Origin of the sequence: Alteromonas sp. S015 (assembly GCF_036864485.1) — a bacterium.
Classification (GTDB): domain Bacteria; phylum Pseudomonadota; class Gammaproteobacteria; order Enterobacterales; family Alteromonadaceae; genus Alteromonas.
In genome coordinates this window covers 1-57,671 of the sequence record NZ_JAZETO010000004.1, presented here as the reverse complement: position 1 = coordinate 57,671, position 57,671 = coordinate 1, and the positions used below count along the sequence as shown (strand labels likewise).

Below are 57,671 nucleotides of genomic sequence, written 5' to 3'. Positions count from 1 at the left end.
GGTTTTTCAATATCAACGACAACAGCGCCAATCTCGACGTGCGAAATGGCGGCTTCACTGTTTTTGGGCAAGTGTTTTCGGAGGACATGGATATCTTGGAAGACATGCAAGCGTTGCCGCGCTGTTTAAACAACGTAGGCAGAACACCTATGGTTAACTTTACCAGCGAGCAGTGCACAAGTGGCGATAAGCCCGGATACGAAAACTTTGTTACCGTGTACGCTATCAACGTTCTTGATAGTAATGAAGTAACAGACGGTGGACTGAATAAAACACCCAACACCCTGATTGATCAGCAGCCCGGCAGCGACAATGATAGTGGCGGTGGCGGTACTGCATTCTGGTTGTTACTATTGGGGGCCGCAGGTTTACTCAGAAAGCGCTAAGACTCATCATTACCTTTTGTATTATCGACAACACCTACTGAGTCGAAACTATGCTCAAGCTTAGTGGCTCAGTGGTTTGATCCCTTACACTGTATTTTTTGTTTCAGTAAACGCATATGAAAGTGCGCCCATGACGAGGTAACGAGGTGCTTTGATATCCATACGGCTCAAAAAATTTTGGGCGTGCCTTTTGACCAAATTATACAGCAATGTTTGCCCTAAAAATCAACATTCTAGTGCTTAAAGAAGTCATCTGACTGCTGAGCCAACATAGCCTCGATTTCTTCTACGTCTATATGTTTTGGCGTGGCGTCTTCTGCAGGCTTCCCTGATATTTTTCTGTCTTCCGTTGCCCATTCACCTAAATCGATAAGTTGACATTTTTTGCTGCAAAAAGGGCGATATTCGCTTGTTGGTGCCCAAACAACCTGCTTGGCACAAATAGGACATTTCACTTCCATACTTTACTCCAGTGAAATTACGTCTAAACGGGGTAGTTTGAGTATTGCTAACACTATCGTAGACGAGAAACAATGAACGAGTGACTAGGCGCTAGTTTAACAGGCTGCTAAATGAAACTGAATACTGCTTTCCAAGGCACCAGAGTGCCCCTCTTGAGGTGAAAATAACAAGAAGCGGAGGGCGTAGCGGTATTTGTTTCCGCTCAGAGTAGGGTAATACCCTTCATCAACGCTGCATTTAACACGAATTAATTCGTTTTTGTCTTCTGCTGCACCTTGATAAAAACCGTTATCGGCTACCACATTGACAAACTGGCCGCGTTCGCGAATGAACGACAAGCTAACAGTGATTGCATCGTCGAGTAAGGCTAACGTTTCAAGCCATTGCGCTATTTCAGCGAGGCGCTGGTCAAGGGGCTGTTGTAACCAAAAATAAAGGTTGGGTAAATCGAAACTACATGCGCCGCCTGGGATAGCAAAGCGCTGCCTGATTGCGCTAAGTAATTTATCTTCTTTCAAAGCACTGCCGAAACGGCGGTCCGTTTTAAGCTTTTGTTTTAGCGTCAGCACTGTTTTTAACGCATGCTCTAGTGCGGTACTGTCAATTTTGGGGTGCTTAGACCAATAAACTAAATTCTTCTCATGGGCTTCGAGGTCTTTGGTAAGGTCGGAGCGAAGATCCAGCCTTTCAATGAGATCAAGTAACTCGAAAAGTTGTTCAAAGAATACCAGCTGCAGATGAGTATGTTCTGATTTAGCCGTAATTTTAAGTTGCCCAAGCAGCTGCTCAACACGTAAATAGTTACGTACTTTTTCCTTTAGTGGAAATTCGAAAACAGCGTGACCCATGGAACCCCTTAAAACACTTGGACTTAGAGAAACTGCGCTAAAATATAGCAAAACAGCGAATGGCATCAAGCCTAAAGCATCAAAGCGTTTAAGCCAAGTATACTTGTTCCTTAAAGCACTGTTTTGACGTTATTTGGTCAAAAAAGTTTCAAAAACAATTCGCAAATCTGTGAAGATATGCTTTTGAGAAGTTAACTGAGTCATTGAGAGCGTATCTTAACGTCAGTTTTGTTTATTGGATTGAAGCTTTAGATAACAAGAGCAGGTTGTCATGCAAGGCTAATACTTGCGAAGAGAGGGCCTGTAAGCTGGTGCTGTTATCTAGCACATAGTCTGCAGCGTTCAATCGTTCTTTGCGGCTTGCTTGTGAAGCCATAATGCTTTTTATCGTTGCTTCAGAGCTACCATCTCGCTTTAAGGCGCGTTCAAGCTGAAGGGCTTCAGGGCAGTCAACCACTACTACGTGGTTACACATTTCAGTTAGCTTGTTCTCAACTAATAGTGGAACAGATAAGATGCAATAGGGGGCCGTTGATTCCATGATCAGCTGTTGCATGCGAGAACGAATAAGCGGGTGGAGTATACCGTTCAGCCAGTTCTTTTCATCTGGATTAGCAAACACCTTCTCTCGGAGTGCGGCGCGGTCAAGGCTACCGTCTTCAAGCAAAATATGCTCGCCAAAATGCTCAGCTATTTGAAGTAACCCGTGTGAGCCCACGGCAACCACATCTCTTGCGACCTCATCGGCATCCACTATGTCTATGCCTAACGACGCAAAAATATCAGTGGCAGCAGATTTACCGCTACCTATCCCGCCAGTAAGGCCTACTACAAAGGGGGGCTGCTTATTCATAATGCCGGCACCTTCTTACTAAAGTACGTAATCAAGATAGGTAGTAATAATGGCATCTTTAAAAAGCAGTGTCAGCCAACCCGCCACTGCGAGATAGGGGCCAAAAGGAATAGCCAACGACTTACCTTTGTTCTGAATTACCATTATGAGTATGCCTGCAATTGCACCAACAAACGAAGAGAGCAAAATAATTATGGGTAAGCCTTGCCAACCCGTATACGCACCAAGGGCGGCGAGCAGCTTGAAGTCGCCATAGCCCATGCCTTCTTTGCCAGTGGCAAGTTTAAATAGCCAATAAACAGACCATAAACTTAAATAACCCGCCGCTGCGCCGATAATAGCGTCGGTGGTGCCCACGAAAATATTTTGCGTGCTTAACAGTAATCCTAACCATAGAAGAGGCAGTGTTAACTGGTCGGGTAACAGCATCTTATCTAAGTCAATAAACAGCAACGCAACGAGCACAAAGGTAAATAATACTGCCCATAGTGCTTGTGACGTGACACCAAATTGATAGGCCGCGAATGTGCAAGCTATTGCTGTGAAAAGCTCAACAAGCGGGTAGCGAATTGATATTCCCACTTTGCATTTAGCGCATTTACCTTTAAGAAACAGGTAGCTAATAACAGGAATATTTTCCCATGCGCGAATTTTGTGGCCGCAGCTTGGGCACGTACTATCAGGTTTTACCAGATTAAATACTTCGTCTGACAACGATGACGTGACATTAGCCGATGGTGCACTTTCACTAAAGTAGCTTTGGTACTCTTGTTGCCAGCTGCGTTCCATCATAATGGGCAAGCGGTAAATCACTACATTTAAGAAACTACCAACCATTAAACTTACAAAAAAGACGAGGGAATAGAATACAGCAGGGTAAAGCTTACTAAGCGTAATTATAGCGTCCATGGTATATGGTTCTTATGATTGTTACTTTTGGTTATATTAGTGTTGGGCTACGTTATACCACGTTACCCATCTGGAATATAGGGAGGTACATAGCTACAATCAAGCCGCCGATTACCACGCCTAGTACGGCCATGATCATAGGCTCTAGCAGGCTGGTTAAACCGTCTACCATATCATCGACTTCAGCTTCATATATGGTGGCAATTTTACTGAGCATTTCATCAACCGCGCCCGACTCTTCACCAATGGCAATCATCTGCGTCACCATGTCAGGGAATACTTGTGTAGCGCGCATGGCAACATGCATTGGCATACCGCCCGCCACTTCCTTACGTATATATAGTATCGCATCTCGATAAACTGCGTTGCCGGATGCACCCGCGGCGGATTCAAGGGCACCTATTAGCGGAACACCTGCTGCAAAGGTTGTCGCTAGGGTACGGGTAAAGCGCGCAATACTGGCTTTTTTCAGTATTTCGCCAATAACAGGAATTTTAAGAATTTTGCGGTCTAGCGAGTCACGTAGCTTTTGGCTTCGCTTATAGGTGCGCATAAACATAAAGCCTGCAACACCAATTCCTATGGCAATAAAAATACCGAAGTCTTGGACGAATCGCGAAATAGCCAATACGAACTGGGTGAAAGCGGGAAGTTCTGCCCCGAAGCTGCTGAAAATTTCTTCAAACTGCGGCACAACAAATATAAGAAGGATGGTCGTAACAATAAAAGCAACTACCAAAACCGCAATGGGGTAAAACATCGCCTTTTTGATTTTTGACTTTAGTGCTTCGGCCTTTTCTTTGTAGGTCGCGATGCGGTCATAAATGGTTTCAAGTGCGCCCGACTGCTCGCCGGTGTAAACCAAGTCGCAATATAAATCGTCAAAATATTCGGGATGCTTTCTAAGCGCTGATGAAAGTGGATTACCCGCTTTCACTTCTTCAGTTATTTCGCCTAAAAGTTTCCTCATGGTTTGCTTTGCATGGCCTTGTGCAATCATTTCCAACGATTGAATAAGGGTAACCCCTGCGGCAAGCATGGTGGCGATTTGGCGTGATACAACAGAAATATCAGCTGGCGTGATCTTTTTCGCGCCACCGAACAACGGTTTTGAAAGCTTTTTAACCTTATTGGCAGAAATGCCTTGGCGACGTAACAGGTTTTTAGCTTCTGAGAGTGAGGTTGCGGAAATTTCGCCCTTTCGGGCTTGACCGTGACGGTCCTTTCCTTGCCAAGTGAATATAGTAGCCGCCTTCGCCATTACCAGATGCCTTTTAAAAGTTGAAACAAAAAAGCCCAGTGTATACCGGGCTTTTTCTACGTTATTACTTTATTAGCAAAGCGTTGCCGGAGAACATGTTGCATCCCAAGTTACACGACCGTCAGTTAAGGTCGGGTCTAGCTCGTATGTTGCTGCATTGCCTGACGCATCTTCGATACCTGAGTCAGGTGACGCCGTAGCAGTAATAACACCATCTGCTGTTGCAACACCTACAACATTGCCTGAAGCAGTAACGTCAGCAGGAATACCGTTTGAATTACCTGAACAGCCAGTAAGTGTGCCGGTAGTCTGTGCACAAATCTCAACCGCTGTTTTTGCAGCAGCTGTTGCGTTAGTTACTTCAGTAAACTTCGCTTTTTGCGTGTAGTTCTGATAAGCAGGAAGTGCGATTGCTGCAAGGATACCGATGATTGCAACAACAATCATTAGTTCGATTAGGGTGAAACCTTTTTGGTTTTTAGTTTTCATGTTCATCATGGTTTTTCTCCGGGACGTGTATAACACGTAAAGTTTAAATTTAATTCAAATTGACGTTTATACCCGAGTCGTCCATTTAACGCCCCTGGTACTTGATACTCAGTATAGAATTTTATTTGTTACTGACAAGTATAGGCAAATATACCTATGTCTAGCTTTTTCAGTATGACATGGTTAGCCAAATTTTGGCAGGCTTAAGCATTTGAACTTTCGTATTAAAGTTAATGGCTTAAGTACGTATATCTATCTATACACAAAAGAACATTATCGAGAATTGACCGAACAGAAGAACGCGTAACCGTATTGCAATTTATACATCTATTCGGCGCTTCAAAATCACTGTATCGTTACAATAAAGCACGTAAAATAGAAATGCTACAATAAGAGGTAGCGAGAACAAAGGGTGAACAACATATTCGCTTACCTTTGTTTATTCCCCATTGCGATTTTATATTTCGCGCTTTAGCTGTCTTGCGCTGCTATGACAAATTAATGCGTAAAGACAAATCAATGGCCTGAACGTGTTTAGTTAAGGCGCCGGATGAAATGTAATCTACACCTAGTTGTGCAAGTGATGCCAGTCGTTCATCAGTAATGTTCCCTGATACTTCCAGTTTACATTGACCTTTGTTGAGCGCCACTGCCTTTTGGATCTGTTCGTTAGAAAAATTATCCAGCATGACAATGTCGGCACCTGCTGAAAGCGCTTGTTCAAGCTCGGTTATGCTCTCTACCTCTACTTCAACAGGCTTGCCCGGCATCATTGTTTTCGCTCGGCTTACGGCTTTCTCGATGTTGCCGCAAGAAAAGATGTGGTTTTCTTTAATTAAGAATGCATCGAACAAACCCACACGATGGTTTTGACCACCACCACAACGCACCGCGTATTTCTGCGCATAGCGCAAACCTGGCAACGTTTTGCGGGTATCTAGAATTTTAGTGTTAGTGCCATCTAAAAACTTAGCGTAAAAGGCAGTAACAGTGGCGGTTGCTGACAGGGTTTGTAGGAAGTTAAGTGCCGTACGTTCGGCCGTCAAAATAGCACGAGCAGAACCTTCTAAACTCACCAACACAGTGTCGGCCTCAGCCTTGTCGCCATCTTTTACATGCCACGTTAGCGACACCGACTCATCGATAAGCGCAAACGCTTGGTTTGCCCATGCGATTCCGCAAACCACACAAGGCTCGCGCGTAATAATTGTGGCTTTTGCATTAACGCTTTCATCTATTAGGCTTGCGGTAATGTCGTTTGCGGCATTTAATTCGCCGCCAAGATCTTCAATAAGCGCGTTAGATACTTGCTCTCGAATCGCTTGCATGTCTGGTGATGTCATCTTCATCGCTATGATCTATGCTGTCTGTGTATTTAAAGGGTACGCAATATTAACCATTCTCCGCGCTGAGTAAACTCTAATTGGCGAAGAACACTCATTCCTAGCAGTATATGGTCATCTTGCATACCAGGGTTTAAGTTTGCTTTTACATCGCGCACCACAATTTCACCAATGCGTAAGGTTTCAATGGTCGATTCGGCGACTCTTACAACGCCGTTAGCGGTACTGGCTAACCCTTCTCGACCCGCTTTGAGTTGAAGCTTGTTAGCCAAATGCGCGGGAACGGCCACGTCAGTTGCTCCCGTATCAACAAGAAATACGACTTCTTCACCGTTGATATAGCCTGTTGTTACATAATGACCTTGGCGGTTTTGTTTAAGGCGTACCTCGGTCTGCGAACCAATACGTTCCGATGTAGGTTCGCTATTCGGATTAATTTGTTTTTCCAGAAGATCTGAGAAAACAAAAACCAGCAATCCAAAACCACAAATCCATGCAAGCGCAACCATCCATTTGCCCGTTGACGCAGTCGGGTCTTGTTGTTCATTCATGCTTTTACCTTTCTTATAATAGTGGTGCACTACGTTTCGTGTGGCCTATTACCTAGCGTAATCTTTTAATCATTGGTTAAGTACTGAGCTGAGGTGCTGATTCAAATAATAGAGTACAACGTATAGCCCTATACACTTACTTCCACATACAATGTAGGCTATTACCTAGAAAATCAATTACCGAAGCAAATACTATGATGCTTTACAACGAAGCAAGGTACACCCCAAGTCCGCATTACGATGCCCGTCCTGACAGCACAGACGTGAGCTTGTTAGTCATACACAACATTTCACTGCCGCCTTCACAGTTTGGTACGCCGGGCATTCGCCAATTGTTTACCGGTACCCTCAATCCAGATGACCATCCCTTTTATAAGGAAATTGCTGGCTTAAGGGTCTCTGCCCATTGTGTAATTTATCGCACTGGTGAAATAGAACAATTTGTACCCTTTGAACAAAGGGCGTGGCACGCTGGCCTTTCAAGCTTCCAAGGGCGTAGCCGCTGCAACGACTACGCTATCGGTATTGAGCTTGAAGGCACTGATACTCTGCCTTTTACCGATGCACAGTATCATGCGCTAGGCGAACTCACTGATTTTATTACACTACACTATCCTCGGATCACTTTAGGGCGTATTGTAGGTCATAATGATATTGCGCCGGGGCGAAAAACCGACCCCGGTGTTGCTTTTGATTGGGCAAGATACAGAATGCGCGTTACTAGGTTGAATAACACCAAGTAACCCAAGTCGCCGGAAAAAGGGACGCAATACCTATGATGTTAATGAGCTTGCTATTAGTTCTCAGCCTCGAACGGTTGATAACAAAAACACCCAATTGGCATATTGAAAAATATGCCGCGCAATATCGAGCTTTTCTCCAAGATAAAGGTTTAATCAAATTCCAAGAAACGAATGAGGAAAGTGAGGATAAGGATAAGAAGGTATCGTCTACTGCGCTTTATTTTTATCTTTTGCTTCCCGCAATGATGCTGGGAGCAATTGAATACTGGGTGCTTGGTGCATTTCTCACGTTTATAGAACAAAGCATAATTTTGTTTATTTGTATTGGTTGCCCCGCATTGCGAGCCGTTTACAAGAGCTTTCTAAATGCTGCTGACCGAGGTGACCTTCAGGCGTGTAGTATGTATACCGACCAGTTAGGGCATTGTGCAAGTCAAACAGACAGTGACGGTAGTGCAGGTACAGAAGGCAGAACTTTCGGCCAACATCTCACTTGGCTTAACTATCAGCACTATGCCGCTGTGATGTTGTGGTTTATTGCTTTTGGTGCACCTGGCGCGCTGTTTTATAGCTTGAGTCGAAGCACGACCGAGGCATTGTGTGATGCAAATCACCCATTAAAAGCCGTTGCAGGAAGATTAATGTTTGCCCTTGATTATATTCCTGTTCGCGTGACCGCTTTTGGCATGCTGATGATGGGGAATTTCTCACGAGCGTTGCCAGAGTGGCTAAAATACGCGCTTAAGTTCGATGTGCCTGCATACGATGTGCTTACACAAATTTCCTCGAAAGCTGAGATTCTCACGTCTGATGAACAACAGTTGCAGGCTGAAAATGCAGCAATAGAGCCGAAGGTGCTTGTAAAGTTAGCAAAACGTAATGTTATTTTTCTTCTTGTAATAACATCTGCGCTTACGCTTGTAGGCAGTCTGGCATAGTCATTATTTTTAACATTTACTAGCCTACTTGGCTTAGAAAGGCGTTTGGTCTATTTATTAATTGTATTTAGATCAGGCGCTTTGCCCGTATTTACTGATCTACCCCTCCTCATCAGACCAGTTAATGGAACCTGATTTTTATTAACAAATTCAACAATAAAGCTTAACACCCAGCAAAAGGTAAAGGCTTTGCTATGCTTGGGAGTATTTACCTCGAAATCGATCTGCCTTAAACTAGATAGGTAAAATGGTATTACCAATTGGTGTTTGTGATTAAATAGTCTACGATTATTTTTTACATTCATCGTTCTTATAACGTCGCTATTGTTATAGAGCACGGTTTAAATAGAAGGATACGTAGAGCGCATGCGGCAGCAGCGAAAAAAACTCTCTGATGTGATTACCGAGCAACTCGAGTCCATGATTCTCGACGGTACGTTGTTGGCAGGTCAAAAATTACCGCCAGAACGAGAGCTTGCGCTGGAATTTGACGTTTCACGACCTTCACTAAGGGAAGCCATTGGTAACTTACAGGCACGCGGGCTGGTAGAGCGTAAACAAGGTGGCGGTACGTTTGTAAATCGCAACCTCAATTCTGCCATGACAGACCCGCTCATGGACTTAGTCAGTCAGCGTCCTGAAACCCAATTTGATTTGCTAGAATTTCGTCATGCCCTTGAAGGAATGGCAGCGTATTACGCGGCACTTCGTGGTCAACCCGAAGACTACGAAGCATTGAAGCAGGCATTAAATGACGTTCCTACGCCTAAAGCGCACGAGAGCAAACGTGCTCAAGCAGAGGCGCTAGGACAGTTTTATATCATTATGGCAAGAGCATCACACAATATGGTGTTGTTGCACGTAATGAGCACCATGCAAAGCATGCTGGTGGACAATATTGAACGAAACTTTGACATGCTGGCAGCGCATCCTGAAGCAGTGGAAGACATTGCTAAGCAGCGTCGTGAAATTGTGGAAGCGATTGCTTCTCGCGACCCAGAAGCTGCGCGCCAAGCATGTAACACGCATTTGGCGTTTATTGAAAAAACGCTATTAACCATTAATCAACGCGATACCCGCGTGCAGCGCGCATTGCGACGATTAGAGATTTAGTTACTTAGCTTTGCTTTCAAAAAAGCTAGATAGCTATTCATTCGCAGAGGCCGGTCAGGTTTTTTCCTGTGCCACTGCAAAAGCAGGTGAGCCAGATTGGGTCACTGTGAGTACAACGTAATTTAGTTTTCCTTCTTTTGGCGCCTTTATGATAAGAGGCAATGCTAAGGGAGGATTTTCTATATAAGCAAAAAATAGGATGGCACCATGTCTGATATGATGCACCAAGATGTAGATCCTCAAGAAACTAAAGAGTGGATTGATGCGCTTGAGTCGGTTTTAGAAGAGGAAGGCGTAGAACGCGCCCATTATTTACTCGAAAAACTTATTGATAAAGCACGTCGCAGCGGCGCGCATCTACCGTACGATGCAACCACTGCCTACATCAATACTATCCCAGCAGCGCAAGAGCCAAAAATGCCCGGCGATTTGACCATCGAAGCGCGCATTCGTGCGGCAATTCGTTGGAACGCATTGATGATTGTATTGCGTGCATCTAAGAAAGACCTAGAGCTTGGTGGTCACATTGGTAGCTTCGCATCATCGGCTATGCTTTACGATGTTGGCTTTAACCACTTCTTCAAAGCGCCTAACGAGAACCAAGGCGGCGACTTTATTTTCGCTCAGGGCCATATTTCTCCAGGTATTTATGCGCGCTCATATATGGAAGGCAACTTAACTGAAGAACAGTTAAACAACTTCCGTCAAGAGTGTGCTGGCGATGGTCTGTCGTCTTACCCACACCCTCACTTGATGAAAGATTATTGGCAGTTCCCAACGGTTTCCATGGGCTTAGGTCCACTTCAAGCTATTTACACTGCTCGCTTCCTTAAGTACCTAACCAACCGTGGTATTAAAGACTGTTCAGGTCAGCGCGTTTACTGCTACATGGGTGACGGTGAGTGTGATGAGCCAGAGAGCTTGGGTGCAATTGGTCTTGCGTCTCGCGAAGGCCTAGACAACCTAACGTTTGTTATCAACTGTAACCTTCAGCGTCTAGACGGACCGGTACGTGGTAACGGCAAAATTATCCAAGAACTTGAAGGTACGTTCCGCGGCGCTGGCTGGGAAGTAGTGAAAGTTATTTGGGGTAGCTACTGGGATGAGCTATTAGCTCGTGATAAATCTGGCAAGCTTATCCAGCTTATGGGTGAAACGGTAGACGGTGAATACCAGAACTGTAAAGCCAAAGGCGGCAAGTACACCCGTGAAAACTTCTTCAACAAGTATCCTGAAACAGCGGCACTTGTAGCGAACATGTCTGACGACGACATCTGGCGCTTGAACCGTGGTGGTCACGATCCGGTTAAGGTATTCGCGGCTTACCAAAAAGCCATTGATACGAAAGGTCGTCCAACGGTAATCCTTGCTAAAACGGTTAAAGGTTTCGGTCTAGGTGCATCAGGCGAAGCACAAAACGTAGCGCACAACGTTAAGAAAATGGACGTTGATTCAATCAAAGCGTTCCGCGATCGTTTCAATATTCCTGTAGCAGACGAGAAAATTGCTGACCTGCCATACTTCAAGTTCGACGAAGACAGCGAAGAAATGAAGTACCTTCGCGAGCGTCGTGAAGCACTAGGCGGTTACTTGCCTTCTCGCCGTGAACAGGCTGAAGAACAGCTTGAAATTCCTGAGCTAAGTGCATTCGATGCTATCTTAAAAGGGTCAGGTGACCGTCAAGTATCGTCAACCATGACGTTTGTACGTGTACTAAATGCGCTATTAAAAGACAAGAAAATTGGTAAGCGTATCGTGCCAATTATCCCTGATGAAGCCCGTACCTTCGGTATGGAAGGTTTGTTCCGTCAGGTAGGTATTTACGCCAACGAAGGTCAGAAATACGTACCTCAGGACGCCGACCAAGTGGCTTACTATCGCGAAGATAAAAAAGGTCAGGTACTTCAAGAAGGTATTAATGAGCTAGGTGCAATGGCATCGTGGGTTGCGTCGGGAACGTCTTACTCAACCTGTAACGCTACCACTATTCCGTTCTACATCTACTACTCAATGTTTGGTTTCCAACGTGTTGGTGACTTGGCGTGGGCAGCGGGCGATAGCCAAGCACGTGGTTTCCTTTTAGGTGCAACAGCAGGTAGAACAACCCTTAACGGTGAAGGTCTACAGCATCAGGATGGTCACTCACACGTTCAGGCTAACCTAATCCCCAACTGTATTACTTACGACCCAACATATGGGTACGAAGTAGCGGTTATCGTTCAAGACGGTTTACGTCGTATGTATGGTAACAATGAAAATATCTTCTATTACCTAACGTTGATGAACGAGAACTATCAGCACCCTGCAATGCCTGAAGGTGATGATGTTGCTGAGCAAATCATTAAGGGTATTTACAAGCTAGAGCGCGTTGAAAACGACAAGTCTAAGCTTAATGTTCAGCTAATGGGCTCAGGTACTATCTTGAACGAAGTGCGTAAAGCAGCACAAATTCTGTGTGACGACTACAACGTATCTTCTGATGTTTACTCAGTAACCTCGTTTAACGAGCTAGCGCGTGAAGGTCAAGACGTAGCACGCTGGAACATGCTAAACCCAGAAGCTGAGCAAAAAGTACCTTATATTGGTCAGGTAATTACGAAAGACGCAGGTCCTGCGATTTCTGCCACTGACTATGTGAAGAACTACTCAGACCAAGTACGTGCATTTATCGACACTGAATACCGCTGCCTAGGTACAGACGGTTTCGGTCGAAGCGATAGCCGTGAAAACTTGCGTACTCACTTTGAAGTTAATGCGTCATACATTGTGGTGGCATCACTTTACGAATTAGCTCAGCGCGGTGACGTTGAGAAGAAAGTGGTAGCAGAAGCCATTAAGCGTTTTGATATTAACGCTGAAAAACTTAACCCACTTTACGCGTAAGCCAGATAAGGTATTTTACATATGTCAGATATTCAAAAGATTATCGTACCCGACGTAGGCGGTGACGAAGTTGAAGTTATCGAGCTATGTGTTGCCGTAGGCGACAACATCGAAGCCGATGAAGGCGTTGTTACTGTTGAAAGTGACAAGGCGTCAATGGACATTCCAGCACCGTTTGAAGGTGAGATTGTAAGCCTGTCTGTATCAGTAGGCGATAAAATCAAAGAAGGCGATGTGATTGGTGAAATGAAAGTTGCAGGTGGCGATAGTGCCGGTGATAGCGCTGCAGAAGAATCATCTTCAGACAACGCTTCACAAGAAGAAGCGCCTAAGCAAGAAGAAGCACCTAAAGCAGAAAGCAAGCCAGAGGCAGCACCCGCGTCGTCTGGCAGCAGCGAAGTGATTGAAGTTGCAGTACCAGATATCGGTTCTGACGACGAAGTAGACGTAATTGACGTATTGGTTTCAGTGGGCGACACCATTGAAAAAGAAGATGGGCTAATTACCCTTGAAACCGATAAAGCAACCATGGACGTTCCTTCAACACACGCAGGTACGGTGAAAGAAGTATTCATCAGTACTGGCGATAAAGTGAAAGAAGGCACAGTTGTTATTAAGCTGGAAGTAGCGGGCTCAGGCTCGTCTTCAAGTGAATCGGCGTCTAGCGATGCTTCTTCTGAAGCATCTGCACCGGCTGCGCAGGAAAGTTCAAAGCAAGAATCAGCGCCAGCGGCGTCTGCAGGTAGCGAGACTATCGAAGTTGCTGTACCAGACATTGGTGAAGACGGTGAAGTTGACGTTATCGATGTGCTTGTATCGGTTGGCGACACTGTTGAAAAAGAAGACGGCCTAATTACGCTTGAAACTGATAAGGCGACCATGGATGTGCCTTCAACACATGCAGGTACGATTAAAGAAGTCTTTATCAAAGCGGGTGACAAAGTTAAGCAAGGCACCTTAGTTGTTAAGCTTGAAACCAGCGGTGGTTCGTCTTCAAGTGCAGCTGAAGCGCCTAAGCAAGAAGCACCTAAACAGGAAGCAGCTAAAAAAGAAGAACCCAAGCAATCGTCACAGCAAGAAGCCTCGCAAGGCCGTTCTCCTGTGCCGCCAGCGCCAGAAGCTAAGAATACAGGTAAAGCACATGCTTCTCCTTCGGTTCGCCGTATCGCTCGTGAGTTTGGTGTAGACCTGACTCAAGTTAGCGGCTCTGGCCCTAAAAACCGTATCTTAAAAGAAGACGTTCAAGCTTACGTGAAGGCTGAGCTCGCTAAGCCTCGCACAGCGGCCGCTTCTGGCAGTGCGCCAGCAGGCGATAACGTACTTCAAATCGTGCCAGTTAAGCCTGTTGATCACAGCAAGTTTGGCGAGATTGAAGAGCAAAAGCTTTCTCGTATACAAAAGATTTCTGGTCCGTTCTTACACCGTAACTGGGCGACTATCCCGCACGTTACACAGTTCGACGAAGCCGATATCACTGACGTTGAAGAGTTCCGTAAAGAGCAAAACGCTTACCACGCGAAGATTAAGTCTGGTCTAAAGATCACACCACTTGTTTTCGTAATGAAAGCCGTAGCAAAAGCCCTTGAGAAATACGAAGTATTCAACTCGTCACTGTCTGACGACGGCGAAAGCTTAATCATCAAGAAGTTTATCAACATTGGTATTGCGGTTGAAACACCGGGAGGCCTTGTTGTGCCTGTTATTCGTGACGTGAATAAAAAAGGTATTGAAGAACTTTCTCGCGAGCTTATCGAAACATCTAAGAAAGCCCGCGAAGGTAAGCTTAAAGCAGCAGATATGCAGGGCGGTACATTTACTATCTCTAGCCTTGGTGGTATCGGCGGTACCGCGTTTACGCCTATTGTAAATGCACCAGAAGTCGCCATATTAGGTGTATCTAAGTCTGAGATGAAGCCTAAGTGGAATGGTAAAGAGTTTGAGCCGCGCTTAATGGTGCCGCTAAGCTTGTCTTATGACCACCGAGTAATCGATGGTGCGGTAGGTGCAAGATTCTCTACTGAGGTTGCTGCAAACCTAACTGACTTACGCAGAATCATACTTTAAATAAAAGGCCGAAAAAGTTTACAATATCAGTAACATTTTCGATGATTTTATCAGCCTTTTTGACGGCATTTAGGTTATGCTATTACGCAAAAGTAATAGCATGACCCTACAAGAACAGGATTGAGGTTCACAATGAGCGAAATTAAAACGCAATTGGTGGTACTGGGCGGCGGCCCTGGCGGTTATTCAGCAGCATTCCGTGCGGCTGACTTAGGTATTGAAACGGTTATCGTAGACTCTCGCGACACCCTAGGTGGCGTTTGTCTTAATGTTGGCTGTATCCCTTCCAAAGCCCTTCTTCACGTTGCTAAAGTGATGAAAGAAGCGAAGCACCTTGCAAGTCACGGTGTATCGTTTGGCGAGCCAACCATCGATTTAGATAAAATCCGCGAATACAAAGACGGCGTTGTTAAGCAATTAACAAATGGCCTTAGCGGTATGTCTAAAATGCGTAAAACTAAGCATGTACAAGGCTTCGGTAAATTTACAGGCGCAAACACCCTAGAAGTAAAAAATGGTGACGACGTTACTACTATTACTTTTGAAAAGGCGATTATTGCTGCAGGTTCTGAGCCGGTAAGCCTACCGTTCATCCCAGAAGATGATCGAGTAATCGACTCAACTGGCGCACTGGAAATGAAAGATATTCCAGAAAAAATGCTAGTACTAGGCGGTGGTATCATCGGTCTAGAAATGGGTACTGTGTACGAAGCACTTGGCTCGAACATTGATGTAGTTGAATTCTTAGATCAGCTAATTCCAGCAGCTGACAAAGACATCATGAAAGTGTTCATGAAAGACTACAAAGAAAAATTCAACATCATGCTTGAAACCAAAGTGACTGCGGTTGAAGCAAAAGACGATGGCTTGTACGTAACATTTGAAGGTAAGAACGCACCTGCTGAGCCAGTGCGCTACGACAAAGTACTTGTTGCTGTTGGTCGTAAGCCGAACGGCAAGCTAGTTGGCGCAGATGCAGCTGGCGTAAACGTTGACGAGCGTGGCTTTATCAATGTTGATAAGCAAATGCGTACTAACGTTGATCACATCTTCGCAATCGGCGACCTTGTAGGTCAGCCAATGCTTGCGCACAAAGCGGTTCACGAAGGTCACGTTGCAGCAGAAGTTATTGCTGGACAGAAGCATTACTTCGACCCGCGTGCCATTCCTTCAGTAGCGTACACTGAGCCAGAAGTAGCTTGGGTTGGTCTAACTGAAAAAGAAGCGAAAGAGCAGGGCGTAAGCTACGAAACAGCTACTTTCCCTTGGGCAGCTTCAGGTCGTGCAATTGCATCTGATGCAACTAACGGTATGACCAAGATGATTTTCGACAAAGAAACGGGCCGCGTAATTGGTGGTGCAATGGTTGGTACCAACGCGGGCGAAATGCTTGGCGAAATCGGCCTAGCTATTGAAATGGGCGCTGATGCTGAAGATGTAGCATTGACTATCCATGCTCACCCAACGCTTAACGAATCAATTGGTCTTGCGTCTGAAATCTTCGAAGGAAGCATTACCGACCTACCAAATCCAAAAGCGAAGAAAAAGAAGTAAGTTAACTTCTTTGTTCGAACTTTGAAAAAAACCGCTCATTGAGCGGTTTTTTTATTGTGGCTTTGAATATTTTACAACCATTATACCTACGGTAACACGCCTCGATTACGAACATTTTACGTCTCGTTGCGTGGGTAATGATCTAAGCGGACTGGTATTAAGCTGTTTCTTTCCCAACAGCTACGTTGTAACGTTCTTCGTCAATTTCATCATTGCTGGGCGTTTTCAAATGCGCTGGCGTAAACTCTTCACAATCCATATTCCGCTGGTCCATAAAGCGTTTTACCGTGTCAGCGCAGTACGCTTTGCGGCAACATTGTGACAGCAGCATTTCGTGACGCTGTGCACGCTCGCGAATAAATCTTACTACTAGTCCTCTAAGCCACTGCAAGCCTGCATCTTGGTCTTGACGTTTATGCCACATCACAGACAGCGGAGAGCTGACAATTTCTATTGGTGTTTCAAATACAGCCAATTCCCCTGAGAAAATTTCTTTTTCCATTACTAAAGAGGGGGCTACACAAATAAGGTTGCTCTCTTTTAATAACGGTGTAGCGTTATAAAACTGGTTTACTGACATTGCCACGCGGCGCTTTAAGCCTAAGTTTGCTAACACCTGGTCGGTAGGGCCAGTCACATCGCCTGTGACGGAAACCAGAAGGTGATCAGCCGCGACAAAGTCTTCTAACGTCAATTGAGATTTTGCTAATGGATGGTCGGGGCGCATTACCACAACCCAGCTTGGGTCGAGAACATGCTCTGCTCGAATAACAGAGCCAGGCTCTTGATATTTAGAGAAGGTGAGTTCTGCTTCGGCATCTTTAAGTATCTTATCGGTTTCCATGTCGTAATTAGGAATAGCATGGATATTGATACCTGGCGCTTCATTCTCAATAACTTTGCGCAGCGGCCCCCATACCATGGAAACAATGCTGTCAGTTGCGGCTATACGGAAGGTGCGTTTAGCCGTTGCAGGATTGAAGTCTGTAGGGTTAACGGCAACTTCAAGCTCACCTAAGGGACCTTGAATCTGACTCCATAAATTCTTTGCAAAAGAGGTAGGCTGAATACCACGTCCGTCCTTAACAAACAGCTCGTCGTTCCAAGCGGTGCGCATACGAGAAAGTGCGTTAGATACCGCAGGTTGCGTCATCGACAGCCTGTCAGCTGCGCGGGTAATTGCACCCTCGGTCATGATGGCATCAAAAATCATCAATAAATTTAAATCATGTGGACGCATGGTTGTCTCCGGTGTCTATTGCGGACAATCTATTTTCATCTATCGAACGATGAAAAAAGCTGCCGTTTACTTCGTTTTCAACTGTGTAATTTAACTGACATAGTTTAGTTATAGGTTATAGCAAAAAGTATTTATTTTCCATATGAGTGCGACGAGCGACACTTGGACATGCACCGCTGCAACCATTGATTTCATTAAGCTCTCGCTTTTTATACGGTTATTCTCATTTTCTCTGCGAAACCATGCTTTTACATTTTTAAAAGCAATTGTCTCTTTCAGCCCAAATGTAAATATATAACATCATGTGATGTGTTGCATATAAAAAGATAATTATTTTTATTGTTGGTGGCGATGCATAATGCGCGGCATCAAACTTTAGTTTAATTTTTAAGAGAATCTTGCAATGAAAACTTTTACCCGTTTATTGGCAATTGTAAGCCTAACTGCGCTTGTCGCTGCATGCGGTGGTGACGAGCAGGATCCAAGTCGATCAATGAGTGCTGGCGCGAATGCTGGTATTCCTGTTGATGTGGCTACCGTGGTGTCTCAGCGTCTAACCGAGTGGGATAATTTTACCGGACGTTTAGAATCGCCACATATTGTTGCACTTCGCCCTCGTGTGTCGGGCTATATTGACTTTGTTGCATTTGACGAAGGTGAGTACGTCGAACAAGGGCAAACGTTGTTCTTAATTGATAACCGGACGTTTAAGGCGGAGGTTGACCGTCTAACCGCTCAACTTGAAGAAGCCAAAAGCCGAGTAAAACTAGCCGAGCAAAACTATAATCGTGCATTTAAACTACGCAAAACCCAAGCAGTATCTGAGGAAGTGCTCGACGCCCGTTCAGCTGAAAAAAACCAAGCACTGGCAAGCTTAAACCAAACCCAAGCTGCACTTGAAGTAGCCCGCCTGAATCGCGGCTTTGCCCGTGTTGAAGCCCCCATTTCTGGACGTGTATCGCGTGCCAATATCACAGAGGGTAACTTTGTTACCGCAGGACAAACTGAGCTAACTCGCATCGTATCGACCGACCGTTTATATGCGTATTTTGATATTGATGAGCAGACCTACCTAAACTACCTAACCGATAAATCAACGGCTTCAACAGCAGTGAGCGAGCAGCCGGTAGCGATGCGCCTTGCTAACGAGTCTGATTATAACCACTGGGGTCAAATCGATTTTATCGACAACCAGGTTAACGGTAGCACCGGTACACTTCGCGTTCGCGCTGTATTTAATAACGAAGAAGGGCGTTTAATACCAGGATTATTTGCACACTTAAAATTGGCGGGTGATACGAACGATCAGGGCATTCTTGTTAAAGAAAAAGCGATCGGCACAGACCTCAATAATAAGTTTGTACTGGTTGTAAACGACGAAAATAAAGTGGAATACCGCGCAGTTAAGCTAGGTGACAAAGTGGGCAGCATGCGCATTATCACCAGTGGCTTAAATGCGAACGACACCATTGTGGTTGATGGTTTACAGCGCGTTCGCCCTGGTGCCCAAGTTGCCGCTAACGAAGTGCCTATGGGTGATGAAGATGCACTGGCAAATTTATCTAGCTGGCAGTCACAAGTTGATAATGCTGCACAAGTAACCCAAAACATGGCACAGGTTGAAGATGTTTTATCTGGTGGTTCATTTGCCACAGGTACAGCAACAGCAGGTCTTAAGTAATGAACATCTCGCAGTTTTTCATTAGCCGCCCGATTTTTGCGGGCGTGCTTTCCCTACTTATTTTTATAGGTGGTGCAATTGCTGTGTGGCAACTGCCTATCACTGAATACCCTGAAGTAGTGCCGCCTACCGTGGTGGTAACTGCGAATTACCCTGGTGCAAACCCAGAAGTTATCGCCGAAACAGTCGCAACGCCGCTAGAGCAAGAAATTAACGGTGTTGAAAACATGTTGTATATGTCATCACAGGCTACCAGTGATGGCCGTATGACGCTAACGATCACGTTTGCTATTGGTACAGACCCAGACGAAGCTACAACGCTGGTACAAAACCGTGTAAATCGCGCTACACCGCGTTTACCTCAAGAAGTACAGCGCTTAGGTGTAGTAACTGAGAAGTCGTCACCAGACTTAACCATGGTGGTGCATTTAACGTCGCCTGATAATCGTTATGACATGCTGTATCTTTCAAACTATGCTGACCAGTTTGTTAAAGATGAGCTAGCGCGAATCAATGGCGTAGGGCAAGTGCGTCTGTTCGGTGCCGGTGAGTTCAGCATGAGAGTGTGGTTAGATCCTAACAAACTGGCTGCACTCCAGTTAAACCCTGGCGATGTGGCAGCTGCTATTGCCGACCAAAACCAGCAAGCGGCGGCGGGTAGCTTAGGCGCGCAGCCAACAGGTACCAGTGAATTTCAGCTGCTTATCAATGTGCGCGGTCGTTTAAAAGACGAAGCCGAATTTGAAAATATCATTGTTAAGTCAGGCGAAAATGGTGAAATAACGCGTCTCAAAGATGTTGCGCGTATTGAACTAGGTTCAGAGTTTTATGCACTGCGTTCACTGATTAACAATAACCCTGCGGCAGCGGTGCCGGTTTTCCAAGCACCAGGCTCCAACGCAATCCAAATTTCAGATGATGTTCGCGCTCGTATGGCGGAACTGTCAAAGGCGTTCCCTGAAGGGCTAGAATACGAAATTGCTTACGACCCTACCGTATTTGTTCGCGGTTCGATTGAAGCGGTAATTAGTACACTTTTAGAAGCAGTATTGTTAGTTGTACTTGTTGTTGTACTGTTCTTACAAACATGGCGTGCGTCTATTATTCCACTCGTTGCTGTACCTATTTCTCTCGTGGGAACATTCGCTTTTATGCAGCTAATGGGCTTTTCACTAAATGCACTGTCGCTGTTTGGGCTAGTGTTGGCAATAGGTATTGTTGTGGACGACGCTATCGTTGTCGTCGAAAACGTTGAGCGTAATATCTCTGAAGGCAAAGCGCCGTTTGAGGCCACCGTGCAAGCAATGAAAGAAGTAACTGGCCCTATCATTGCCACAACACTGGTACTTGCTGCGGTATTCGTACCGACAGCTTTCATGAGCGGCTTAACCGGGCAGTTTTATAAGCAGTTTGCACTAACTATTACTATCTCTACGGTAATTTCTGCCATTAACTCGTTAACGCTAAGCCCTGCATTATCTGCATTGTTGTTGAAACCTCACGGTAAAGCGAATGACTGGTTAACCCGGTTAATGGACAAAGTGTTTGGACGCTTTGTGTTTTCACCGTTTAACCGTTTCTTTGATCGCAATTCAAAGCGCTACACCGGTGCTGTTGGGGGGCTTATTCGTAAAAGCAGTATCATCATGGTGCTTTACGCGGGTCTGCTTGGGCTTACTTACTTCCAGTTTGCCAATACACCAACGGGCTACGTTCCGCCGCAAGATAAGCAGTATTTAGTCGCCTTTGCTCAATTGCCAAATGCAGCAAGCTTGGACAGAACTGAAGAAGTGATCCGTGAAATGTCTCGTATTGCCATGGAACACCCTGGTGTTGAAGATGCGATAGCATTCCCTGGCCTAAATATTAATGGGTTTACCAATAGTCCAAGTTCAGGCGTGTTGTTTGCTACCCTGACTGACTTTGATAAAAGAACGACGCCTGAACTATCGGGTGGCGCCATTGCTGCCCAGCTTAACCAGAACTTTGGGTCTATAAAAGGTGCTTTTGTTGCGATATTCCCGCCGCCACCAGTAATGGGATTAGGCACGATTGGTGGCTTCCGTTTGCAGGTTGAAGACAGAGGAAACTTGGGTTTTGAAGAGCTTGAGCGTGTAACGCAAGAAGTGATTGGCAAAGCATGGGCACACCCAGCGCTTACTGATGCATTCACCAGCTTTACTGTTGCTGTACCTCAGCTAGATGTAGATGTAGATCGAGAAAAGGCGGTGAGTCAAGGTGTTAATATCGATACTTTGTTTACCACCATGCAAGGCTACTTAGGTTCATTGTACGTAAACGATTTCAACTTGTTCGGTAGAACCTATCAAGTAAATGTGCAAGCTGATGCTCAATACCGTCAGGATATTGAGAACATTACGCAGTTTAAAGTGCGTAATGCACAAGGTGAGATGATCCCGCTTGGCTCATTCTTGAACATTGAGCACAGTGCAGGCCCTGACCGTGTTATGCACTATAACGGATACGTTACCGCTGAAATTAACGGTGCAGCAGCGCCAGGCTACTCTTCTGACCAAGCGAAGGCAGCTATTGAAGAAATACTGGCTGAGACGCTACCACTTGGCATGACCTACGAGTGGACTGAGATCACCTATCAGCAAATATTAGCGGGTAATGCATCAGCATTTGTATTCCCATTAGTTGTGCTTTTAGTGTTCTTAGTACTGGCTGCACAATACGAAAGCCTGCGTTTGCCAATGGCAATTATATTGATTGTGCCAATGACCTTGCTGAGCGCACTTATTGGTGTGCAAGTTTACGGCGGCGACAATAATATCTTTACCCAAATAGGTTTGATTGTACTGGTTGGTCTTGCAACGAAGAACGCCATTCTTATTGTCGAGTTTGCCAAAGAACTCCAAGATAAGGGGATGGACGCGCTTTCGGCCATTAAAGAAGCAAGTCGCTTACGCCTTCGCCCAATATTAATGACATCCATTGCTTTTATCATGGGGGTACTGCCAATGGCGGTATCGACCGGTGCGGGCTCTGAAATGCGTCAGGCCATGGGGGTAGCGGTATTCTCAGGCATGATAGGTGTTACCGTATTTGGACTTATCCTAACCCCGGTATTTTATTACCTCATACAGCGTAAAGGTTAACTCTCCCGTCTACCCAAGCGTTGCCCTCTTAAGGGGCTCTTTAGGCCACTCATTTGAGTGGCCTTTTTTTTGCCATCATTAGTCAGTTTTTATCTCGTTTTGTGAAACTGAAAAGCTTATATTTGCTAGTATCCTGTTGAAAACAGACAGATTGGAGTTTCAAATGAAAATAGGTGCGGCAATAGTAATGGCGCTGGGCATGGTGATTGCGGTGTCTTTGCTGGGCGTTCAGGTATCTTCTGCCATGAATGATATGCAAACGTGGGACCGGGTGGTCACCGTAAAGGGATTGTCAGAGCGCGAATACATCGCTGATCAAGTCATTTGGCCTATTCAATTTGTAGATGCTGGCAATGATTTACCTCTGCTATATGAACATATAGAAAAAAATAGCCTGCTGGTGGCTAGCTTTTTGGAAGAGAAGGGCATTTCTGCTGAGAGCATTAGTATTGGAAAGCCTGAAATAAATGACAAGTTAGCGCAGCAATATGGAAGCAGTGAAAAAGCGCCTTTTCGCTACAGCGCTATCCAAACCGTTACCGTTTTCTCTGATGATGTTGAAAAGGTGCGTGAACTTATGCAGCAAATTGGCGAGCTAATTAAAACCGGCATTGTATTATCAGACCAAAGCTACCGCGCTCAGCCCGACTATGTGTTTACTCGCTTAAACGAAGTAAAACCTGAAATGATTGAAGAAGCTACGCTCAATGCAAGGGAAGTTGCGGAAAAATTTGCCAAAGATTCTAAAAGTACGTTGGGCAAAATAAAGCGTGCCAATCAAGGGCAGTTCAGTATTTCCAGTCGCGACAATCATCATCCACACGTTAAAAAAGTGCGCGTGGTGTCTACTATCGAATACACACTCATCGATTAGAACTTCAGGCTTTTGAGAAACGTAAAGCAGTCAATAGACCGTGTTTCGTGCTATGCTCTTTGGTATTTGAAGGGCCAGTGAGTCGAGTTGCATAGTTCTAAAGCATTATGGCTTAAATACTTTACTGCCAATGTCTAGTGGTTAAATGTTAGGATATGCGTTTTAATTTATAAGAACTAGCACGCGATTGCTGCTTGCTTGGTAATCAAGCGTTTTTGGTATTCGTTTCACCTTTTAAAGGGTATGCCACTGACATGACGGAACAAAAATCACAATCCCAACAGCTGGAGTTTTTTGAAATTCCAAGTCCTTGTATTGGTGTGTGTGAGTCTGGTCCGCGAGGGTTTTGTAAAGGATGTTATCGAAGTCGCGATGAGCGCCTGTACTGGCTTCAGGTTGACGATGCGACCAAACGAAAAATAATTAGTGCCTGTGCGCGGCGTAAAAAAGCTGTGCTGATGCGCGCTCGCAAGCAACAGCAAAAGGAGATGGGGGAGTCAATCGGTCAGTTTACGCTGTTTGATGATCCGCCAAGTTCAGAATAAGCGGCCTTAAGTTAGTAAAAAAGTAGACTGAGAGTTTCTAGATGTCGTTAGATAAGTATGTTTCGTATGCTGCGAAATCATTTACGTTACCGGATATTTGCGTGCGCTTGCGTTCAACGATAGACGATCCCCGTTCCAGTGCAGAAGATATTGGGGCACTTATTAGTGCTGATCCTTCCCTTACTGCAAAGGTTCTTAGACTGGCGAACAGCTCGCTGTTTCGCTTTCCGTGTCAAGTAGAGTCTGTTGCCAAAGCAATCAGCGTAATTGGAGGGGAGGCCCTATATAATTTGGTCATTGCGGAAACTGCCAGCACGGCATTTAAACGCTTTGAGACCAAGTTAATAGATTTAGACAAGCATTGGTATGCGTCAGTGTACTGTGGCATGGTGGCCAAAAGTCTTGCTATGAGGCTTAACGTGCGCGGAGCGGAACGTTTCTTCGTAATGGGAATATTGCAAAACTTAAGTGAATTGGTCGTCGCCAAGAAAGAAACCAAACGCTATGAGTCATACTTGAATGCTGACCAGAAAACGTCACCACACGTTAACCAGTTGGAACATTTCGGTTTTACGTTCGCTCAATGCAGCGGTATCATACTAGAAAATTGGCACATACCTCTTGGGTTGTACTATCCGGTTGCGTTCATGAACGATGAAGCTAAACATAAAACGGATGTAGATGTCTGCGTATTGTGTTTGGCGAATCGAATTACTGTAAGTCAGTTGAATAAAGAAAATTACGGTGATATTGAACTTTTTACCCATGATATAGCCAATACAGTAGGTCTTAACATGGAAGTGATAAGTAATTCAGTTGAGTATGCTGAACAAGAAACGGCAAAAATTGCGTCGCTTATTCACTGAGCTTTCGGTGCGACAGGTGCGACAATTCCGTTACTTTACTGATAATTAGCAATGCGTATTAAAGCTCATCCAGAGGATTAGGGTAACAAGCGTCGTTATAAGACGTAATCTAAAAACTATAAAGTTCAACGTAAACCAGATTATGTTCAAAAAAATCTTCCGTCCAAGCATTGTTGTTGGCATTGTTTGCTGTTGCATGTGTACGCCTGCAAGCGCGAGGGATCTTATCCGAACCCTCTATCACGCTGATTTCACGCCCGACACGGATGATGAAATTCCCCGTTTTACGTTAGATGGTGAACTAGGTTTACTTGTAAATACCGGGAATACCTCAGCAGCAAGTGTGAAAGCCGCTGTAAACGCAGACCACGAAACGGAAAATTGGAGCAGTATCTATTTCGCGGAATTGCTCTATAAGGAAAGTGGCACGCCAACGACAGAGCGAGATGTTAGTGCACAGCGCTTTTTCTCAAGCGCGCAGTTTGACTATAAGTTACTTACCCCTGGTCGTCGTCTTTTTATGTATGGTGATTATGAAGACGATCAGTTTAACGGCTATGATCACCGTGCTTCGCTTGCAGCGGGCTGGTCGCAGCGGCTTTGGCGTGATGAATACAGTGAGTTTCGCTATAGCATTGGTCCCGGCTACAGCTTTATTGAAGTAGAAGAAGATAATAACAACGTGGTAAACGATGGCATCATCGTTAGGGCGTCCGCTGAATATAAATATCGCTGGAGTTCTGGTGCTAAGCTTAGACAGTTTGTTAGCACAGAAGCGGGTGAAGAAAACATGAAATCGCGGTCCGAAACGTCGCTTTCGGCAAACGTATTCGGCTCACTGGCTATGAAGTTATCCTTCATATTAAATCATGAAACTGACACTGCCGAAGATGTGGCCGCTCTGAGCACTGAAACCTCTGTGGCGCTGGTCTATCAATTTTTCTAGTTAATTAGTGTAAATTAACGGTTTATCTTTGGCTTTTTTACCGTGCTCGCATTGACTGAGCGCGTTGAAAATGTACACTGCACACCATTGTTTTTAGTGCTTTCAGCTTTGCTGCAGTGTCTAGCCACTCTCTTTAAATAAACGCGTGTTGTACCACCTTGCATTTCAAAAGGTTTCGAGTACAACGAATGGACTGATAATCAATAGGATTGTTCAATGAAAAAGCAAGTGTTTGCATCCTTAGTTGCAATTTCTCTTTCTCCCGCCGCTTTCGCTCAAGATGATGAAGTGAAGCCTTTTACGATGGAAGGTGAACTAGGTTTTATTTCGACGTCAGGTAACACTGAAACAACGTCGATTAGTGCGGGGATACAAGCTCACCAAGAACTTGAAAATTGGAGCAACGACTACGTTTTAAAAGGTCTGTACAAACGAGAAACGGTACAACAGGAAAATGATGCAGGCGAGCAAGAAGATGTCGAGTTCACCTCTGCGCAGAAGTTCTTTGGCTCAGCCCAAGGAAACTATAAGTTAGAAAATCCTGATAATCGTTTATTCGGCTTCGCGTCATATGAAGACGATCGCTTTAGCAACTTTAATTACCAGTCTACAATAGCTGCGGGTTGGAACCAAAAGTTACTTGAGAACAAGCGCCATACGCTTGAATATTCAATAGGTCCTGGTTACTCGTTCATTGAAACTCAAGATGGTGAAAATCTTGACAGTGTTATTGTTCGTGCGTCATCGGCGTATTCTTGGAAAATTTCCGATACCGCTAAATTTACTCAAACAGTGAGTACCGAAGTTGGTTCTGACAACACGAAATCTCGTGCTGAATCAGCGCTTACCGCTACAATCAGCGGCAACCTTTCAATGCGACTTTCTTTTAAGCTAGATCACAACACGAATGTTGAAGACGACGTTGAGAAACTAGACACAGAAACCGCAGTTAGCTTAGTTTACAACTTCTTCTAAGCCAGTAATTCGTCGAGCTCATCATGAGGAGCTGGGCACTTCAAAGCATTGAAGTAAAATCACAGTCAAAAAAAACGCTGCACAATGTGCAGCGTTTTTGTTTAAGCTTTTAACATTTCTACTTAATGAAGAATTCGTGTCTTAATTGTGCCATCAATTTGTTGAAGCTCTGCTAGTGCCTCATAACCACGGTCTTCCTTAACATCGACTACCACATAACCAATTTCCGCATTAGTTTGTAGATACTGAGCTTCAATGTTAATGCCTTTCTCTGCAAACGCTTGGTTAATTTGAGTAAGAATGCCCGGCTGGTTTTTGTGTACGTGCAGTAGGCGTGAACGACCAGTATGTTCCGGCAGCGATACTTCAGGGAAGTTAACGGCCGACAATGTAGAGCCATTGTCGCTGTATTTTGCTAATTTACCTGCCACTTCAATACCAATGTTCTCTTGCGCCTCTTGAGTACTCCCTCCTACATGCGGGGTAAGAATAACGTTATCAAATGCGCGAAGTGGCGATTCAAATTCTTCCGTATTAGACTTAGGCTCAACGGGGAATACATCAATAGCAGCGCCATTAAGGTGACCACTTTCTAATGCCTTAGCAAGTGCATCAATATCTACCACGGTACCGCGAGATGCGTTAATCAGAATGCTGCCTTTTTTCATTTGAGACAATTCTTTTTCACCAATCATATCTTGAGTCTGTGGTGTTTCAGGAACATGAAGTGAAACTACATCAGAAGTATTAAGCAGCTTTTCAAGTGACTTCACTTGTGCAGAGTTACCTAGCACAAGCTTGTCTTCAATATCGAAAAATTGAACACGCATACCTAGGTGTTCAGCAAGAATACTAAGCTGGGTACCTATATGACCATAGCCAATGATACCAAGCGTTTTTCCGCGGGCTTCATATGATCCTAACGCCGTTTTTTCCCACTCACCACGGTGAGCCTTGGCATTTTTACTCGGTACTTGGCGAAGTAAAAGAATAATTTGGCCGAGTACAAGTTCCGCAACCGAACGAGTGTTAGAAAATGGCGCGTTAAACACTGGAATGCCGCGACGTTGTGTAGCTTCAAGATCAACTTGGTTGGTGCCTATACAGAAACAGCCGATGGCCACAAGTTTTTGTGCTGCTTCGACTACTTTCTCTGTAATTTGAGTACGCGAGCGAATACCGACAAAATGGGCGTCTTTAATCTTCTCAATTAACTCGTCTTCAGGAAGAGAGGTCTTGAGAAATTCAATATTGCTATACCCATTGCTTTTTAGTGTTTCCAAAGCACTTTGGTGAACACCTTCCAACAACAAAATTCGGATCTTATCCTTCTCTAATGAAACTTTGCTCATGAACTCGCTATCTCTCACTGATGAAATTTGATTTACTTGTCTCGCCAATCCAGTGCTTACAGGGCCCCTGACTGTATAAACACGTAGCTGTGTCATACCCTGCAATACATTGCAGCCCTGAAAGTCTAGCTTCAGCGTAATTGCTTCCAAGCTTTTATAATCGCGTTGATTGCTTTCGTTACTAAGGAATTAAACCTCAAGTTACGTAAACGTTAAGGCGCCCATGCTTAGTCTTGAAGACATCTAGACGTCTAAACGGAAATTAACAGAAAACGCGCTAAGTTGAAAGTAGAATTTTGTATAGCTTTTCACCGCACTATACGCCGAATCTAGGTATCACTTTACGATCTCAACACCATTGGCTGTGGCGCTTAGCACTATATCAGCGCCTCGTAGTGCGAAAATACCGTTAGTTACTACGCCCGGAATATTATTTATCTTTTGTTCTAGCTCGCGGGGATTCAGTATCTCGAGGTTGTGAACATCTAAAATAACGTTGCCGTTATCGGTTACAACACCTTGTCGATATTCAGGATCACCGCCAAGTTTTACCAACTCGCGCGCTACAAAAGAGCGAGCCATTGGAATTACCTCAACGGGAAGGGGAAAAGTGCCCAACACGGGTACGCGTTTGCTTTCATCAACAATACATACAAACGTGGTCGCAGCACCGGCTACAATTTTCTCGCGGGTGAGTGCAGCGCCTCCGCCCTTTATCATGTGCTTGTGTTCGGTTACCTCATCAGCCCCATCGATATAGACCGAAAGGTTGCTGACTTCGTTTAACTCGAACACTTCAATGCCTAACGCTTTTAGACGCTCGGTAGAAGCTTCCGAACTTGATACTGCACCTTCAATTTTGTGCTTAATGTTACCGAGTTCTTCAATAAAGAAATTTACGGTAGAACCTGTACCCACACCGACAATGCTGTCTGGTTCCACATAGTCGATGGCTGCTTTGGCTACGGCTTGTTTTTTTGCGTTCTGATCCATGGTCAATCTCTTTGTAAGGTTTCGTTGAGTGTACCGCAAAGTTTGTTTCGAACCTATAGGCGAGCAAAAACCTTATGTAATGTACTGAAAAGAATGAAATCGACACTATGGTTAGGATTTTTGTTTATCCTCTATAAATATACCCACAATTTATGTGGGTATATGGATTGGTTTTTAGGCAATAAATAGGATTGCGCTAAACTGTAAAAGAGTAAATGGTCGCTTTATTAATCTTGTTTTGGCTGAAGTGCAAACCATAATGCAAAGCATGTTTCACCCTTAACGTACTCTCCCCCCATTTCTTCTTTACAGTTACGTCCGTTTATAAGCGCGCCATTTATTGTATTGATAAGTGAAACTGATTCTGCATATTCTATGCTTCCATAACCAATTTCTATGTTCGCTCGACCAATATAAAGCTGTGTTTCCTCGTCTACCAATCGTATCTCGTCACGAATTCCCTGAAGAATAGGTAATATTGTCTCAGAATAGTTAAGCAGTACAGCAGGCTTTCCATCAAAAAGGCTATTTTCAACTTTGTATACTTCCGCCGCCACAGCATCAATAGAAACTAATCCAGAAACACCATCAACGATCCCTGAAAGAGGACCACCAAGAAGAGGAATAAGATCGGTAATATCCGTTACGCCGTCTAGAAGGTTCTGCACAAGAGGAAGCATGCGGTTATCTAGCATAACCTTGTTTCCTGAATTCTTATAAAAGGTTTTTCCACCCCAAAGCTGTGCCATTACATCGTTAGTCACTTGAGAGTTAATGCGTCCAATTGGAAAGCCAACATACTCTTGAGCCTCTCTTCTGGACAACCCATCACCCGGACTGGTTGTATCAGATAAAAACAGGGGGGCTGCATTGGTGAAAAGTTGTTCTAATCGATTCTCGCTTAACATATTGGCATTATTAAGATTTTCAATATCTTCAATTAAAATTTGGCCATCGCCATCAAAATCAAAATAGGTATCGTTTGTTTGAGAAAAACTGAAAGTTGAGGTTACCAATGTAGTAAAAGCGATAGCTAACAACGAGCTTACTTTTGTCATTTTTTGTTCCTTTTTATTATCTTTTATGTAACAACGAATGTGTTGCCTGGTAAATGATAATGATTTGCATTATACTTTTTGTGCTTTTTAAGTAATGCTAGCTATATATAAGTATTTATTTAAATACCTAAAGGCTCAAACATCGGCTATTCCCTTAACCTTATGTGCACCTGCGATAAAAATGTTGGCTTAAAAAGAGCTGATAAAGCGGTGTTTGAGGCGTAGTATTACGTTTTTAAAATAAAGGAGAAAATGTAGCCGACTGCGATCTGTCTACGTGTGTCATGAGCGCGGAGTTGAAAGTTACAACAATTTAAAATTTCAGTATTCTTGTAGGCGTAACAATGACATCGAGGGGGATATCCCAATAGGCAACGGGCAGTGTATCAACTTCCTGTATATCGTGGGCAATACCAATAAGCGTAGGTTTGACCTCCACTCGTTGAGTAAAAGCGAGCGTTCTATCATAATAGCCGCCCCCCATACCAAGACGATGTCCTTTTTTATCAAACCCCACCAGCGGCATCAAAAATATATCAATATTTGGCGTAGGTATGACTTCAGAACACGCCAGTTCAGGTTCATTAATATTGTATTTATTAGTCACTAACCTTGTATACGGCGCATAGCGCAAAAAGAGTAAATGACCTTTATTCACCGGATGCAGCACGGGCAATGAAAAGGTGATATTGGGCAGAGATGTCCAGCAATGCGTAATGAACGCGTCTAAGTTTACCTCTCCATCATTTTCTAAATAAACGGCAATGTTACACTTTTTATCTTGGGAAACTATTGAGCGTAATTGTTTAGCAATAGCTTGTTGTGCATAACAGTATGCATCATTGCTTAACGATTTTCTCGCGTTGCGAAGCGTTTTTCTTAAAACAGCACGTGAATCTATTTCGTTTTGAAACGACATATTACTAGGGAAGGTTACATTCGCCATAGTGAGACCAATTTAATGCTCTCCTAGAAATTTATTGAGCATCTTCACCAGTAAACTACTATCGATAGGTTTGGTTAATATATCGTCTAATCCCTTCTCACGTAATGTTGTAGGGGTGGTAATAACATCAGCGGTTAGCGCTACTACGGGAAGCGAGGGATTGAAGCTCTTTATTTGTGACGTTGCTTCATCTCCTTGAATTCCCGGTAAATTCAAATCCATGAGCACTAAATCGACAGGGTTAGATTTTACATACTCTACGCCTTCTTCACCTGTTGGAACGATAGAAAACGTAAGCCCCAGTTTTTCAAATAAAGTCTTAATAACCACTTGGTTAATATAGTGATCTTCAACAACTAGAACGTTTATTGGCTTTTTAACGTTGAATTGTGCTAGCAAACTGCGTGGTTTCGCTTCTTCGAACTGGTTTGCATTCACGGAATCTGCCGGTAATGAAATACTCACCCGTGTGCCTTCGTTGAGTTTACTACTGATTTTAATTGAACCATCCATGAGTTCAACAAGACGTTTTGATATATTTAAGCCCAGTCCGGTTCCGCTAATTTGATGCGCGTTTTCCATTCGTTCAAAAGGGGTAAAAAGATATTTTTGATCATCTTCGCTCATGCCAATACCTTGATCAATAACATTAAAAATTACCTTACCGCTTTTGTATCTTACCTGCGCCTTTACTGACTTACCGTGATGCGTAAATTTGATCGCGTTTGACAGTAAATTGAGTGCGACCTGCCCAAATTTGGTGTCATCGAAAAATAACGATTCTGGTACAGCTTCATCAATACTGGTGCTAAATACAATACCGCTGTCTTCCGCGCGTATCTTAGTCAGCGAAAACAAGTGGGTGAAAAAGTCTTTAGTATTAACCGCGCGCGGCATCACACGCATCTTCCCTGCTTCTATTTGCTTGATATCAAGCACAGAGTTCACAATTTCCAGAAGTCTTTCTCCGCTTTTACTCACGTGAGAGAGTGGCGTAGTAAAAGCGGGGGGTAAATTCAACTTTTTCGCTTCGCCTTCAAGTAACTGGCTAAACGTATTTATGGCATTAAGGGGCGTTCTTATTTCGTGGCTCACGTAAGACAGAAAGTCAGATTTAAATTGGCTGGTGCGCTCTAATTCTCGGTTTTTGCGCTTTAGCTCTAAATGTGCCACCACCGACTTACTCAGGGTTTGAAGTGATACTTTTTGCGTGTCTGTCAGGGTTTTAGGTTTGCGGTCAATAGCGCAAAGCGTACCGATGGCATGACCCGAGGGTGTAATAAGCGGTGCGCCCGCATAGAAACGTATATCAGGCGAGCCTGTTACCAAAGGGTTATCATGAAATCGTGGGTCTAACGTGGCGTTAGGAATTTCAAACACTTCTTCTTGAAGAATTGCGTGAGAGCAAAAAGCAATTTCGCGCGAGGTTTCTTTTGCATCTAACCCCACTCGCGACTTAAACCACTGGCGGTCAGGGTCTATTAAGCTAATAAGCGCGATGGGGGTTTCGCAGATTTGCGAGGCAAGAGCTGTCAGGTCATCAAACAGTTGTTCCGCCTCAGTATCAAGCACATCATAGCTGAGTAGCTCGGTAAGACGTTCGTCCTCATTAACGGGGAGTGGAGCTGATTCCATTTTTTTAACCTGACGCTAGAACTAAAAAGGGATTGTATATTAACAATCCCTTAAACATATCATAGAGCGTAGGTGTCTATGAATAGTTGTTCCAGCTTTTTGTGGTCAACTTTGGTAGCAACCTTTATGGTATTCGCTTCATTCCAAAGTGGACTCGGTGTTGTACCTTTAGGCGCAACCACGGTTTGCCCTCTGTCAAGCGTACCCGTGCCAACGCGCACGTGACCTTCGGTTAGTTCAAAGAGCTCAGGGTGGCGAAGGTGGGCAATAGGGAATGCATCGTGGAAAAAGCACACGCGATCTTCACGATTTTGCGAATAGAAATCCATGTAGAACTGGGCGCTCTCTTTCACAAAGCCACCAAGCGTGTTGTTTTTCTCTTCAAGCTTTTCAACAAAGGCTGGCGAGAACGGCGTGAAGTTTGTGACATCCAGGCCAAACATGGTGAGTTCCCAATCTGCCGCGAATACGATTTCTGCTGCGTGAGCGTCATTCCAAATGTTTGCTTCTGCTACTGGCGTAACGTTACCGGGTACAAATGCCGCACCACCCATAATGCTCACACCTTTTACCAACTTGGGTAGTTCAGGCTCAAGGCGAAGTGCAAGAGCCAAGTTACCTAGTGGACCAATAGCAACAATGGTGATTTCGCCAGGGTACTTATGCGCCATATCAACAATAAACTGCGCAGAGCTACGCGGGTCAAGCTCGGTTTTAGGTGCTTCAGGTTTAATGTGGCCAAAGCCATGCTCACCGTGTACAAAATGTGCGTACGTTGACTCTGGGCCCACCCATGGCATTCCAACCCCTTTCGTTACAGGAATATCTTTGCCTGCAATTTCGCAAAGTGTCAGGGCGTTTTGCGCTGCCATGGTTACCGGTACGTTTCCGTAAACGGTCGTTAAGCCAAGTACTTCAATATCTGGCGATTGAAAAGCGAAAAAGATCGCCATTGCATCATCAATCCCCGGATCTGTATCTAATATGATCTTATGTGCCATTAAATTTTCTCAGTGCGTCTTGCTAGTTGGCGTGTTTCGCTAAGAAACGATCCACTTCTTTTTGTGTTGGAATACTCTGTGCCGCGCCTTCGCGAGTTACCGCAATGGCTGAAGCAGCGCATCCGCGACGCAATGCTTGTTTAGCATCGGTGTGGTTGCTGTATGCAGACAAGAAATAACCGATAAAGGTGTCGCCGGCAGCGGTGGTATCTACTGCGTCTACAGAGAATGCTTTTACTTCAACAACGTCGTTTTTACGCAGCATCATTACACCCGCTTTACCCAGTGTAATAATAACTTCGCTGTGTGACCACTGCTCTTTGAAGACTGTCACAATATCTTCAAGTTTCTCTTTACCTGTAATCGCAGCGGCTTCGGTTTCGTTTACAATGAGTAAATCGACACAGTCTAGCGGAAGCTGTTTGACCGACTCGCTCATGGGTGCTGGATTAAAGGCTACTTTAAGCTGCTTTTCTTTCGCTTGGCGAAGCACTTCTTCAATGCTGCTTGTTTCATTTTGGGTTAGTACCCAATCTAAAGGGCGCGTATCGTCTAACGCTTGCATTACGGTTTTAGCGGTAATGGTTTGGTTAGCACCACCAAATAAAACAATAGCGTTCTCGCCGCTTGGCGTAACTTGAATAATCGCGTGACCTGAAGGAACTTCTGAGCACTTAACGCCACGACAATCAACACCTTTTTTGATAAGTGCTTGTTTAAATGAGGCGTCATTTTCGTGAATACTGCCGACGTGTCTTACGTCAGCACCTGCTTGCGCTAAAGCAATAGACTGGTTTGCACCCTTACCACCTAACAAGGTTTGATAATGGGTAGAGGCCAACGTCTCACCAGGTTGTACAAAATGTTCTACCTGATAAACGTGGTCGATATTGATAGAGCCAAAATTTATTATTGCCATTTCTTCTTCCGTCGAAAGAGGGCGCTTCCCAGAATGCCGCTGTCCATGTTTCGCCCGTGAACCGAAAAGTTCAGGGCGGAAGTATCACAATTGCCGTAGGCTTCTCGATACGCGTCGAGCTTGCACAATAGCAGCTGTTTCAACTTCCTAGGTTTAAAGCATCGGCCAGGGACATGAATGAACTAGCAAACATCCCAGGAAACATTGTTGTTGTATTAACGCAACAGGGTATAACAAACGCGAGATCCAGTGAAGAGGATCACCTACAGCGCTTTATAACTATTTTGCGTGGTGATTATAAAAGCGGTAAAAAAAATATTACTTTTCTTGACCAATTGGTCAGCAATTATACACGCATATAAGAGAAGCTCAATAATAACCAATCAGCTAATTCAGGTATTAAACGCGAATGAACATCGTCATGCTGTTGCGAGAGGAATTCCGTATCCAACACCAGTGATCTTAGATGAAATCTTATTATGTTGCTAGCCGTACGACGACGAATTTAACTAAATAAACTCGAAAAAATACCGTTTGAACAGTGAGTAAGCAACGTTCTCCTCCCATTGTTTAAAGTGTGTACGTCACGGTACTGTTATTGCCGAAAGTATTATCTGTTGTTTATTCAACGTTGGGATAACGGCAGGGCAAAAGGAAGCGTTACACATTGATTTTTGCTACTATAAACTCCATCAAGAGATGACAGGATATAAGTCACCGCCAAAATAGACGGTAATGTACCACTATGTAAAAGTGGCGCTTGTATCTCAAACTATTTTAAACAAAAGAGAACGATTCGTGGAAAAACAGCTCGATTACGATAGCGTAAGTAATAAATTGTCTCAGCAAGGCGTTATTGTTGACGCAGCAGAAGTACATGGCATTCTGTGCGGTATGCTATGCGGCGGTATGTCCCTTACCGACCAAAAATGGCTGGAAGCGTTGAGTGAAACTATTAATCAAGGTGATGGGTTTAGCGATCCCACCAAGCACCTTTTAAATAGCCTTTTTAATCAAACCTGTCAGCAGCTTCTTGAGCCTGAATTCGCGCTCACTTTATTGCTTCCTGACGACCAAGCGCCCATAAATGATCGCGGGGCTGCACTAATAAACTGGGTGCAAGGTTTCATGCTTGGATTTGGTCTTCACCAACAAGATCTTATGCAATGCTCTGATGACGTAAAAGAAGCCCTTGAAGACTTTTCTGATATTTCACGTATGGAAGAGCCGATGGACGCAGATGAAGAGTCTGAAAAGGCGCTGTTTGAAGTTGAAGAATACGTAAAAATTTCAGCAATTTTATGCTTCAGTGAACTCGGGCAGTCGCTTCTAGATGATCAACAAGATACGCCATCCGTACATTAATAACTAACTGAAAGTATTAAAAGTGGCCGTAAGTCGCCATTCGTTTTACCGAGATTTTTTAGGGTTTTCTCTTTTATGATTAGTGCGCAAGAGTTTATTGCCAGGCAAGACCGACTGCTTGCACAGTGCGAGCCAAATAGTGTGTGTATTGTGCCTGCTGCAGCTATGGTGACCCGAAGTCGCGATACCGAATATACGTTCAGGCAAGATAGCGATTTTTGGTATCTGACAGGATTTGAAGAGCCCAGTGCTTGGTTGATATTGTCTAATCACCCTCGTTACGGTGAAAGTTATCGTGCAATGGTGGTACAAGAGAAAAACGAAAGTGCAGAAATTTGGCACGGCAAACGCTTGGGCGCTGAAGCTGCACTTGCTCGATTTAGCCTAGATGAAGCCTTTGAATTACAAGAACTTGAAGAGGCGTTGCTTGCGTCAATTCAGGGTCAAGACAATGTTTACTTTTCGCTAGGTCACAAGAAAGAAAACGATCTGTTATTTTCTGAAGCGTTAAACACTTTGCGCGACGCGCCTAAAGAGTCGCTGGCTCCCAGAGCGGTACACGACTTACAGCCTACCTTACACGAAATGCGATTATTCAAGTCTGCGTGTGAAGTGGCTATGATGAAGGCGGCATGTGAGATAAGCGCTCGTGCACACAAGCGGGCTATGCAGTTTGCTGCACCTGGTTGTTACGAGTACCAGCTAGAAGCTGAAATTCATCATGAGTTTGCCATGGCAGGGGCCCGCTCACCTGCTTACAGCACCATTGTGGGAAGCGGCGATAATGCTTGTATTTTGCACTACACGCAAAATAACGCGAAGATAAATGACGGCGATTTGATCTTGATCGATGCCGGCGCTGAATATCAAGGTTATGCTGCAGATATTACGCGAACGTTTCCTGCAACGGGTAAGTTTACACAAGCTCAGCGTGACATTTACACCGTTGTATTAAAAGCGCAAAAAAGCGTGTTAGACATGTTAGCACCTGGCGTTACGCTTTCCGAAGCTATGTTGCATAGTGTGGAAATTATTACTGAAGGCCTAGTTGACCTTGGCGTTCTTGAAGGTAGTGTGGCTGAAAACCTCGAAAATGAAACGTGGCGTCAGTTTTACATGCATGGTTTAGGGCATTATTTAGGGTTAGACGTGCATGATGTAGGTAACTACAAAATTGGCGGTGAAGACCGGCCATTAAAGCCCGGCATGGTGATAACCGTTGAGCCTGGCGTGTATATTAGCCAAGACAGTAACGCGCCAGAAAAGTATAAAGGCATTGGCGTACGCATTGAAGATGATGTAGTGATTACAGCCACAGGTGTCGATATTCTTACCGCAGATGCGCCAAAAGACATTGATGAGATTGAAGCACTCATGGCTGAAAGCAAAGCCTAATTGCCAAGGCTTGCTTGAGTTTACCAAGGTTTAAAAAACTGCGATAAATGTGAATTAAGCACCTTCATTTTTGAAGTACGCGAAAAATTAAGCTTTTAATACAAAGAAAAAATCTCTGAATTAACGCTTTAAAAAAAAGCCTCTGGGCGACAGGAAGATGAATACAGTGGAATCGACAGCAGGAGTTGATGTAGTAATTATTGGTGGTGGCATTGTCGGTACTGTTTTAGCCAACGCACTTGCAGCGAAAGTACACCTTGCGAATAACTCTGGTTTATCTGTCACCCTTATTGATGCGGCTGACCCAGAGGAAACCAGTAAAAGCTTAGTCGACTTTAACCCTTTTACCGACACTCGTGTTATTGCCTTGGCCAAACGTACTGTTGATGAACTGTCAAGCATGGGGCTAAATCTTGACGATGTAGCCAAGCAGCATAACGGTGAGTTACCTCCTCAGATTAAGCGTATTGAAGTTAGCGACAAAGGGCACTTGGGGTTTTTAGACCTTGAAAGTAGCGACTATCACATCGACGCGTTCGGCCAGGTTGTGAGCTTAAGCGCGCTGACACGATTGGCGGCAAGTGTTACTTCAAGCTATCAATATATCGCACCTGCCAAAGTAACTAATGTAAAGCAGCAGCGCGATTTTGTTCATGTGCAGCTTGATAGTGGGCAATCGCTTACTACAAAGTTGCTGGTGCTGGCTGATGGCGGTCGTTCAGCGTTAGCTGAGCAAGTTGGCATTACAAAAACAGTTAGCGACTATCATCAAACGGCTATTGTTTTTAACGTTCACACTCAGCTTCCCCATGAAAACAAAGCGTATGAGCGTTTTACCGAAAACGGACCGCTGGCATTCCTTCCTTTTGATAGCGAAATTGATGGTAATAAAGCTAATGGAAACGGCTTTTCCGTTGTATGGACGGTAGATACCGACGCTGCAAAGTCGTTAATGGCATTGAGCCAATGCGCATTCATTAAGGCCCTACAGGGCGCTTTCGGCTATCGACAAGGCAAAGTGGTAAGAGTCAGTGAATTGGCAAGCTACCCTTTAGCACTTACTAAAGCGCAGCAGGTCGCCAGTCATCGCACTGTGGTGGTAGGCAATGCTGCGCAGGCGCTACACCCTATAGCAGGACAGGGCTTTAATTTAGGTCTACGCGATTTAAATGCTTTGGTATCTGTGCTGGAAGCATCAGCGGAAAAGCACGCTGAGCGTGCTGAGATGAGTAATTTAGAAAGTACTTTGCCTAATGAAGTGTCAACTTCACCATCAAATGTAACAACGAACTCTGCTCAAAATAAGCCATACACCCTGCAAAGTGAAAAAGTCGCAACATCTAATTTCGATTCAGGCGCTTTTAGCATTACTCAGCATTACGCCAATTCGCGTAAGCATGACAGGGATAACACGATAGCTCTTACCGATACGCTAGTTCGCACTTTTTCAAACCAGTATTTTCCAACGGTCATTGGACGTAATGTGTCGTTATTAGCATTGAGCATAATGCCCCAGGCTAAAAAAACATTTGTTAAACATACGACGGGCTATGGCGAAACACCACAGAGAAATAGAGATAACAATGCAACATGTTGATATAGCGATAGTAGGTGGCGGGATTGTAGGGCTAACCCTTGCTGCGGCGCTTAAACACAGTGACTTGAACATAGCAATTGTCGATAAGGATGCGTGTTATCAGGCGCTCGAAGATAAGCCTACGGCAAGAGTGAGTGCCATAAACCAGGCGAATATTAAAGCGCTGCAACAGTTTGATGTGTGGCCGCATTTGCAGCAAGACCGCGCCAACTCTTACACCGACATGCATGTATGGGACAAAGATAGTTTTGGCGATATTCACTTTTCATGCGATGAAATGGGCAGTGATGCGCTTGGCGTGATTGTAGAGAATCAGGCTTTAATCAATGGACTGTCTAACTCTGTGGAAGCGCAGCCTAATGTACAGTTGCTCACCGCAGGTATTGATAGAGTGCTAGCTGGCCCAAATCAAACCATGCTGATGCTTGATAATGATGATGTGCTAAGCTGCAGATTATTAGTAGGCGCCGATGGTGCAAACTCGTTTGTAAGAAAACAAGCTGGCTTGCCGATTACATTTAAAGACTACGAGCACACGGCGATTGTTGCTAATATCAAAACGGTTGAACCACATAATAACGTGGCGCGACAAGCGTTCACACCCACAGGACCGCTTGCGCTACTGCCTATGTCCGAGCCAACTGTTTGTTCCATCGTGTGGTCACAAACCCCAGAGCAAGCAAACTTATTAATGGCGTTAGATGACGCTGCGTTCTGCAATGCATTAGCTGCGGCGAGTAATAGCGTTCTGGGCACTATAGCGCTTGAAACTAGGCGCGCCGCTTTCCCCTTGACCATGCGCTATGCACGCCAGTGGGCGAAAGATGGCGTAGTGTTGGTGGGCGATGCAGCGCATACCATTCATCCGCTTGCAGGGCAGGGCGCTAACTTAGGAATGCAAGATGCACTCGCACTGGCGGAAACCCTAAACGACTTAAAGGACTCGGGCAAAGACATAGGTTTGTACAAGTACTTGCGCAGCTACGAACGAAGCCGTAAAACCGAAGCCATGAAAATGATTGTCGCAATGGACGGCTTCAAATTCTTATTTGACGGTGATGACCCCCTCAAAAAGTTGGTCAGAGGAATTGGTCTTTCAGCCACAGATAAACTTAGCACCATTAAAAACGCCTTCGTCAGCCACGCCATGGGCCTATAAAATCAAATAGTGGGGTCAGAGTACTTTTTTCGCCATCCTAAAATAGTGGGGTCAGAGTACATTATTGGCTTTCCCTATTTCAAAACCAAAAAAATGTACTCTGACCCCATTCTTGTGGTTTAGTCGCTTCGGCGTTGAGATAGTCAGCGGTACAGGATACTCTTTGGCACTCTTTTTAAATTGTACCAATGGCTTATGTTTACTTACCTTTGCAGACCTTATCGCGCTTTCTCCTTTGCATGCGCTGCCTCTTTACTCACCACTACTTTATCCATTGACTCGGCGAATGCCGAAGTACCTGCGTCTAACTTAGCCCCAGTTGAATCCTTGGCGTCAGCAAACAGCGACAAGATGACGCTGAAAAACGTTTCTATCGATTTAGACGTTTATCGTCAGCACGTTAGAACGCTAGCAAGTGATGAATTTGAAGGGCGCGGGCCGTTATCGAAAGGGGAAGAAAAAACCGTAGATTATTTGGTAACCCAATACAAGAATTTAGGCCTTAAGCCAGCCTTTGGCGATAGCTACACGCAAGCTGTGCCTTTAGCCCAAATAACACCTAATAATATTTCATCATTGACCATAGGCGACCTCAACTTTAGCGCAGGTAGCGAATTTACCGCTCGTACGCAGCGGATTGTTAATGACTACTCACTTACCAACAGTGACGTAATTTTTGTAGGCTATGGCATTAATGCCCCAGAGTACAATTGGAATGATTACGCCGGTCTCGATGTTAAGGGTAAAACCGTTGTAATGCTGGTAAACGACCCGGGTTTTGCTTCTAAAGATCCAGATCTTTTTCAGGGCAACGCAATGACCTATTACGGCCGTTGGACATACAAATATGAAGAGGCTGCTAGGCAGGGGGCGGAAGCGGTTTTCATTATTCATGAAACCATGCCTGCGGGTTACGGGTGGGGCGTAGTCGAAAACTCAAACTCCAATTCCAAATTCAGTTTAGTCGATGACCACAACAATTCGTCACAAGTAGGCATAATGGGTTGGCTTCATCTAAATGCCGCCAGACAGCTATTTGAAAAGGTGGCTATGGACTATGGCGAGCTTAAAAACAAAGCTTCAAAGCCAGGATTTATCCCCATCGCGCTGAACACAAAAGCATCGTTGAGTTTCACCAATACGATAGAGCGCGCCGAGTCGCAAAACGTTGCTGGTATTTTAGAAGGTACAGATAAGCCAGAAGAGTGGGTCATGCTTCACGCTCACTGGGATCACTTAGGAAAAGTTGAGAAAAACGGCCAAACCACTATTTACAATGGCGCAGTAGACAACGCGTCCGGCGTAGCAGGTGTGCTTACATTGGCAGATGCGCTTTCAAAACGCGAAGAGGGCTTTGCGCGCACACTGATGTTCAGTGCGTTTACCGCCGAGGAAACGGGGCTACTAGGTGCCGATTATTTTGCCAATAACCCACCAGTACCTACGTCAAACATGGTGGCCTTTTTAAATATCGACGGCATGAATGTAAACGGTGGCGTTGATTATATTTTGCAGTATGGCGAAGGCTATTTATCTATTGAAGACGATTTAGCAACAGCTGCCGCACTACAAGGGCGAAACGTCAAAATGGATCCGCGACCTCAAAATGGATTGTTCTTCCGCTCTGATCACTTCGCGCTTGCCAAACAAGGTGTGCCTTCTATTTTGTTTATGAGTTTGGGCGATACCGACCCAAGTTTTATTGCAAAGCGCTACCATAAAGCCGACGACGATTACCTTCCAAGTTGGACATTAGGTGGAGTGAAACAAGACCTGTCGCTGATTGGGAGCATGCTTACTTATTATGCTGAAGGAGATGTATGGCCTTATTGGAAGCGCGAAAGTGACTTCAAAGCTAAGCGTTTACAGTCGTTATCTGGTAGCGAAAATAACGTTGAATAAAACACGCTAAACGGCAGGTTAGAATACAACTTTCAAAGTAATGCGACGCTAATGAGTTGGATTTTATTTACATTGGGCGCGGTTGTCATGCAAACTGTGCGCAATGCGCTACAGAGCAAACTGAGCGACACAGTGGATACCTCTGGGGTAACGCTATCTCGATTTATCTTGGCCCCGCCAATTGCCCTTGTCTATCTGCTCATCCTTTATAATGGTACTGACAGTCAGCTGCCTCAATTCTCAGGCTCTTTCATGGTAGTCGTGCTGTTTGCATCGCTACTTCAAATAGCAGCCACTTCTTTAATGGTGATTTTGTTTAAGCAGAAGAATTTCGCCATTGGGGCTGGCCTTGCGAAAAGTGAGGCCTTGGTGGCCGGTGTAGTCGGTATGCTCTTTTTTGGTAGTTACTTAACACCCCTTGGATGGGCTGGCATAGTCATAGGCGGAATAGCTGTATTCGTGCTAAGCAGCGGCAACCGGCTTCATGGTATTAGTGTGAAAACAATGGCCATTGGTCTTGCTTGCGGTACCTGCTTTGCGCTGACTTCACTGTTGGTGCGCGAAGCCAGTCACACGCTCAACATTCAGCATACAGTAGCCGCAGCCTGGGTTTTACTGTGGGTGCTATGTGTGCAAGCCATAAGTTTAAGTGGCTATATTGTGCTAACCACACCCTTCGTGTTAAGACAGTTAGTCAACGCTAGAAAACAGGTGATAGCGATAAGCACAGTTAGCTGCATAGGCTCTATATGCTGGTTCACTGCCATGGCGCTACAGCATGTGGCGCTGGTGAAAACGCTTGGACAACTAGAAGTGTTGCTCACCCTAGTACTCTCACATTACTGGCTAAAAAACGCAGTGACAAGACGCGAAATTATTGGGCTGCTCTTCATTAGTGTTGCCGCTATTATGGTGATGTGGGCGTGATGTTCTGTAATTTATTTTTTGCCCAGCTTTCAAAAGCTAAGAAACAGCAATTTTTAATGGGATAAAGAAGTTTTGAAATATATATTCGGTTTTTTGATTTTCTCGGCGCTGAGCGCCTGCAGCACTGTTTCCATAAATAACAGTGAGACAGAATATAACACTGCCATTGAAGCAAGCAAAAGCAGCGTAGAACCTGCATTTCAACTTGTTACCTTAGGTGATACGGGCGGAATTAAAGACGGCAATTTGAGCGCATTTCTACTACGAAGTTTAGAAGAGGAACGCTATATTGCCCTAGACGCAGGTAGCATAGTTAATGGTATTGATGTTGCGTTGAAAGAAGGGGCTTTTGATAATTTAAAAAGCAAGCCCGACGATAACCTGCGAGCTAACGGCAATGTACTGCATAATCACGTTGCTGCATACTTGATTAGCCATGGTCACCTAGACCATGTAGCAGGGTTACTCGTTGCTTCACCAGATGATAACAATAAACCCATCTATGCCTTAAAGTCAGTAAACGACACAATGGGGGCGACTTACTTTAATTGGCAGGCATGGGCAAACTTTACGAATCGAGGTTTAGAACCAAGGCTCAACAAATACGATGTTATCGACCTGGAACCGCAACATACCACTGCCATCGAAGGCACTAATTTAACGGTAACAGCTTTTAGTTTAAGCCACCCCTTAGAGTCGACGGCGTTCGTTATTGAAAGCGACAACGATATATTTGTCTATTTCGGTGACACCGGTCCGGATGATGTCGAAAAAGAAGGAAAGTTGGGGGTAATATGGCGCTATCTCGCGCAGCAAATGCGAAGCAAGATACTAAGAGGTATGGTTATTGAAGTTTCGTTTGCTAACGGTCGCCCTGATAACTTGTTGTTTGGCCATCTTACGCCCAAGTGGTTAATACAAGAACTCACTCGCTTTTACAATCTAATCGAAGACAAAAGTCAGGTTCCAAACATAAACATCGTGATAAGTCATATCAAGTACAGCTTGAAAGCAGGGGAAAACCCACGTTCTGTCATATCAAAAGAGCTAGAGCAGGCTAACAGAATAGGTTTTGACTTTACACTTGCAATACAAGGTCAGTCGCTGGTTTTCTGATAACTTTAACGATTAGTAATACAAATAAACAGTTGAGTAATCTGGTCGTTAGTCATACTTGTGTCGCGTTCTATGACTTTGTAATTAAAATTTATATAGGTAATCTCTCAAAAATTTAGCGAGCTGTTACACTTATTTAAAACTAGTTATCAAAGGAATTAAGTGATGTCAGAGCGAAAGTTTAGATTAGTTACACGAAGTGATTTTGATGGTTTGGTATGTGCCGTCTTGCTCAAAGAATTAAATATGATTGACGACATTTTGTTTGTTCATCCGAAAGACATGCAAGACGGTAAAATTGATATTACCGAAAACGATATCACAACCAATCTGCCTTACGTAGCAGGTTGTCACCTTGCGTTCGACCATCACCTGAGCGAGACAGTGCGTAATTCTGGTGACATTGATAATCATATTATCGATCCGAAAGCGCCGTCTGCTGCACGCGTAGTATACGATTACTACGGTGGTGCAGAAAAGTTTCCTTATGTTTCGGAGGAAATGATGGAGGCGGTAGATAAAGGTGACTCTGCACAGTTTACTGAAGAAGAGATCTTAGAGCCTACCGACTGGGTGCTCATGAATTTCGTCATGGATGCGCGAACTGGGCTTGGCAGATTCAGAGATTTTAAGATCTCTAACTATCAGTTAATGATGAAGCTAATAGATGCGTGTAAAGACTACAGTATTGAAGAAATACTTCAAATGGAAGATGTGGCGGAACGCGTTAGCTTGTATCACGAACATAACGAAATGGCGAAGGTGCAGATAGCGAAGTGCTCAACCGTGCACGACAACTTGGTTGTTCTCGACTTAACCGACCAAGAAACTATTTACGCGACTAATCGTTTTGTGATTTACGCCATGTACCCAGACTGCAATATTTCTATTCACAAGATGTGGGGGCTTAAAAAGCAAAACGTGGTGTTTGCAATTGGAAAGTCAATTACCAACCGCACCTCTAACACTAACGTGGGTGAGTTATGTTTGAAGTATGGCGGTGGCGGCCACATGAACGCGGGTACTTGTCAGGTGGAAACGAGTAAAGCAGAAACCGTACTAAATGAGATTATTGACACCATTACAAATGATGGCTAACGTTAATTAAAATAAAACCGGTGGGGCGGAAAAGTACTCTGACCCCTTTATTACTGGGTTAGCCGTACTTTGAAGAACTCTGCGAGGGTTTTGCTGATCACAGGGTGCTGTGTATCTTGATTAAACAGGCAAATATTCACCTTACCCAACTTGGGTAAGTGCGGGTGGTTTAGCACTGCTAGATTAGCCGGTAAGCTCGATTTAGCCAACGCCGTCACGCCAAGCCCTTGCTGGATAGCAGCAACCAGACCGCCTAAGTCTGCATTGGTGTAGCTAATTTTCCACGCAAACGTTTGCTGCTTTAGTTGTTCAATTACTCTGCTTCTGTACATGCATCCATCAGGCGCAAGTACCAAAGGAATATTGGTCCCAATCAAGGGGTGAGCGGTGTCGCCAACCCAAACCACGTCATCTTCTAACACCACTTCGCCCTCTGTTTGTTCGCCAGGATTTACCAACGCCAATATCAAATCGAAATGATCGCGTTGTGACGGGTGCAGCAAATCACGACTTAAAGCAGATGTCACTTCAAGAGATACATCTGGATAGCGCTTTGAAAATTCTCCAATTAAGCCCGGCAGTAGCGTAGAGGCAAATTCATTGGGAATACCTAAGCGCAATCTTCCGCTAAGTGGCGCAGGAGTAAGGCTTCTAAAGATGTTATCGTTAAGCTCTAGTAGCTCTTTGGCTTTTGGGTAAAGCCAGTTGCCGTCGGCGCTAGGTACGTGGCGCTGACCTACCTTGGTGAACAGCTTTCGGTCTAATTGTGACTCTAGCTTCTTAATTTGTAAGCTTATAGCAGGCTGAGAGCGACCTAAAAAGTCGCCCGCCTTTGCGTAGCCCCCAAGCTCGATAACGCTAACAAAGGTGCGCAAGGTATCTAATGAAAGCTGTTTCATTGTCAAAGATGGGTTCCGATTTCACCGTTATTCAACATGTCTTTCAAGAATACCACTTATGCGTATGGTAAACCTACAAAGTGGTCGTCTAAATTACCATTCTCTTAGACGCCACCCTTTCAACGCGTAGAAAAGGATAAAAGCATAGCAAGGTATCGTTGTCCAATACGCGTTTAAAACGCCGAAGTGGTCAGTCGCAAATCCGAAGATTAACGGAATAATTGCTCCTCCAGCTATCCCCATTATTAAGAGTGCAGAACCGCGTGCGGTGAATTTACCTAGCCCTTCTAATGCTAGAGGCCAAACTGCAGGCCAAACAATGGCGTTGGCAAGTCCCAAAAGTGCAATAAGAGTAATAGGATCAGGAAGCGTTGCAATACCTGTCCAACCCCACAGAACACTTGCAAAGACGTGGCTTTCAGCGTTAGTGAACGGTATACCGATTGACAAAACAATACCTAAACCTGAAGAGAGAGTGAGTAATTGGTGCTGAGTGCAAACTCGGGGCACAAGCGCTAAACCAAGGCTATACCCAATCACCATAAAAAACATGGTATATGAAGTGAGCCCTATTGCTCCCGGAATGCCAAGTTGTGAGCCCGCTAGGCCAATGGTATCTCCGGCGATAACTTCTACGCCCACATAACAAAAAAGCGCTATCACACCCAATACTAGCTGAGGGAATTGTAATACTGAGTCTTTACCTTTTCCGTATTCAGCGAGTTTTTTATCCTCAACATCTAGGTCCAGTTCAGGCAAGCCAGAAAAACTTAGCGCAACTGCAAGCAATACTAACGCTGCGGCCATGCCTAAGTAGGGCAATACAAGGCTTTGCGCTAATTGCTGTATTTGTGCACTACGATCAGCTTCTTGCAATGCAGCGATACTTTGTTCGGTGATACCTGATAAGTCTCCGAGTACAAGAGCAATAAACACCATAGGTGCGAGCCAACCTGCTCCTTTATTCAGTAGTCCCATAATTGATATTCTTGCTGCCGCACTTTCTGACGGCCCAATTTTTACTAAATATGGATTTGATGCGGTTTGTAAGATAGTTAACCCAGAACCGACGACGAACTGAGCTGTAATGAATAATATGAATGTTTGCGTTTTAGCGGCAGGAACAAATAAACAGCACCCTGCAGCAATTAATAAAAGCCCGAAAGTCATGGCGTTTTTATAGCCCAATTTATTGAGCACGAATGACATAGGAAGTGCCATAACAACATATGCGATATAAAAACTAAACGCGATCAGCAGTGCCTCTGTTCCGTTCAAATTGCAAACAATTTGCAAGAAGGGGATGAGTGCTCCATTTAACCATGTGATAAAACCAAAAACGAAAAACAATGTGCCGATTATTGTCATAGGGAGTATCGTCGACGGGGGGGATTTAACTGCACTTTGCATCACGTTTCCTTCTTATAATGTTTTTATTTCACTGTATTGCTTACTTAGTATTTAAATTTTTATGAGTCGTATTACCCGTTGTTCAAAAGAATAACGGGCTTTGCATATTAGCTGTATACCTACCGGACGAGCTCGCCGTTGCGCCAACAGCGTGTCACTTTTAAATCCTTATTTAACGTTATGAAATTGGCGATAGAGCCTACGCGCAGCGTTCCAATATTCGCTTCGCTATCAATGAACGCAGCGGGAGTCGATGTTGCCATTCGAAGCGTGGCGAGCAGGTCAATGCTCAGGTCGAAATGTGTATGCTGGATGGCTTTTTCCATCGTTAATAGCGAACCAGCTAACGTACCGTCATCAAGACGCAAGGTATCATGTTTACGCATGACTTTAACGCCTTGATACACGAAGTGGTCGACGTCACTCGCTGCCGGTGCCATAGCATCTGTTACCAGCATCAAGCGATCATCACCTTTAAGCTTTATCGCTAGCTTTGCTGACACAGGATGAACGTGATGATGGTCAACAATTAACCCGCAGTAGACGTCATCTCTATAAAGTGAGGCCCCAACCACACCAGGCTCTCTGCTGGTAAACGGTGACATGGCATTGAAAAGATGTGTAGCTCCGGTAGCGCCCGCATCAAAAGCGGCAAAGCAGTCTTGGGAAGTGGCGTTCGTGTGGCCTATAGACACAATTACGCCTGCATTGCTTAGCGTCTCAATATCTGAGGGCGAGACCGCTTCTGGTGCTAGCGTGACAATCACTTTACCAAGATCATTTCGAGTAAATAAAGCCAGTTCTTTGTCGCTAAGTGATCGGATGTGCTTTGAACTATGCATGCCCTTTTTGGTTATGCTGAGATGAGGCCCTTCGAAGTGGACACCCGGGATAGCACCTGGATCCCATTTGTGACCTAACGCTATAGCATCAGCGCCTTTATTCATAATGTCGATATCGTCAGTGATAATGGTTGGCATTAAGCTGCCCGTACCCACTTTTAAGAAGGCTTCTGCCATTTGCTGAAGCGTAGACAGTGTAGGCGTTTCGTTAAACTGAACGCCGCCTCCACCGTTTACCTGAACATCTACCATAGCGGGTATGACTAGCTCATGGATGACCTCAGCATTGCTATTATCTTCACTGTCTGAGCAGAAAGCGGTCACTCGGTTGTTAATCACTTCAAAACGCACGTTTGAATGAAATGAAAAGCCGTCAAACAGGAGTTTGGCAAAATAATATTTCATTGCTAGAGAGTTTCCGTTACTTTTTTAAGTCCGATAGGGCTGTCTGGGTCCATATCCATCTCGCGCGCAGCTTTTTCAATATCTAAGTAAAAACGTTGCATAATGATGAGCGCCGATGTGAGAGGATGCACATCCAATGGTACCTCAAATAAAGGGAAAACTTGTGCTCCTCTAAGGATCACTTCTTCAATTTGTGACTTATGCACGCTACTTGATGCGTCAGGAATATGGGCATCGATAACCGCTGTTTTGCGGTTTAGAAGGGATATGGGCCCGTGTAGAAATTCCGCGCTACTGAAAGCCTCAGCTTGTATTCCACAGACTTCTTTCATTTTAAGCGCTATTTCTCTGGATATGGCGTAACCGAAAGCGCGGCCTAGTACAACGCATCGCTCAAGCGGAGCCAAGTGCTCTGCGGTAAGTATGAAGGGGGAACTTATTACCGACTCTAATTGTGTAGGTAGGGCAAGTAAAGCTTCGTGAAGATCGCTGCGTTTAGTGAAGTTTGCAACAATGCTTAACAATGCATACAACGTTGCAAGATAGCTTTTGGTGGCGGCAACGGCAATTTCTGGCCCGGCACAAAGTGGTATAGATATATCTACAATATCTTTAACTGGTGATGACTCATCATTTACCAGCGCAACACACAGCGCACCTTTTTCCTTTGCCATTTTGGCTTGTGCAAGTATATCTGGGCTTCTGCCCGATTGAGAAATGATAAAAACCAAGGCTCTATTTAATCGAAGAGACTTGCCGAAAACACTGTTTACCGATGGCGCGGCAGAAGCAACGGGCAGTCCCATTTCAGTTTCAATCAGGTATTTTCCAAACACGCCGGCATGGTCTGAGGTACCGCGGCCAATAATATACACAAATTCTGGATCGTGCTTTTCTATCGCTTCAGATAATTTGTTATATATATGGCTATTGTTGTTTAGTTGTCGTTTCAGCACTTGCGGCGTTTCTGCTGCTTCAGACGCCATTTTGGTCACATAAGCCATATTAACACTCCTTTACCAGGTCTTTTATTAATGAAATTGCACCAAATTCAGGTGAACACTTCGCAGGTTGTAAACGTTGTTGAATATTGTCAGGTAGCCACTCAGCCCATTGCGAAGATAAGCCACCAATCATTGAAATGCGTTTAGCGCCGAGTTCCTCTAGTTGTGAAATGACACCTGTAAGGTATTGCTTTCCTTCGTTCACAATACTAAGAGCGACGGGGTCACTGCCGTTAGCACATTTCACAACAATTGGCGCAAACTTACCGAAATCACTCGACTTGTAATGCAGCGATTTACCGACAATTACCTGAGGTTCGTCTGTACCTAGAGCTTCGCAAATATCTGCAACGAGTCGAGTTGGGGGCACCAATGAATCGAGAGCTTCAAGAGTGTATTGCAACGCCCGCAGGCCAAGCCATGCGCCTCCCGCTTTATCGCCTAAGGGGAAGCCGTGGCCGCCGATGCTAGCTAAATTTTCACCTACGCTAGCAAGTGCTGAACTACCGGTACCGGTTATTATAATTGCTCCGTCTTGACCTGCATGAGCGCCTAAACAAGCAATGTGTAGATCGGTGGTTATGTGTGTGCGTTTAAATGGAAAGATCCAACGTTGTGCTGTTTCTCGATAACGCGCAACGTTTACACCGGCAAGACCCATACAAACATTAAGATCGCTCATTTTTATTGCTGGCAATGAGGCAGCCTCTAATGCCAGTGTCGTAGCTTCGATTATTGAAGCGAACGCGGTTTCTGCTGACTGAGCAGGGTTGCATGGACCTGACAATCCTTCGCCCAGCAATTCGCCTTGTGCATTTTCAAGTCGTGCTTTGCATTTAGTGCCACCGCCATCAATGCCGGCAAAGTAATTCTGAGTCACAGGTTCCACCTTAAATCTTTATGAAAATTTGTTTGTAAGAGATATACACATTAATAACGCAAATGTAGATGAATACAGTGACCCATAGCATTTTTTATAATCAGTTTTTTAACCCTACCTCTTTTTCTTTAATTATGTCAACGTTGTCAATGTTGTTTTCTAAAATAATTAAAAATCTGGGTTTGCCGGTAATGCGAATACGCAGAGCCGGTGATTTGCTTAAAGAAGCGCTTCACTTTATTCTCCTTAGCACTCAATACCTTTCACCGAAAAAGAATTCAATGAAAAAACCAACTATTAAGGATGTCGCGAAACTAGCGGGAGTATCGTTTAAAACGGTTTCGCGAGTGGTTAATCAAGAGCCAAATGTAAGTAAATCGGTAAAGGAAAAAGTGCTTGAGTCAATAAAGCAATTGAACTATCAGCCAAACCATACAGCAAGGGTTATGCGTAAAGCGCCATTTTCTCTTGCGTTTGTTTATGATAATCCCAATAGCCATTATGTGATTGAAATGCAGAACGGCATTATTTCTGAATGCAGAAAAAAAGGGTTTGAATTAGTCATTCACCCCACCGACTCTTCCTCTGATGATGTAGGAAATGAGCTTGCGGCTATGATTGGTTCAAATCAGATTGGCGGAATTATTCTCACCCCGCCATTGTCGGAAAATAAAGAGCTTGTTACATTTTTACTCAGTAGGGATGCTAAAGTTGTGAGGATCTTATCTGGTGAGCAACCGCCTGATAAACTCGCCCCAGTTTTACACATAGATGACGTAAATGCGGGATTTAAGATAACGCAATATTTACTGAGGTTAGGTCATAGAAATATTGCTTTTATAGGTTTTAATGCCTCGCATGAGTCTAGCTTAGGGCGAGTAAAAGGTTTTAAAAAGGCTCACGAAGTCGCAAATTTTCCCTTCGATAAAAATTTTATCATAGATGGGGAGTTTACCTTTGAATCTGGTATGGAAATGGCCAAACAAGTGCTTGGCATGTCGAATCGACCTTCCGCCATTTTTGCTTGTAATGATGAAATTGCCGCGGGTGCTGTATTTATGGCGCGTCTTAACAACCTTAAAGTTCCAGAAGACATCTCGATTGTTGGTTTCGAAAACAGTCCCTTCGCCATGCAAACGTGGCCTCATCTTACTACAGTTGACCAGCCTAACTTTGATATTGCAGCAACCGCTGCAGCAATGGTTATTGAAATGATGAAGACTAATGACATTCATGCTGTTGATTCAAAAGGGTTCTCTCTTGATGTTGTGATAAGAGACTCGACTTGTAAACCCTCGATTAAAAGCGCGCGTTAGCGTTTTTATCCTGCAAATGTTTTATTCATTGTATTGGGATATAGATAAATAGACGCCAGCCGACTGTAATTTTGATTGCTGTCCTAATGTACGCTCTTCATTTGCACGCTCGTTGGCCTGGCGAAGTAAAGCCTTAAGTGCCTCTTCTAATTTGTCGAGTTTTGTTTGTAAATCATCAAGCTGTTTTTCCTGGCTTTCATTGTGTGGCTTTTGCTCGTTAAGCGCTTCAATAGCATCTTTGGTCTCTTCGATTTCCTCTTTGAGCTCGTCCATTCTCTCTTGGTCTACGCCTAACCTATTAAATAGCACTCTCTCAAAAGCTTCTTCTAAAAAGCTCTTGGGGCGCTCTTCAGTTGCGGTAGCTTGTTCGCCATTCATTGCCGCCTTGGTGGCGAAGTTGTGCCCATCTGCATATTCGTTTGCCTCAGATGCATTATCAGCTTCACCTGAAACACCATCGTTATTTCGCTCACTATACATGGCTTGCCAGCGATCGTAGTCGGCTTGAGACACTATCATTAACGTACCCTAAAATAGTCAAACAATTACAGATAAGCATTACTAAGCGAATTTTGCACCAAGTTGTGCTTGTTAATGGATTTTAATGACGTTACTAAAGGACGGTGTTTAGTCCTTGAGTATTTGTTTTTCTGATGTTCGGATGATTATACATTTGCTTTTTAAATGTATTGATAAAAATTTCCAATTTGTTGCATAAACGTTAGCTCACTATACTCAATTTCGTTTTCTACCTTTCAAATTAAAAAGAGTAAGTGGAATGTCTAGTACCACCGCCCTACACGCAAAGCACCTAGAAGCCGGTGCGAAAATGGTCGATTTCTTCGGCTGGGATATGCCAATTAACTATGGTTCACAAATTGAAGAGCATCACGCTGTGCGTCAAGACGCCGGTATGTTTGATGTGTCTCACATGACCATTGTTGATGTGAAAGGCACACAAGCCAAAGCGTATCTTCAGTACCTTTTAGCCAACGACGTGGCAAAATTAAAAGACAAAGGCAAAGCGCTATACAGCGGCATGCTTAACGAAGAAGGCGGTGTTGTAGACGACCTTATCGTTTATCACTTCGACGAAACTAACTATCGCCTAGTGGTTAACTCGGCAACGCGCGAAAAAGACATGAACTGGTTAATGAGCAAAGCAGAAGGCTTTGACGTAACCATCACCGAGCGCCCTGAATTTGCCATGATTGCCGTACAAGGCCCTAACGCAAAAGAAAAAGCAGCCACTTTGTTCAGCGCAGCGCAAAAAGAAGCGGTAGCAGGCATGAAGCCATTTTTTGGTGTACAAGCAGAAGACTTGTTCATTGCTACCACAGGTTACACCGGTGAAGCAGGCTACGAAATTATGGTGCCGGCTGAACAAGCGGAAAGCTTCTGGCAAGCACTACTAGATGCGGGCGTTAAGCCATGCGGCCTAGGTGCTCGCGACACACTTCGCCTAGAAGCAGGTATGAATCTGTACGGCCAAGATATGGACGAAACCGTATCGCCACTAGCGGCAAACATGGGCTGGACAATTACATGGGAACCAGCTGATCGTGACTTCGTAGGGCGTAAAGCACTAGAAGCGCAGCGCGAAGCGGGTACCGACAAGCTAGTAGGCTTGGTGATGACTGAAAAAGGCGTGCTGCGTCACGGTCTTAAAGTGAAAACAGAAAGCGGCGAAGGCGTTATCACTTCAGGTACGTTCTCTCCAACTCTAGGTCACTCAATTGCGATGGCACGAGTACCAAGTGATGTTGGTGAAACGGTAGAAGTGGAAATGCGCAAAAAGTGGGTTACAGTAAAAGTGGTTAAGCCCTCCTTTGTTCGCAATGGAAAAAGTGTTTTATAAGTTAACAGAGAATAACAGGAACGATTATGAGCAACATCCCAACTGATTTACGCTATGCCGCTACGCACGAATGGGTTCGCCCTGAAGGTGACGGTGTTTTCACTGTAGGTATTTCTGAGCACGCACAAGGCTTACTTGGCGATATGGTCTTCGTTGATTTGCCAGATGTTGGCGACGCAGTAAGCACTGGCGACGACGTATGTGTTGCTGAATCGGTAAAAGCAGCGTCTGACGTTTACGCGCCAATTTCAGGTGAAATTGTAGCGATTAACGAAGACCTAGAAGATTCACCAGAACTCGTTAACTCTGACCCGTACGGCGACGGTTGGCTATTCAAAATTAAAGCTGACGACGCGGCTGAAGTAGAAGGTCTACTAGACGCTGAAGGCTACGAAAACAGCATAGACGAAGAGTAATTCGTTACGCAGTTTTAAAAGAACCATAATTTGAGAAGGGGCATGAAGATAATTCAGCCCCTTTTTAACTTAAAGATTTAACGCGCCCTTGCGGCAACCATTACGAGTGCTTAACAACGTTATGTCGAATACTTCCCCTACATTGGCTCAACTAGAGCAAAAAGATACATTTATCCGCCGTCACATTGGCCCGGGTAAAGGCGAAATTGAAGAAATGCTGTCTGCGGTTGGTGCAAGCTCACTAGACGATTTAATTGAGCAAACTGTACCGGCAGGTATTGCGCTACCAGAGCCACTAAAATGTGGTGAAGGGGCGACAGAAGTTGAAGCATTAAGTGAGCTTAAAGCCGTTGCAGAAAAGAATAAAATTAATCGTTCTTTCATTGGTATGGGTTACTACGATACACACGTACCAAACGTAATTCTGCGCAACGTGCTAGAAAACCCAGGTTGGTACACCGCGTACACGCCTTACCAGCCAGAAATTGCTCAAGGTCGTTTGGAAGCCATTCTTAACTTCCAACAAGTAACCATTGACCTTACAGGCCTAGAGCTAGCATCGGCGTCACTGCTTGATGAAGGTACAGCGGCAGCAGAAGCCATGGGCCTTGCTAAGCGTGTGTCTAAGAACAAAAAATCGAATGCCTTCTTTGTTGCAAACGACGTTCACCCGCAAACGGTTGACGTGGTTGAAACTCGCGCTGAAATGTTTGGTTTTGAAATCATCAAAGGTGCGGCAGAAGAAGCAGCTGAACACGACGTATTCGGTGCGCTACTTCAATACCCAACCTCTACCGGTGAAGTAAAAGACATCAGCGACATCATTGCTGCAGTACAAGCGAAAAAAGGGATTGTGGCAGTAGCCGCTGACCTTATGAGCTTGGTAATGCTTAAGTCGCCTGGCGAGCTAGGTGCAGACGTTGCACTTGGTAGTGCACAGCGCTTTGGCGTACCTATGGGTTATGGCGGCCCGCACGCAGCATTCTTCGCTACACGCGACAGCTACAAGCGTTCATTACCTGGCCGTATTATTGGTGTAAGTAAAGACAGCCGCGGACGCCCAGCGCTTCGCATGGCGCTACAAACCCGTGAACAACACATCCGCCGTGAAAAAGCGAACTCGAACATTTGTACAGCGCAGGTGCTGCTAGCCAACATGGCAAGCTTCTACGCGGTGTACCACGGCCCACAAGGCCTTAAAACCATTGCTGAGCGCATTCACCGCTTCGCCGACATTCTTGCTACTGGTTTGAACCAGAAAGGTGCAGAAAAAGGTGTAGCTCTTAAGCATAGCACGTACTTCGACACGCTAACCGTAATGGTAAGCAACAAAGAAGACGTACTAGAGAAAGCCTATGCAAAAGGCATGAACCTGCGTGCAGACCTTGAAGGTGCAGTAGGTGTGTCGTTAGATGAAACCACAACACGCGAAGACATTGTTGCGCTATTCGACGTATTACTTGGTGAAGAGCACGGCTTAACAGTGGAAGGTCTGGATGCAGAAGTAACCACGCAAGACGTAAAATCTATTCCTGAAGGTTTAGCACGTACTAGCGACTTCCTAACGCACGAAGTGTTTAACAAGTATCACTCTGAAACAGAGATGCTTCGTTACATCAAGAGCCTTGAAAACAAAGACTTGGCGCTTAACCACTCAATGATTTCATTGGGTTCGTGCACCATGAAGCTAAACGCAACGGCTGAGATGATCCCAGTAACATGGGCTGAATTCGGTCAGCTTCACCCGTTTGCACCACTAGACCAAGCTACGGGCTATCAAGAAATGATTGCCGAGCTTAGCGAGTGGTTAATTAACGTAACAGGTTACGACGCGCTTTCAATGCAGCCAAACTCAGGTGCGCAAGGCGAATACGCAGGCCTATTGGCTATTCAGCGTTACCATGAAAGCCGTGGCGAAGGTCACAGAAACGTGTGCCTAATTCCAAGCTCTGCCCACGGTACTAACCCAGCGTCTGCACAAATGGTTAGCCTTAAAGTGGTAGTAGTAGCCTGTGATAGCAAAGGTAACGTAGACCTTAACGACCTTCGCAAGAAAGCGGAAGAAGTGGGCGACAACCTATCGTGCGCCATGATCACATACCCGTCAACTCACGGTGTGTATGAAGAAACCGTGCGCGAGATTTGTGACATTGTTCACCAATACGGCGGTCAGGTTTACATGGACGGCGCGAACATGAACGCGCAGGTGGGCATCACGTCACCTGGCTTCATTGGTTCAGATGTATCGCACCTTAACCTGCATAAAACGTTCTGTATTCCACACGGTGGTGGCGGCCCAGGTATGGGGCCAATTGGTGTTAAATCGCACCTTGCGCCATTCCTACCAAACCACACAGTTGTTAATGTAGAAACAGCAGGCAAAGACTGTGGAGCAGTATCGGCAGCGCCATGGGGCAGTGCATCAATTCTGCCTATTAGCTACATGTACATCAAAATGATGGGCAGCGCTGGCCTTCGCCGTGCAACTGAAGTAGCTATTCTTAACGCTAACTATGTGGCTAAAAAGCTAGAAGGGCACTTCCCTGTGCTTTACAAAGGCAACAATGGCCGCGTAGCGCACGAGTGTATTATTGACCTTCGCCCGCTTAAAGAAGCAAGCGGTGTAACCGAGCTAGATATTGCAAAGCGCTTAAACGACTACGGTTTCCACGCGCCAACCATGAGCTTCCCAGTAGCGGGTACGCTTATGATTGAGCCAACCGAGTCGGAAGCGAAGTACGAACTAGACCGTTTCATTAACGCCATGGTTAGCATTCGCCAAGAAATTGCGAAAGTAGAAAGCGGCGAGTGGGATGCCACTGACAACCCGCTGCACAACGCACCGCACACACTAGCTGACATCTGTGACAGCGACTGGAACCGCAGTTACGACCGCATGCTAGCGGCGTACCCAGCGCCAGAAGTACACAGAAACAAATTCTGGCCAACGGTTAACCGTATTGATGATGTATATGGCGACCGAAACCTGATCTGCTCTTGCCCTAACATTGAGAGTTATGTTGAGGAATAAGGTGTTGGTTTAGCAGCGTTGCTGCTTGAGCTTTATTGATTTGAAAGGCGAACCTGTTGGTTCGCCTTTTTTGTTTTTTCAATTTTAGTATTTAAGCGGCTGATGTAGCAGAGTGCAACTTCTTCAATTGAATTTCCGACGTCCGCTCAAGACAAGATATAGTCACTCGCATCCTATAAACGATAATTTAGTTTTTAGGATATGTGCTCGGTTCATACGAATCTTAGACAACAACATTCGATGTTTACCGCTTTTTTTTCGATGTTCTGAGTGCGCTCAGTCTTAAACGAATACTCAGGGGTTGTATCTTGAATAGCCGCTATATTTTCTTCGAAAGACTGAGCTGACATATCTAACACGTTAACTGTTGGGAGAGTAACTATGTTTAGAACAAATGATTTCAGCGTTCTTATTGGATTAGATTGGGCTTCATCCAAGCATGATGTTTGTATCCAGTATGCAGATGGTACAAGGGAGTTAGCCGTTGTAAAACATTCAGCT

Annotated in this window: 48 protein-coding genes and 1 other RNA gene (1 of these 49 running past the window's edge); 26 read left to right on the top strand and 23 right to left on the bottom strand. The window is 44.7% G+C overall.

Annotation, left to right across the window (positions count from 1 at the left end; genetic code table 11):
* Nucleotides 1–386 carry the 3' portion of a peptidylprolyl isomerase gene (locus V7R42_RS08980; protein ID WP_334019840.1) on the top strand. 376 nt of this gene lie to the left of the window's left edge, so only the last 386 of its 762 coding nucleotides appear in the window; its start codon lies off the left edge, out of view; its stop codon occupies nt 384–386.
* A gap of 233 nt (nt 387–619) precedes the next feature.
* Here V7R42_RS08980 and yacG read toward each other — a convergent pair whose 3' ends face one another.
* The 8 genes from yacG to V7R42_RS08940 form a co-directional block, all read right to left on the bottom strand.
* Nucleotides 620–847, bottom strand: a complete 228-nt coding sequence (gene yacG / locus V7R42_RS08975; RefSeq protein ID WP_334019839.1) for a DNA gyrase inhibitor YacG — start codon at nt 845–847, stop codon at nt 620–622.
* Nucleotides 848–943: 96 nt separating this feature from the next.
* The gene (gene zapD, locus V7R42_RS08970) at nt 944–1,696 is read right to left on the bottom strand and encodes a cell division protein ZapD (protein WP_334019838.1); all 753 of its coding nucleotides are present in this window, start codon (nt 1,694–1,696) and stop codon (nt 944–946) included.
* A 232-nt stretch (nt 1,697–1,928) separates the two neighbouring features.
* Nucleotides 1,929–2,549 carry a dephospho-CoA kinase gene (coaE, locus tag V7R42_RS08965; protein ID WP_334019837.1) on the bottom strand — a complete coding sequence of 207 codons (621 nt, stop codon included), beginning with the start codon at nt 2,547–2,549 and terminating at the stop codon, nt 1,929–1,931.
* A gap of 18 nt (nt 2,550–2,567) precedes the next feature.
* The gene (locus V7R42_RS08960) at nt 2,568–3,458 is read right to left on the bottom strand and encodes a prepilin peptidase (protein ID WP_334019835.1); all 891 of its coding nucleotides are present in this window, start codon (nt 3,456–3,458) and stop codon (nt 2,568–2,570) included.
* Between the two features lie 52 nt (nt 3,459–3,510).
* Entirely contained in the window at nt 3,511–4,719 is a 1,209-nt protein-coding gene (locus V7R42_RS08955; RefSeq protein WP_334019834.1) for a type II secretion system F family protein, read from the bottom strand.
* 72 nt (nt 4,720–4,791) lie between these two features.
* Nucleotides 4,792–5,217 carry a pilin gene (locus tag V7R42_RS08950; protein ID WP_334019833.1) on the bottom strand — a complete coding sequence of 142 codons (426 nt, stop codon included), beginning with the start codon at nt 5,215–5,217 and terminating at the stop codon, nt 4,792–4,794.
* 479 nt (nt 5,218–5,696) lie between these two features.
* Nucleotides 5,697–6,551, bottom strand: coding sequence for a carboxylating nicotinate-nucleotide diphosphorylase (gene nadC, locus V7R42_RS08945; protein ID WP_334019832.1), 855 nt, complete (start codon nt 6,549–6,551; stop codon nt 5,697–5,699).
* A 32-nt stretch (nt 6,552–6,583) separates the two neighbouring features.
* The gene (locus tag V7R42_RS08940; RefSeq protein ID WP_014950400.1) at nt 6,584–7,102 is read right to left on the bottom strand and encodes a retropepsin-like aspartic protease family protein; all 519 of its coding nucleotides are present in this window, start codon (nt 7,100–7,102) and stop codon (nt 6,584–6,586) included.
* A 194-nt stretch (nt 7,103–7,296) separates the two neighbouring features.
* Between V7R42_RS08940 and ampD the strand changes: the two genes are divergently transcribed.
* From ampD to lpdA, 6 genes are all read left to right on the top strand, one after another.
* Nucleotides 7,297–7,845 (top strand): 1,6-anhydro-N-acetylmuramyl-L-alanine amidase AmpD, encoded by a 549-nt coding sequence (ampD, locus tag V7R42_RS08935; RefSeq protein WP_334019831.1) that lies wholly within the window; start codon nt 7,297–7,299, stop codon nt 7,843–7,845.
* Between the two features lie 32 nt (nt 7,846–7,877).
* A complete protein-coding gene (ampE, locus tag V7R42_RS08930) occupies nt 7,878–8,783 on the top strand; it encodes a beta-lactamase regulator AmpE (RefSeq protein ID WP_334019830.1) in 906 nt (301 codons plus the stop codon).
* A gap of 366 nt (nt 8,784–9,149) precedes the next feature.
* The gene (gene pdhR, locus V7R42_RS08925; protein WP_024016767.1) at nt 9,150–9,896 is read left to right on the top strand and encodes a pyruvate dehydrogenase complex transcriptional repressor PdhR; all 747 of its coding nucleotides are present in this window, start codon (nt 9,150–9,152) and stop codon (nt 9,894–9,896) included.
* 207 nt (nt 9,897–10,103) lie between these two features.
* A complete protein-coding gene (gene aceE, locus V7R42_RS08920; protein WP_334019828.1) occupies nt 10,104–12,779 on the top strand; it encodes a pyruvate dehydrogenase (acetyl-transferring), homodimeric type in 2,676 nt (891 codons plus the stop codon).
* Between the two features lie 21 nt (nt 12,780–12,800).
* Complete coding sequence (gene aceF / locus V7R42_RS08915) at nt 12,801–14,843, top strand: pyruvate dehydrogenase complex dihydrolipoyllysine-residue acetyltransferase (RefSeq protein WP_334019827.1); 2,043 nt, start codon at nt 12,801–12,803, stop codon at nt 14,841–14,843.
* Nucleotides 14,844–14,975: 132 nt separating this feature from the next.
* A complete protein-coding gene (lpdA, locus tag V7R42_RS08910; protein WP_334019826.1) occupies nt 14,976–16,397 on the top strand; it encodes a dihydrolipoyl dehydrogenase in 1,422 nt (473 codons plus the stop codon).
* 157 nt (nt 16,398–16,554) lie between these two features.
* On the opposite strand, the gene V7R42_RS08905 is transcribed toward lpdA, so the two are convergent.
* The gene (locus V7R42_RS08905) at nt 16,555–17,637 is read right to left on the bottom strand and encodes a LysR family transcriptional regulator (RefSeq protein ID WP_334019825.1); all 1,083 of its coding nucleotides are present in this window, start codon (nt 17,635–17,637) and stop codon (nt 16,555–16,557) included.
* 403 nt (nt 17,638–18,040) lie between these two features.
* Here V7R42_RS08905 and V7R42_RS08900 point away from each other — a divergent pair, with 403 nt between their 5' ends.
* The 7 genes from V7R42_RS08900 to V7R42_RS08870 all read left to right on the top strand — a co-directional run bounded on the left by V7R42_RS08900 (nt 18,041) and on the right by V7R42_RS08870 (nt 26,646).
* Nucleotides 18,041–19,318, top strand: coding sequence for an efflux RND transporter periplasmic adaptor subunit (locus V7R42_RS08900; RefSeq protein WP_334019824.1), 1,278 nt, complete (start codon nt 18,041–18,043; stop codon nt 19,316–19,318).
* The gene (locus V7R42_RS08895; protein ID WP_334019823.1) at nt 19,318–22,440 is read left to right on the top strand and encodes an efflux RND transporter permease subunit; all 3,123 of its coding nucleotides are present in this window, start codon (nt 19,318–19,320) and stop codon (nt 22,438–22,440) included. Before V7R42_RS08900 ends, V7R42_RS08895 begins: the two co-directional genes overlap by 1 nt.
* Nucleotides 22,441–22,603: 163 nt before the next feature.
* A complete protein-coding gene (locus V7R42_RS08890) occupies nt 22,604–23,314 on the top strand; it encodes an SIMPL domain-containing protein (RefSeq protein WP_334019822.1) in 711 nt (236 codons plus the stop codon).
* A 254-nt stretch (nt 23,315–23,568) separates the two neighbouring features.
* Nucleotides 23,569–23,859, top strand: a complete 291-nt coding sequence (locus V7R42_RS08885) for a DUF1289 domain-containing protein (protein ID WP_334019821.1) — start codon at nt 23,569–23,571, stop codon at nt 23,857–23,859.
* A gap of 41 nt (nt 23,860–23,900) precedes the next feature.
* Nucleotides 23,901–24,725, top strand: a complete 825-nt coding sequence (locus V7R42_RS08880) for an HDOD domain-containing protein (RefSeq protein WP_334019820.1) — start codon at nt 23,901–23,903, stop codon at nt 24,723–24,725.
* A gap of 142 nt (nt 24,726–24,867) precedes the next feature.
* Nucleotides 24,868–25,671, top strand: coding sequence for a DUF481 domain-containing protein (locus V7R42_RS08875; RefSeq protein ID WP_334019819.1), 804 nt, complete (start codon nt 24,868–24,870; stop codon nt 25,669–25,671).
* Between the two features lie 216 nt (nt 25,672–25,887).
* Nucleotides 25,888–26,646 carry a DUF481 domain-containing protein gene (locus tag V7R42_RS08870; RefSeq protein ID WP_334019818.1) on the top strand — a complete coding sequence of 253 codons (759 nt, stop codon included), beginning with the start codon at nt 25,888–25,890 and terminating at the stop codon, nt 26,644–26,646.
* A 122-nt stretch (nt 26,647–26,768) separates the two neighbouring features.
* Here the strand turns inward: V7R42_RS08870 and serA are convergent, their stop codons facing one another.
* The 8 genes from serA to ssrS all read right to left on the bottom strand — a co-directional run bounded on the left by serA (nt 26,769) and on the right by ssrS (nt 34,754).
* Nucleotides 26,769–27,998 carry a phosphoglycerate dehydrogenase gene (gene serA / locus V7R42_RS08865; protein WP_334019817.1) on the bottom strand — a complete coding sequence of 410 codons (1,230 nt, stop codon included), beginning with the start codon at nt 27,996–27,998 and terminating at the stop codon, nt 26,769–26,771.
* Between the two features lie 336 nt (nt 27,999–28,334).
* On the bottom strand, nt 28,335–28,991 hold the full coding sequence (gene rpiA, locus V7R42_RS08860) for a ribose-5-phosphate isomerase RpiA (RefSeq protein ID WP_334019816.1): 657 nt from the start codon (nt 28,989–28,991) through the stop codon (nt 28,335–28,337).
* 227 nt (nt 28,992–29,218) lie between these two features.
* Nucleotides 29,219–30,049, bottom strand: coding sequence for a hypothetical protein (locus V7R42_RS08855; protein ID WP_334019815.1), 831 nt, complete (start codon nt 30,047–30,049; stop codon nt 29,219–29,221).
* 313 nt (nt 30,050–30,362) lie between these two features.
* Nucleotides 30,363–30,995 (bottom strand): 5-formyltetrahydrofolate cyclo-ligase, encoded by a 633-nt coding sequence (locus V7R42_RS08850; RefSeq protein ID WP_334019814.1) that lies wholly within the window; start codon nt 30,993–30,995, stop codon nt 30,363–30,365.
* Nucleotides 30,996–31,007: 12 nt separating this feature from the next.
* Nucleotides 31,008–32,630: an ATP-binding protein gene (locus tag V7R42_RS08845; protein WP_334019813.1), complete on the bottom strand. Its 1,623-nt coding sequence runs from the start codon at nt 32,628–32,630 to the stop codon at nt 31,008–31,010.
* A gap of 59 nt (nt 32,631–32,689) precedes the next feature.
* Nucleotides 32,690–33,631 carry a nucleoside hydrolase gene (locus tag V7R42_RS08840; protein WP_334019811.1) on the bottom strand — a complete coding sequence of 314 codons (942 nt, stop codon included), beginning with the start codon at nt 33,629–33,631 and terminating at the stop codon, nt 32,690–32,692.
* A 22-nt stretch (nt 33,632–33,653) separates the two neighbouring features.
* A complete protein-coding gene (locus V7R42_RS08835) occupies nt 33,654–34,550 on the bottom strand; it encodes a ribokinase (RefSeq protein ID WP_334019810.1) in 897 nt (298 codons plus the stop codon).
* A gap of 21 nt (nt 34,551–34,571) precedes the next feature.
* Nucleotides 34,572–34,754, bottom strand: a non-coding RNA gene (ssrS, locus tag V7R42_RS08830) — 6S RNA.
* 594 nt (nt 34,755–35,348) lie between these two features.
* Here ssrS and V7R42_RS08825 point away from each other — a divergent pair.
* The 8 genes from V7R42_RS08825 to V7R42_RS08790 all read left to right on the top strand — a co-directional run bounded on the left by V7R42_RS08825 (nt 35,349) and on the right by V7R42_RS08790 (nt 45,109).
* Nucleotides 35,349–35,915 (top strand): UPF0149 family protein, encoded by a 567-nt coding sequence (locus V7R42_RS08825; protein WP_334019809.1) that lies wholly within the window; start codon nt 35,349–35,351, stop codon nt 35,913–35,915.
* Between the two features lie 75 nt (nt 35,916–35,990).
* A complete protein-coding gene (gene pepP, locus V7R42_RS08820) occupies nt 35,991–37,310 on the top strand; it encodes a Xaa-Pro aminopeptidase (RefSeq protein ID WP_334019808.1) in 1,320 nt (439 codons plus the stop codon).
* A 166-nt stretch (nt 37,311–37,476) separates the two neighbouring features.
* Nucleotides 37,477–38,907, top strand: coding sequence for an FAD-dependent monooxygenase (locus V7R42_RS08815; protein WP_334020137.1), 1,431 nt, complete (start codon nt 37,477–37,479; stop codon nt 38,905–38,907).
* The gene (locus tag V7R42_RS08810) at nt 38,894–40,066 is read left to right on the top strand and encodes an FAD-dependent monooxygenase (protein WP_334019807.1); all 1,173 of its coding nucleotides are present in this window, start codon (nt 38,894–38,896) and stop codon (nt 40,064–40,066) included. Before V7R42_RS08815 ends, V7R42_RS08810 begins: the two co-directional genes overlap by 14 nt.
* A 351-nt stretch (nt 40,067–40,417) precedes the next feature.
* Nucleotides 40,418–41,968 (top strand): M28 family metallopeptidase, encoded by a 1,551-nt coding sequence (locus V7R42_RS08805; RefSeq protein ID WP_334020135.1) that lies wholly within the window; start codon nt 40,418–40,420, stop codon nt 41,966–41,968.
* Nucleotides 41,969–42,019: 51 nt separating this feature from the next.
* Nucleotides 42,020–42,895: an EamA family transporter gene (locus V7R42_RS08800; RefSeq protein WP_334019806.1), complete on the top strand. Its 876-nt coding sequence runs from the start codon at nt 42,020–42,022 to the stop codon at nt 42,893–42,895.
* A gap of 72 nt (nt 42,896–42,967) precedes the next feature.
* Nucleotides 42,968–44,011: a 3',5'-cyclic-nucleotide phosphodiesterase gene (locus V7R42_RS08795; RefSeq protein WP_334019805.1), complete on the top strand. Its 1,044-nt coding sequence runs from the start codon at nt 42,968–42,970 to the stop codon at nt 44,009–44,011.
* Between the two features lie 165 nt (nt 44,012–44,176).
* Nucleotides 44,177–45,109, top strand: coding sequence for an exopolyphosphatase (locus V7R42_RS08790; RefSeq protein ID WP_334019804.1), 933 nt, complete (start codon nt 44,177–44,179; stop codon nt 45,107–45,109).
* 50 nt (nt 45,110–45,159) lie between these two features.
* Here the strand turns inward: V7R42_RS08790 and V7R42_RS08785 are convergent, their stop codons facing one another.
* The 5 genes from V7R42_RS08785 to V7R42_RS08765 form a co-directional block, all read right to left on the bottom strand.
* Entirely contained in the window at nt 45,160–46,008 is an 849-nt protein-coding gene (locus V7R42_RS08785) for a LysR family transcriptional regulator (protein ID WP_334019803.1), read from the bottom strand.
* 93 nt (nt 46,009–46,101) lie between these two features.
* On the bottom strand, nt 46,102–47,418 hold the full coding sequence (locus V7R42_RS08780) for a sugar MFS transporter (RefSeq protein ID WP_334019802.1): 1,317 nt from the start codon (nt 47,416–47,418) through the stop codon (nt 46,102–46,104).
* 119 nt (nt 47,419–47,537) lie between these two features.
* A complete protein-coding gene (gene nagA, locus V7R42_RS08775) occupies nt 47,538–48,665 on the bottom strand; it encodes an N-acetylglucosamine-6-phosphate deacetylase (RefSeq protein WP_334019801.1) in 1,128 nt (375 codons plus the stop codon).
* A gap of 2 nt (nt 48,666–48,667) precedes the next feature.
* Nucleotides 48,668–49,669, bottom strand: coding sequence for a glucosamine-6-phosphate deaminase NagB-II (gene nagB-II, locus V7R42_RS08770; protein WP_334019800.1), 1,002 nt, complete (start codon nt 49,667–49,669; stop codon nt 48,668–48,670).
* A 1-nt stretch (nt 49,670) separates the two neighbouring features.
* On the bottom strand, nt 49,671–50,549 hold the full coding sequence (locus V7R42_RS08765) for a BadF/BadG/BcrA/BcrD ATPase family protein (protein WP_334019799.1): 879 nt from the start codon (nt 50,547–50,549) through the stop codon (nt 49,671–49,673).
* Nucleotides 50,550–50,830: 281 nt separating this feature from the next.
* Here V7R42_RS08765 and V7R42_RS08760 point away from each other — a divergent pair, with 281 nt between their 5' ends.
* A complete protein-coding gene (locus tag V7R42_RS08760; RefSeq protein ID WP_334019798.1) occupies nt 50,831–51,865 on the top strand; it encodes a LacI family DNA-binding transcriptional regulator in 1,035 nt (344 codons plus the stop codon).
* 21 nt (nt 51,866–51,886) lie between these two features.
* Here V7R42_RS08760 and V7R42_RS08755 read toward each other — a convergent pair whose 3' ends face one another.
* Nucleotides 51,887–52,384, bottom strand: coding sequence for a hypothetical protein (locus V7R42_RS08755; protein WP_334019797.1), 498 nt, complete (start codon nt 52,382–52,384; stop codon nt 51,887–51,889).
* A 259-nt stretch (nt 52,385–52,643) separates the two neighbouring features.
* Here V7R42_RS08755 and gcvT point away from each other — a divergent pair, with 259 nt between their 5' ends.
* The 3 genes from gcvT to gcvP all read left to right on the top strand — a co-directional run bounded on the left by gcvT (nt 52,644) and on the right by gcvP (nt 57,170).
* A complete protein-coding gene (gcvT, locus tag V7R42_RS08750) occupies nt 52,644–53,723 on the top strand; it encodes a glycine cleavage system aminomethyltransferase GcvT (RefSeq protein WP_334019795.1) in 1,080 nt (359 codons plus the stop codon).
* 26 nt (nt 53,724–53,749) lie between these two features.
* On the top strand, nt 53,750–54,139 hold the full coding sequence (gcvH, locus tag V7R42_RS08745) for a glycine cleavage system protein GcvH (protein ID WP_014950360.1): 390 nt from the start codon (nt 53,750–53,752) through the stop codon (nt 54,137–54,139).
* 121 nt (nt 54,140–54,260) lie between these two features.
* Nucleotides 54,261–57,170: an aminomethyl-transferring glycine dehydrogenase gene (gene gcvP, locus V7R42_RS08740; RefSeq protein ID WP_334019794.1), complete on the top strand. Its 2,910-nt coding sequence runs from the start codon at nt 54,261–54,263 to the stop codon at nt 57,168–57,170.
* Nucleotides 57,171–57,671 lie beyond the last annotated feature (501 nt).

Bases quoted from the DNA above. Each gene is read 5' to 3' on its own strand.
- gcvT (WP_334019795.1), top strand. From the start codon at position 52,644: ATGTCTAGTACCACCGCCCTACACGCAAAGCACCTAGAAGCCGGTGCG.
- gcvH (WP_014950360.1), top strand. From the start codon at position 53,750: ATGAGCAACATCCCAACTGATTTACGCTATGCCGCTACGCACGAATGG.
- lpdA (WP_334019826.1), top strand. From the start codon at position 14,976: ATGAGCGAAATTAAAACGCAATTGGTGGTACTGGGCGGCGGCCCTGGC.
- V7R42_RS08800 (WP_334019806.1), top strand. From the start codon at position 42,020: ATGAGTTGGATTTTATTTACATTGGGCGCGGTTGTCATGCAAACTGTG.
- aceE (WP_334019828.1), top strand. From the start codon at position 10,104: ATGTCTGATATGATGCACCAAGATGTAGATCCTCAAGAAACTAAAGAG.
- zapD (WP_334019838.1), bottom strand. From the start codon at position 1,696: ATGGGTCACGCTGTTTTCGAATTTCCACTAAAGGAAAAAGTACGTAAC.
- V7R42_RS08870 (WP_334019818.1), top strand. From the start codon at position 25,888: ATGAAAAAGCAAGTGTTTGCATCCTTAGTTGCAATTTCTCTTTCTCCC.
- ampD (WP_334019831.1), top strand. From the start codon at position 7,297: ATGATGCTTTACAACGAAGCAAGGTACACCCCAAGTCCGCATTACGAT.
- V7R42_RS08905 (WP_334019825.1), bottom strand. From the start codon at position 17,637: ATGCGTCCACATGATTTAAATTTATTGATGATTTTTGATGCCATCATG.
- V7R42_RS08805 (WP_334020135.1), top strand. From the start codon at position 40,418: ATGACGCTGAAAAACGTTTCTATCGATTTAGACGTTTATCGTCAGCAC.
- V7R42_RS08940 (WP_014950400.1), bottom strand. From the start codon at position 7,102: ATGAATGAACAACAAGACCCGACTGCGTCAACGGGCAAATGGATGGTT.
- V7R42_RS08960 (WP_334019835.1), bottom strand. From the start codon at position 3,458: ATGGACGCTATAATTACGCTTAGTAAGCTTTACCCTGCTGTATTCTAT.
- V7R42_RS08875 (WP_334019819.1), top strand. From the start codon at position 24,868: ATGTTCAAAAAAATCTTCCGTCCAAGCATTGTTGTTGGCATTGTTTGC.
- coaE (WP_334019837.1), bottom strand. From the start codon at position 2,549: ATGAATAAGCAGCCCCCCTTTGTAGTAGGCCTTACTGGCGGGATAGGT.
- V7R42_RS08840 (WP_334019811.1), bottom strand. From the start codon at position 33,631: ATGGCACATAAGATCATATTAGATACAGATCCGGGGATTGATGATGCA.
- V7R42_RS08855 (WP_334019815.1), bottom strand. From the start codon at position 30,049: ATGACAAAAGTAAGCTCGTTGTTAGCTATCGCTTTTACTACATTGGTA.
- pepP (WP_334019808.1), top strand. From the start codon at position 35,991: ATGATTAGTGCGCAAGAGTTTATTGCCAGGCAAGACCGACTGCTTGCA.
- V7R42_RS08790 (WP_334019804.1), top strand. From the start codon at position 44,177: ATGTCAGAGCGAAAGTTTAGATTAGTTACACGAAGTGATTTTGATGGT.
- V7R42_RS08785 (WP_334019803.1), bottom strand. From the start codon at position 46,008: ATGAAACAGCTTTCATTAGATACCTTGCGCACCTTTGTTAGCGTTATC.
- aceF (WP_334019827.1), top strand. From the start codon at position 12,801: ATGTCAGATATTCAAAAGATTATCGTACCCGACGTAGGCGGTGACGAA.
- V7R42_RS08900 (WP_334019824.1), top strand. From the start codon at position 18,041: ATGAAAACTTTTACCCGTTTATTGGCAATTGTAAGCCTAACTGCGCTT.
- V7R42_RS08760 (WP_334019798.1), top strand. From the start codon at position 50,831: ATGAAAAAACCAACTATTAAGGATGTCGCGAAACTAGCGGGAGTATCG.
- V7R42_RS08810 (WP_334019807.1), top strand. From the start codon at position 38,894: ATGCAACATGTTGATATAGCGATAGTAGGTGGCGGGATTGTAGGGCTA.
- serA (WP_334019817.1), bottom strand. From the start codon at position 27,998: ATGAGCAAAGTTTCATTAGAGAAGGATAAGATCCGAATTTTGTTGTTG.
- nagA (WP_334019801.1), bottom strand. From the start codon at position 48,665: ATGAAATATTATTTTGCCAAACTCCTGTTTGACGGCTTTTCATTTCAT.
- V7R42_RS08895 (WP_334019823.1), top strand. From the start codon at position 19,318: ATGAACATCTCGCAGTTTTTCATTAGCCGCCCGATTTTTGCGGGCGTG.
- V7R42_RS08950 (WP_334019833.1), bottom strand. From the start codon at position 5,217: ATGATGAACATGAAAACTAAAAACCAAAAAGGTTTCACCCTAATCGAA.
- pdhR (WP_024016767.1), top strand. From the start codon at position 9,150: ATGCGGCAGCAGCGAAAAAAACTCTCTGATGTGATTACCGAGCAACTC.
- V7R42_RS08880 (WP_334019820.1), top strand. From the start codon at position 23,901: ATGTCGTTAGATAAGTATGTTTCGTATGCTGCGAAATCATTTACGTTA.
- nadC (WP_334019832.1), bottom strand. From the start codon at position 6,551: ATGACATCACCAGACATGCAAGCGATTCGAGAGCAAGTATCTAACGCG.
- V7R42_RS08955 (WP_334019834.1), bottom strand. From the start codon at position 4,719: ATGGCGAAGGCGGCTACTATATTCACTTGGCAAGGAAAGGACCGTCAC.
- V7R42_RS08845 (WP_334019813.1), bottom strand. From the start codon at position 32,630: ATGGAATCAGCTCCACTCCCCGTTAATGAGGACGAACGTCTTACCGAG.
- V7R42_RS08835 (WP_334019810.1), bottom strand. From the start codon at position 34,550: ATGGCAATAATAAATTTTGGCTCTATCAATATCGACCACGTTTATCAG.
- yacG (WP_334019839.1), bottom strand. From the start codon at position 847: ATGGAAGTGAAATGTCCTATTTGTGCCAAGCAGGTTGTTTGGGCACCA.
- nagB-II (WP_334019800.1), bottom strand. From the start codon at position 49,669: ATGGCTTATGTGACCAAAATGGCGTCTGAAGCAGCAGAAACGCCGCAA.
- ampE (WP_334019830.1), top strand. From the start codon at position 7,878: ATGATGTTAATGAGCTTGCTATTAGTTCTCAGCCTCGAACGGTTGATA.
- V7R42_RS08755 (WP_334019797.1), bottom strand. From the start codon at position 52,384: ATGATAGTGTCTCAAGCCGACTACGATCGCTGGCAAGCCATGTATAGT.
- rpiA (WP_334019816.1), bottom strand. From the start codon at position 28,991: ATGGATCAGAACGCAAAAAAACAAGCCGTAGCCAAAGCAGCCATCGAC.
- V7R42_RS08885 (WP_334019821.1), top strand. From the start codon at position 23,569: ATGACGGAACAAAAATCACAATCCCAACAGCTGGAGTTTTTTGAAATT.
- V7R42_RS08850 (WP_334019814.1), bottom strand. From the start codon at position 30,995: ATGGCGAATGTAACCTTCCCTAGTAATATGTCGTTTCAAAACGAAATA.
- V7R42_RS08890 (WP_334019822.1), top strand. From the start codon at position 22,604: ATGAAAATAGGTGCGGCAATAGTAATGGCGCTGGGCATGGTGATTGCG.
- gcvP (WP_334019794.1), top strand. From the start codon at position 54,261: ATGTCGAATACTTCCCCTACATTGGCTCAACTAGAGCAAAAAGATACA.
- V7R42_RS08780 (WP_334019802.1), bottom strand. From the start codon at position 47,418: ATGCAAAGTGCAGTTAAATCCCCCCCGTCGACGATACTCCCTATGACA.